Here is a 56408-nt window from a genome sequence, read left to right on the forward strand (position 1 = left end):
GGTGATCGTCACCTCGCTGGCCCCCTCGGCCTCGCGGCCGATGCCGAAGACCACCGTGCCGTAGTCGGTCACGCCCAGCGTGCGCCCGGCATGCGTCACCTGGCTGCCGGGCGGCACCCGGCCGATTACCATGCTGCCCTGCGCCACCTGCTCGGGAAAGACGATGGGCACCTGCGTCTCGGCAGACGCGGGCCCGGCCACAAACGCGCTGACCATCATCAGCGCCGGTAACAGCCTCGACAGGGCGCGTCGCAGGACGGTCATTGAACTCATTGCATCAGGGAACATGGCATTACTCACTGTCGGGTGACTGTCAGACGGGCAGCATATAGGGGAGATAGACGATCAGCGCAATCAGGGCCAGATGCCCCGGGTACCAGGACAGCCACAGCCAGCGCGGCATGCGCACCACCCCCGGGATCCAGCGCGCCAGTCCCGCGGCGATCACCAGCACCACCAGGGTGGTCGAAAAGGCCACGCTCTTGCTGATCGTATAGATGTTGAGCTGGGCCGTGATCAGCAACACTGGCACGCCGGCCAGCCAGGCCCAGATGCGCGCCACACCGTGATCAAAGTGTTGATACACCGCCATCGCCAGCATGAAGCCCGGCACCATCAGAATGCCAAAGCGGCCGTACTCCAGCAGCGGGCCCACCGCGTACCAGGCAATGACGGAAAGCGCCACGGCGGCGGCACTGATTATCCGGGCGCGCATCTCCACGGGCGGCGCGACCAGCAGCTGGCGCAGCCAGGCGCCCCACACCAGCCCGAAGGCCAGCGTAAAGCAGACGTTGAAGACCAGCACGCTGGAGTAGCGCGGCATCAGCATATAGGGTAGCTGGGCCACCAGACCAATGATCAGGATACGGCGCGCATAGCGCATGGGGTTGCGGGTATCGAATACCCCGTGCCAGGCCACCATGGCGGCAAACAGGGGAAAGGCCACCCGGCCGATGGTCGAGCTGGCCCAGCCGAACTGCCAGGACAGTTCGTTGGAGAGCGCATAGCGCACCACGTGGTCCACGGTCATGGAGATCAGGGCCAGCCACTTGCCCCAGTCCGTCCAGCGGGATCGGGCGGCACTCGGGGCGGGCGCCGCGGCCCCGGCGGTTGTATCGGTCATGCGCGCTCCATCATCGGATCGAATTGGCGAAGGTAACACCATAAGCCGCAGAGGGCGCGGCGCAAGTCCACACAATGACACGGAGGTACGCCATGCACTCTCCTCTCAGGACCGTAATCATCGGCTATGGCCTGGTCGGGCGCGTCTTTCATGCGCCGCTGATCCGCCATACCGATGGCATGACGCTCGGGGGCGTGGTCTCCAGCCGTCCGGACGACGTCCACGCCGATCTGGGCGATGTCACCGTCTACGCAAACGCCGATCAGGCCTTCAGTGATCCGGCGGTGGATCTGGTCGTGATCGCCTCACCCAACGACACCCACACGGGGCTTGCCATGGCCGCCCTTCAAGCCGGCAAGCACGTGGTGGTCGACAAGCCCGTCTCGCTGGATGGCGAGGAACTCGAGCACATCACCACCTGCGCCCGCCAGAACAACAGGCTGTTCAGCGTCTTCCAGAACCGCCGCTGGGACGCCGACTTTCTCACGCTCAAGGGCCTGCTCGAGGCCGGCCGGCTGGGCGATGTCACCCGCTGCCACTTGCACTATGACCGCTTTCGCCCCGAGGTGCGCGACCGCTGGCGCGAGCGCCCCGGGCCCGGCAGCGGCGCCTGGTACGATCTGGGCGCGCATCTGGCCGACCAGGCCGTCACCCTGTTCGGCCCGCCAAAGGGCGTCTACGCCGACCTGGCCACGCTGCGCCCCGGCGGCGGCGCGGTGGATTACTTCCATGTCCTGCTGCGCTATGAGCACCACCGGGTCGTGCTCTCAAGCCACGCCCTGAGCGCCCATGACTTGCTGCGCTACGCCATCGACGGCACCCGCGCCTCGTATATCAAGCACGGCATCGACACCCAGGAGCAGACCCTGCGCGACGGTGGTATCCCGGGCCAGCCCGGCTGGGGCGAGGACCCGGTGCGCGGCGTGTTGTATCACGGTGACAGCGGCGACAGCGAACTCGTCGACAACGTCCGCGGCGACTACCGCGCCTACTATGACAACATCGTCGCGCATCTGGCCGGCGAGGCCGAGCTGCTGGTGACCCCCGAGCAGGCCTCTGATGTCATGCGCGTTCTCGACGCGGCCCATGAAAGCAGCGCCACCCGATGCGAGGTAGTGCTCGACTAGCGCCCACGCCCGGCCGAGCCCGGCGCCGAGATGAGCCGGTGGCGCTGGGCCTTTTGCGGCTCGCTCTCCATGCGGTTGAGCACCTCGGCCTCGTACTCCACCGAATGCCCACCGCCGTAGGCGGTGTCATGACCGCTCATCAGGGCCACATAGCCGTCGCGCGCCACATCGGCCGGGTCGAACTTCTCCATTGCGCCCACTTCGGTCTCGTCCTGACCGGCGCGGTGGAAGAAATTGGTCTCGGTCGGCCCGGGCAACAGCAGCGTCATCTGCACCCCCGAGCCCTGGATCTCGTTGCGCACGGCGTAGAAAAACGAGTTGATAAACGCCTTGGAGGCACCATAGATGGCCTCAAAGGGAATCGGCGTGGTGCCCGAGATGGAGGACGTCAGCAACAGCTTCCCGTCGCCACGCTCGACCATGGCCGGCAGCAGCCGCTTGGTCAGCTGCACCGTCGACATCACGTTGATCTGGATCAGCGAGAACTCATCCTCGAGGGCAGTGCCATCCACGAAGGCACCGCCCAGCCCGATGCCGGCATTGAGCGCGGCGACATCCAGCGGGCGGCCGCTGTCGATCACCGCCTGATACACCCGGTCGACCTCCTCGAACCGGGTCAGGTCCGCCGCGCAGGTCGTGACTGTCACGCCGTAGTCTTCCAGCAGCTCGCGCGTCTCTTCCAGATGGCTGCCGCGGGAGACGATCAAGAGATCATATCCGTCATTGGCAAGGCATTTGGCCAGTTCCAGACCGATTCCGTTGGTGGCACCGGTCACCAGTGCGAACGTCCTGTTCGATGTTGTCATCCCTGTCTCCTCTGGATACGTCGGGGGTAGCGGGGTCAGGTGCCGCAGAAGGTGCGAAACACAGCCTCATCCGGGCCGGCCGGCAGCGTCCAGGCCTCACGTCCGGGCTGCTCGTCAAACGGATGCGCCAGAATCCCGCGCAGCGTCTCGAACGGCTCGTAGTTGCCCTCGGCGGCGGCGCTCAGCGCCTGCTCGACGTGGTGGTTGCGCGGAATGTAAAGCGGGTTGACCGCATGCATGCCACGTGCAATCTCCTCGCCGCTGGCGGCTTCGCGCGCCAGACGCATCCGCCAGCGCGACAGCCAGTCGCGAATGTCGGCATCGTTGTCAAAAAGCGCCAGCAGGTCGTCATCGGCTGCCTCGTCCCGGGCGCACTCGCCGAGCTGACGAAACGTCAGGGTGAAGTCGGCGCGGCCGACGCGCATGGCCTCCTGCAGGGCCTCGATCAGTTCCTGATCGTTGTCCTCTTCATGATGGCGCAGACCGATCTTTTTTCGCATGACGGCAAGCCAGGCCGCCTGATACTGCTCGGAGAAGCCCTGCACCACCTCGGTGGCGCGTTCGATGGCGCGCTGCTCGTCCTCGTCAAACAGCGGCAGCATCGCCTCGCCCAGACGCGCCATGTTCCACTGCAGGATCACCGGCTGATTGACGTAGGCGTAGCGCCCGCCGGTATCGATCGAGCTGAACACGGTGCCCGGGTCATAGCGCTCCATGAAGGCGCAGGGCCCGAAGTCGATGGTCTCGCCGGCAATCGAGGTGTTGTCGGTGTTCATCACGCCGTGGATAAAGCCCACGCCCATCCAGTGCGCCACCAGTTCGGCCTGGCGCTGCTGAATCGCTTTCAAAAGCGAGAGATAGCGGTCCTGATCGGGGGTGTCGAGCAGCTCGGGGTAGTGGCGCTCGATGACGTGATCGGCCAGCGTTTTGACGGCGTCAAAGTCGTGGCGCGACCCGAAGTACTGGAAGGTACCGACCCGGATATGGCTCGAGGCCACCCGCGTGAGCACCGCCCCGGGTTCCGGCATGCGCCGCATGACCTGCTCACCGGTGGTCACGGCGGCCAGCGCTCGCGTGGTGGGGATGCCCATGGCATGCATCGCCTCGCTGACCAGGTACTCGCGCAGCACCGGCCCCAGCGGCGCGCGCCCGTCACCGCCGCGGGAAAAGGGGGTGCGTCCGGCGCCCTTGAGCTGAATGTCGCGCAGGGCGCCGTCGCGATCGGTGATCTCGCCCAGCAGTACCGCCCGACCATCGCCCAGCCGCGGTGAGAAGCCGCCGAACTGGTGACCGGCATAGGCCTGGGCGACCGGCTCGGCGCCCTCGGGCAGCTCGTTGCCGGAGAACCAGTCGGTCGCTGTTGTTTCGTCAAAGCGTGAGAGATCAAAACCGAGGGTTTCGGCCAGAGGGCGATTGAAAGCCACAAGCGCCGGCTGTTCGACGGTCACCGGCGTGAAGGGCTCATAAAAATGGGTGGGCAGGCGCGCATAGCGCAGGGTAAAGGTCGGAAACATGGTGACTCCAGCGGCAGAGACCGCGTATTGATGAAATGATCCGTCCGGATCACCAAGGGTAGAACATCACGGACGACAGGGCCCGGCACTCCTGGGGAGGCCGGGCCCTTTGCAAGTCGATGGCGCGCTGCGATCAGTCGTTGGTCTTCATGGCGCTGACCATCTGATCGACGTTGAAGCGAAACAGGTCAGCGTAGGTCGCGGCCGGGCCATCGGGCTCGGAGAGCGCGCCCACGTAGAGCTCGCCGCCGGGTCGGGCGCCCACCGCATTGGCGATCTGTTCCACCAGGCGTGGATCACTGGAGTTTTCGAAGAAGTAGCTGCCGATGCGCTCCTCCTTCATCTGGGTGATGAGACGGGCCACGTCGCGTGCCGAGGCCTCGCTGTCGGTGGTCACCCCCAGCGGGGACAAGAAGGTCACCCCGTAGCGGTCGCCAAAGTAGCCGAAGGCGTCATGGGAGGTCAGTATCCGGCGCTTGCCCTCGGGCACCGCATCGATCTGCTCGCGCGCGTAGTCGTCCAGCGATTCGAGTTCCTGCTTGTAGGCATCCCCGTTGGCGCGGTATTCCTCGGCACCATCCGGGTCGGCCTTCGACAGCGCCGCCACGATACTGTCGACCCACACCTCGACGTTGGCCGGGCTGTTCCAGACGTGCGGGTCGACCCCGTCATGATGGTGACCGTCGTCATGACCGTGGTCGTGCGCCTCATCGTGCCCATGCTCCTCACCGTCGTGTCCATGGCCGTCATCGTCCTGATCATGGCCGTGGGCATTATCAGGGTCGCCGCCACCGTGACCATGGCCCTCATCGCCCATCCCGCGGGCATGAATGTTCTCGGAGACGACGACGGGGTCTGCCTTGAAGCCGGAGGTCGCGATCAGGCGGTCCATCCACCCCTCAAGACCGAGCCCGCTCATGAACACCACGTCAGCATCGCGTATCCGGCGCACATCATTCGGGGTCGGCTCATAGGCATGCGGGTCGCCGTTGGGGCCGATCAGGCTCGACACCTCGACGCGGTCACCGCCAACTTCACTGACCACATCGGCCAGGATGGTAAAGGAAGCGATCGCCTTGACCTCCGCGGCCTGCGCCACGGCGGCCGACAGCGGCGACAGTGCCAGCATGGCGGCGCCGGCCCACCAGACTCTGATGTTCATGCATGTTCCCCGTATGATGGTGAAAATCCCGGCCTAGCCGGCCAGATGCGGCCGTGACAGACGCTGACGCACAATGCCCAGCCGCCCGAACAGAAACGACAGCAGATAGATCCCGCTGGCCGAGAGCACGATGGTCGGCCCCGACGCCACGCCGGTATGAAAGGAGATGTTGAGCCCGACAATGCCGGCCAGAAAGGCCACCAGCATGGCGCTGAACATCATGCCCGGCAGGCTGACCGCCCAGAAGCGTGCCGCGACCGCCGGCAGCATCATCAGCCCCACCGCCATCAGCGTGCCCAGCGACTGAAAGCCCGCCACCAGATTGAGCACCACCAGCAGCAGAAAGAGCACGTGATAGAGATGCCCGCGCCCGCCGACGGCGCGCAGAAAACCGGGGTCGAAGCACTCCATGACCAGCGGTCGATAGATCAGCGCCAGCAGCACCAGCGTCAGCGACGAGATGCCGGCGATCAGATAGAGCGCCTCCTGATCGATGGCCAGAATCGTGCCGAACAGCACATGCAGCAGATCAACGCTCGAGCCCCGCAGCGACACGATCAGAACGCCGGCGGCCAGTGAGGTGAGATAGAAGCTGGCGAAACTGGCATCCTCGCGCACCGCCGTCGTGCGGCTCACCAGCCCCGACAGCAGCGCCACCGCCAGCCCCACGATCAGACCGCCGAGCCCCATCGCCGGCAGCGACAGCCCCGCCACCAGAAACCCGATCGCCGCGCCCGGCAGCACGGCGTGGCTCATGGCGTCACCGACCAGGCTCATGCGCCGCAGCATCAACAGCACGCCCACCGGGCCCGATCCCAGCCCCAGCGCCATGCAGGCCACCAGCGCCCGGCGCATGAAGCCGAACTCCACAAAGGGCGCCAGCGTGGCGTCATAGGCCATGGTCACAAGGCTCATGCCTGCTCCTCGTGCAGTGCACAGGTATGGGCATCCTCGCGCCAGGACTCCTCCATCATGTTGGCGCGGCGCAGGTTGTGGGGCTGCAGCACCGTCTCGGTAGCCCCCCAGGCGATCGCCTCGCGAGCCATCAGAAGCGTCTGCGGAAAGCACTGGCGCACCTGGGACATGTCGTGCAGCACGGCGATCACGGTGCGGCCGTGCTCGTGCCAGTGCCGGATCAGCGCCAGCAGATCGCGGGTGGTGCGCTCATCGATGGCGTTGAAGGGTTCATCCAGCAAAATGACCGGCGCATCCTGCAGCAGCAGGCGGGCAAACAGCACGCGCTGGAACTGCCCGGAGGAGAGCTCGCTGATACGGCGCTGCTCGAAGCCGGTCAGACCGACCTTGTCGAGGGCCTCCAGGGCGCGGGTGACATCCCTGCGTTTCATGCCACCGAACACGCCCAGCCGGTGCCAGTCGCCCATGGCCACGGTATCAAACACGCTCAGGGGGAAACTGCGATCGACCTCGGCGGCCTGGGGCAGATAGCCGTAGCGGCTGGCCGCCATGCCGGCACGGTCGATGCGCCCTTCCGAGGCCGCCATGGTGCCGGTCAGCGCCTTGATCAGGGTGGACTTGCCGGCGCCGTTGGGGCCGATAATGGCCGTCAGGCTGCCGGCCTCGAAGCTGCCGGTCACATGATGCACGGCCGGATGGCGCTGGTAGGTCACCGTCAGGTTGTCCAGGTGAATGGGCGCGCCTGTGGTCTCCGGACAGCTCATGGGACAGCCACCGCCCAGCGCACCATGATCCACAGGCCGGCCAGCCCCGCGGCGGCCAGCAGCAGTCGCCAGCCGACCGAGGACGCCAGCACGGAGCGTTGGCAGCGGTTCATGACATGATCATCGCGCGAGCGCACCGCATTGGGCGAATCAGCCCCGGAAGAGACGTTATGAGAGCATTGACGAGACACGATGTGATTCCATGACGACACGGTGCCGAGCGAACCGCCGCTCGGCACCCGGGATGTTATAAAGTATCATTGCATGCCACACACGGCAGTGCAATCGCTCTGCGCCGCGGGGCGGTGACCGCTCGGCACCGCCGTCGCAATTCGGGCAGGCCCTTTTCCCATCGGGTCGTCGGCCGACAAAAGCGCCGCCGTGACGGCAGCGCCGCGCGATCACACGTGACATCAATCCTCGATATGCGCCAGCAGCCGCTGCCCGCGCCGTGAGCGTCGGGTGCGCCGCAGGCCGGCCGAGGCCATCTTCCAGCCCACGATGCGGGCCACGCCCACGACCGTGCCGCTGGCCGCGCCCCACACAATGGCCTGACGCCACTGGATGTCGTCACGATCGGGGTTGACCGGTGGCTCGAAGGCGCCGTGGCGAAAGCCCTTTTTCAGGGTCTGACGCATGGCGATTCCGGTCACCGCGGCCGTGGCGGTGCCGACGATGGTCCAGAGGGTATGAGGTTTCATGGCAGTATCCCGTTGAGTGGTCAGTGACAGCCCTTCAAGCCTGGCCGATCCCGCGGGTTGCCACCAGCGCCATGGACAGCCCCGGCATTGTCCCGCACCATCCGGACATTCCCTTGCTGACCCACAGGACCTCTCATGACCGACCAGCCCCCCGTGATCTTCGAGCCCGAACAGACACCGGCCACCGCCGTGGTCATCATCCTCCACGGTCTGGGCGCCAGCGCCCACGATTTCGACCCGCTGGTGCCGGCCCTGTCGCTGCCCGACGATCTCGCGGTGCGCTTTATCTCCCCTCACGCCCCCACGCTGCCGGTCACCGTCAACAACGGCATGACCATGCCGGCCTGGTACGACATTACCAGCATGGCGCTGGAGCGCGAGATCGATGAAGCCCAGCTCAAGGATTCGGCAAAACGCGTACAGCGCCTGATCGACGAGCAGATCGCCAGCGGCATCGACAGCCGCCGCATCGTGCTGGCCGGCTTCTCCCAGGGCGGCGCGGTCGCCTATGAAGCGGCCCTGACCTACCCCGAACCGCTGGCCGGCGTGCTGGCCATGTCGACCTACTTCGCCACATCCGAAAGCATCGACACCGACCCGGCCAATCGCGACACGCCCATCGAGATCCATCACGGCACCCAGGACCCGGTCGTCGACGAAACACTCGGCCGGCGCGCCGCCGAGCGCCTCACCGACATGGGCTACGCGGTGGAATACCGCACCTGGCCGATGGCGCATACCATCAGCGCCGACCAGGTCCCGGCGATTCGTGAGTGGCTGGTCAAGCGGCTGGGCCAATAAGCGCCGCCGCCACGCGCGCATGAGCGTCTTCAGCCCGCCGACACCAAAGTCTGGGCAAGGGTCGTCATGCCGGGCATCAGGGAACTCATTCCCGCCATGCCGCGGCGATTAAACACGGCAATGGCGAGGCTGAGTGCCTTTTACAGCACGGACATGAGATCACGCCGGCGTCATCCTTGAGACATCGCTTCCATTGTCTCTCAAGGTGTCGACATGTCCTTTGCCCAGTCCTCGATCATCGAACCCGTCAGCGGCCGTCCGGCAGATGCCTGCGTTATCTTTTTGCACGGCCAGGGCGGCAGCGGTTATGACTTCGAACCGCTGTTCCATGCCCTGAGCCTGCCCGCCAGCAGCGCGGTGCGCTTCGTGCTGCCCGGTGCGCCGATGCGCCAGCTCGAATGCCGTCAGGGCGAACGGGCCAGCGCCTGGTATGACGCCGCCCCCGGCGAGATCGCCGGCAGCCACGCCCAGCAGCAGATGATTGACGCCGTGCGCCAGGTCGAGATGCGTATCGACAGCGCGCTGGCCGATGGCATCGATGCCAGCCGCATCATTCTGGGCGGCTTCGGCCAGGGGGCGGACATCGCCGCCCACGCCGCGCTGGGCTATCGCAAGGGACTGGGCGGGCTGATGATGCTCTCCACGGCCCTGAACACGATGCCCTCGACCACCCACGACGCCAACCGTCACCTCCTGATCACCATGCATCACGGGCGCCAGGACCCCATCGTGGGCGAGGCCTCGGCCCGTCAGCGCGCCGGTGAATTCACCCGCATGGGCTACAGCGTCGACTACCATGCCCACGCCATGGGCAACGAGTTCTGCGCCGATGAGCTGTCGCAGCTGCGCGCCTGGCTGGTCACGCGCTTGATTCGTACCCGCCTGGTCGCCTGATCGGCCCCGGCGCCTGAACCACCGCGCCGCCTCTCGGGGCGGCGCGGTCGTGTCCGGGGTTACGGCGTCTGCCGGCCGGCGGCGATCTGCATGAACCGGTCACCGTGCCGGGGCGGACGGGTGATCAGACTCGCACCGATATACAACAGCGCCGCGAGTGGCAGCCCCCACAGCCCCGACGGCAGCCCCAGCGGTTTGATGCCGGTGACAAAGCTGGCCAGTACCAGCGCGCCGGCGCCCACAATGCTGACCAGCGCCCCGGCAGCCGTCCCCCGGCGCCAGAAAAAGGCGCCCACGATGGCCGGCACGGCCACCACCAGCCCGCTGGAGGAGGCCACCGACAATATCGCGATCAGATCCAGACGCAGCTCGGCAAAGCCCAGCGCCATCAGCGCAATCAGCGGCATCACCCACTTGCCCAGTCGGAGCTGGGCCTGCTCACCATGCTCGCCCGTGGCAGGGGCACGGATGTCGCGGGCGATCATCGACGCCAGCGTCAGCATGATGGAATCGATCGTCGATACCGCCGCGGCCAGAATGCCCACCATCACGATCACCCCCAGCACCGGCGGCACATGGCGGGAGGCCAGCAGCGTCGGCGTGGCCAGATCGGCACTTTCAAGGTCCGGAAAGGCGACCAGCGCCGAAAAGCCCCACAGCACCGAGACCAGGGTGTAGACCAGGCCGAAGGCCAGAAACCCCAGCAGCATGCGGCGCATGGCGGAGAGATCCCTCGGCATGAACAGACGCTGGCTGACCTGCGGATTGGAGAGGCTGAAAAAGAACCAGGGCAGGGTCAGGCCCAGAAAGTTGATCAGGCTGAACGTACCGCCGCCCGGCACCACCAGCGACTGCGGATGCTCCCGGGCCAGGCGGTCAAAGAGCACGCCGAATCCGCCCAGTTCATGGACCACCAGCAGCGCCACCAGCGTCGAGGCCACGATCATGAACAGCGCCTGCAGCGAATCGGTCCAGGCCACCGAGCGCATGCCGGCCATCCGCGAAAAGACAATGGCAAGCAGGGTGGCCACCACCACGCCGGTGGTAAACGACACCGCCCCATCGCTCATGCCGGAGAGCAGATAGCCCACGCCGGCCAGCTGCACCGAGGCATAGGGGATCAGAAACAGGCAGCTGGTCAGCGCCACCGCCATGCTTACGCCGCGGCTCTCGTAGCGATGCCCCAGCATCTCCGCCGGCGTGACAAAGCCGAAGTGGCGCCCCACGGCCCAGAAGCGCGGCCCGAAGATCGCCACCAGCGACACGCCGGCAAAATAGAGAATCTCGAAGCCCAGCGCCCCGACGCCGCCAGCGTAGGTCAGCCCGGCCAGCCCCACCATCATGAAGGCCGAGTAGGTGGTGGCGCTGTAGCTCAGTGCCGAGACCATGCCACCCATCCGGCGACCGCCCAGAAAGTAGTCGGCCATGCCGGTGCCCTGCCCCCGTCGTGAACGCCAGGCCACGATCAGTGACACCACCAGATAAAACCCCACCGCACTCCAGATCAGCGACTCACTCATGCCGATCTCCCTGCCCCTGCCGGTCTGCCGGCGCCCGGAAATGCCGCGTGGCAAGGGCGTTGATCACGATGACCACAACGCCCGTGACGCTCCAGAGCAGAAAGCTGCCGTACCAGGCATGCACTGTCGAGAGCAGCGTAAAGGGCACCACCACGGCGATCATGATCACCAGTGACATGATGCCGACCCAGCGTGACGTGGCCATCTCGTCTCCTCGCGTTCGATTATGAGGCGCCAGCATAGCGCGACGCCCTTATGTTCGAAATAAGCAAAAGTGGTAGAAACACAAAAAAACCGGCCCGGGGGCCGGTCATGACTTGTTGCCCGATCAGCGCAGCTGGCTGTCCTTGCTGCCGCGGCGGTTGACGCCCGAGGTCCGGCTGGCCTGACGGTCCTCTTCGGCCTGACAGTTCACGCACAGGCGAACGCCGGGAATCAGCTCGCGCCGGCGCTCGGGAATGGGCGCCTCGCACGCCTCGCAGAACTCGAGACTCTCGCCGTGATGGGCCAGACGGCTGCGCGCCCGCGCCACCCCCTCCTCCACGGTATCGTCGATCTGATCCTGTACCGCACCATCTCGTGTCCAGCCACCGGCCATGATGCTCCCTCCTGATGCTGAAAAACCGGGCATTGAAGACTTGCCGCGCCTGCACTAATGAAGTGCCCGGGCCCTGCGCGACTCATGATGATCAGCATAGCCCGGTTTCGCTTCGTTCGGCAGCCCTGCGAAAGTTCCCCCTGAGACGCCGTCAGCCGCGCTCGGCCAGCTGGTCGCGGCGCGCTTCACCCTGGCGCTCCAGCATCCAGCCGGGGTATTCCGCAGGCAGGGCACTGACGGTATCCAGCCGTGCCAGCTCCTCCTGCGTCAGCTGAATCTCGATGGCACCGAGATTGTCCTCCAGCTGCTCGAGACGCTTCGCCCCGACGATCACGCTGGTTACCGCCGGCTGATGCAGCAGCCAGGCCAGCGCAATCCGCGCCACCGACACCCCGCGCTTTTCGGCCATCGGCGCCATCGCCTCGATACAGTCAAAGGCGCGCGAGCGCTCGACCGGCGGAAAGTCGAAACTGGCACGGCGCCCCTCGCCGCCGCTGTCGTCGCGACGGTACTTGCCGCTGAGCAGACCACCGGCCAGCGGGCTCCAGACCATCAGACCGAGGCGTTCGCTCTCGAGCATGGGAATAAGCTCCCGCTCCAGATCGCGCCCGGCCAGGGTGTAGTAGGCCTGCAACGACTCAAAGCGGTGCCAGCCGTTTTGTTTCGCGATACCCTGCGCCTTCATGATCTGCCAGGCGGCCCAGTTGGAGACGCCGATATAGCGCACGTGACCGTGTTCCACCAGCGTATGCAGGGCACGCACCGTCTCCTCGATCGGCGTGGCCGGGTCAAAGCCGTGGATCTGATAGAGATCGATATGATCAAGCTGCAGCCGCTTCAGGCTCGCCTTGACCCCTTCCATGATGTGAAAACGCGAGGCGCCGCGATTGTTGACCGCCGCGCCACCGGTCGTCTGATCATCGCCGGTCGGGCCGAACACCTTGGTGGCGACCACCACGTCGTCGCGATTGACGCCCAGATTCTTCAGCGCCTGACCGGTCATCACTTCGGACTGGCCCTGCGAATAGACATCGGCGGTATCAATGAAGTTGATGCCCGCCTCCAGCGCCCGGCCCACCAGCCGATCGGCATCCGACTGCTGCAGATCCCCGATCCGGCTCCAGAGATCGCCCTGGCCGCCGAAGGTCATGGTGCCGAGACAGAGCTGTGAAACAAAAAGACCGGTATCGCCCAGTTTGCGGTAACGCATGCTGTTCTCTCCCATAAAGGCGTGTCGTGTGACTGCCCTGACAGTGTGGCCACCCCTGTCCCGTCGTGCTGGCACGATAGGCCGCCATACTTGCCCATTCCTGCCTCGCGCTGGTCTGCCCTCATTCACAGCGCTACTCTTCCAGCTCGCCCTGTCGTCTCGTGACCGCCGCCATGACCCTTTCTTCCAGCATGACAACTTCCGTCCCAACGTCTGACAGCGCCATGGCCGCCATGCGCGGCGAGCTGATCGAGTTGCTTGATCGTCTGAGCAACGGCCGTGATGGCAAGCACGCCACGGCCATCACCGGGTTGACCATCAACCGCATGAGCACCCCCAGCCACCGCAGCACGTCATCCAGGCGCCGGCCTTCAGCGTCATCGCTCAGGGCCACAAGCAGCTGTCGCTGGGCGAGGCCCGTCACACCTATGACCCGATGCACTACATGGTGTCGGCCGTCAATCTGCCGGTGATGGCCTGTGTGGACGGTGCCAGTCCGGAACGACCCTATCTGGGGCTGCGGCTTGATCTGGACATCGCCCTGCTCGAACGCCTGGTGCATGAAATGCCGGCGCCCTCGATGGACACGGACGATCCCGGACACGGTCTGCATGTCGAACGACTGGGCGCCCCGCTGCTGGACGCCGTACTGCGGCTGCTGCGACTGCTGGACACGCCCGACGACATCGCCATTCTGGCCCCCATGGTGCAGCGCGAGATGCTCTATCGGTTGCTGAGTGGCGCCCGGAGCGCGGCGCTGAGCCGCATTGTCCTGAGCGACAGTCACGCCGGTCGCGTACGCGCCGCTGCGGCGTTGCTGCGTGAGCGGTTTAACCAGACGGTGAGCATGACGACGCTGGCCCGCGAGGTGCACATGAGTGTATCCACCCTGCACCACCACTTCCGCGCCGTGACCGCCATGAGCCCGCTGCAGTTTCAAAAACGCGTGCGGCTTGAGGAGGCGCGTCGGCTCCTGCTGAGCGGCAGGCTGGACATCACCGCCATTGCCGGGCAGGTGGGCTACGAAAGTCCGTCCCAGTTCAGTCGTGAGTACCGCCGCCTGTTCGGGGGCTCACCGCGCGCCGACCGCCGCCGCTGGCTGGAACAGGGACCGGGTACGGGCGCCGTTAGTCGCTAGCCGGGGCGGCGCTGTCGAGCCAGGCCTGCGCCAGCCAGTCACCGGCCTGCTGAAGCTCTGATATCGGACTGCCCGCATAGCCCAGCACCAGTCCGGGTTCGGGTCGAGGCCCGATGGAATAACCCGACAGCGGCGAGAGTGGAATGTCACGGGCGCGCCCCGCCTCGACCAGCGTCTGCTCCTGACTGACACTCTCCAGCCCGGCCAGCAGATGCATGCCGGCGTGGCCCTCGGAGAGGGTCAGCCCTTCGGATGTTGCCGGATAAAGCGCCTCGCGCAGCGCCGTCTGCCGGGATCGATACGCCCGTCGCATGCGCGCCACGTGGCGGGAAAAATGCCCCTGCTCGATGAACTCGGCCAGCGCGGACTGCACCACATACTGACCCTCCCGATGGAGTCTGGCATTGGCGCGCTGAAAGGGCTCGAGCCAGTGCCGGTGGCAGCACCAGATAGCCCAGCCGCAGCCCCGGATAGAGCACCTTGCTGAAGGTGCCCACGTAAATGACCGGCGCCTGCGCCACCAGCCCCTGCAGCGAGGCCAGCGGCGGCGAGCTGTAGCGAAACTCGCTGTCGTAATCGTCTTCGATGATCCAGACACCCCGAGCCCGGGCCGTTTCCAGCAGCGCCAGCCGCCGAGCCAGGCTCAGCGTCACCCCGAGGGGATACTGATGGGAAGGGGTGACGTAGATCAGTGTCGGCGCCGGGCCGTTGGGCGCACGCTGCACGTCGATGCCGTCGGTATCGACCGGCACCGGTACCAGCGACAGACCCGCTGCGGTCAGCGCCACCTGCGCGCCGGCGTAGCCCGGCTCCTCGACCCAGGCGCGGTCACCGGGGTCGGCCAAAAGTCGCGCGATCAGCTCGAAGCCCTGCTGCGCGCCCTGGGTGATCAGGATCTGATCCGGGGTGCAGCGCACCGAGCGCGACAGGCGAAGATAATCACACAGCGCTTCCTTCAGTGCCGTCACCCCGCCGCCGCCCTGATAGGCCAGCCACGCCTCGGGCGCGCGCTGCTGATGTCGGCGCAGCAGGCGCTGCCACTGCTCGCGCGGAAAGAGATCCAGCGCTGGAATGCCGGGCGCGAAGGCCCGGTGGCCGCCGCCTGAAGAGGCGCAGGCCGCCAGCAACTCATCACCGCGACGGGAAAGGGTCGCACGGCGCGGCGAGACGGGCGCCTGCTGCATCGTCTCGGCCAGCGCCAGCCGGGCCACGAACAGCCCCGCCCCGGGCCGGGCCACGACAAATCCTTCCGCCGCCAGCCGGTCCAGTGCGGCCAGCGCCGTATTGCGGCCGATCTCCAGCTCACGCGCCAGCTGCCGGGACGACGGCAGCGCCTCTCCCGCGGCGAGTTCACCGGACTCGATCCAGCCACGCAGGGCGCCATACAGCACCTGACTCAGCCCCTGCGCCCGATGCCGTGACAAATGGATCGCCAGTGCCTCGATGACCCATGCCGTGCGCGTGCGTCGGCTCAAACCGGTCCCCCTGATTTTCCTGAAACTGGTGCTTATGGAAGAACCAGTATGCGGTCACGATATCAGTCCGTCACCCTGATCCGGAGTTCCCATGTCCGCCGTTCGACCCGCCATACTCAATGATCTCGACGCCCTGACCGTGCTGCTGGACGGCTATCGCCGGTTCTATCAGCAGGCCAGTAACGAAGCGGCCTGTCGTACCTTTCTGCGCGCGCGCCTTGAGCGCGGTGACTCATTCCTGCTGGTCCACGATACCGGGCGCGGCCCGGACGGCGTCGTGCAGCTCTATCCGGTGTTCTCCACCGTCAGCCTCTCTGCGCGCTGGCTGCTCAACGATCTGTTTGTCATGCCCGGGGCGCGCCGGCGGGGTGTCGGTCGAGCGTTGCTGCAGGCCGCTGCCGACCTGGCCCGCGAGCGGGGTGTCACCTCATTGATGCTGCGCACCGGAACCCACAACCACGCCGCCAAGGCGCTGTATGCCTCGCTGGGCTGGCAGACAAGCGACGATTTCGACACTTATATGCACTCTCTGTCGGAGGCACGTTCATGACATTACCTCCTGAACCTTCTTTTGCTCCGGTGGGCAACCCGATCGAGGACTGGCAGCCGCCACCCGTGCCCGGCCATGAGACGCTTGAGGGACGCTACTGTCGGGTGGCGCCGCTGGATGTGGCGATCCACGGCGGGGCACTGTTCAACGCCTGGCAGGCGGATGACGCCTCACGCTGGGTTTATCTCGGCGGACGACCCTTCGACGATCGAAAGGACTGTCTCGAATGGCTGTCGCATCAGGCGGCGTCACGCGATCCAGCCTTCATGGCGCTGATCGATCGATACAGCGATCAGGCACTGGGCGTGGCGGCCTGGCTCAACATTGCCTCCGAGCACGGCACGATCGAACTGCGCCATCTGAGCTTCTCCACAAAGATGGCACGCACCCGGGTGGCCACCGAGGCGCTGCATCTGCTGATCGATCACGCCCTTGCGCTGGGCTATCGCCGCGTGGAATGGAAGTGTGACGCGCTCAATGCACCGTCACGTCGTGCCGCCGCACGGCTGGGCTTTCGTTTTGAAGGCCTTTTTCGACAGCACCGGATCGTACAGGGGCGCAATCGCGACACGGCCTGGTATGCGCTGCTGGATCATGAATGGCCGGCCGTTGCCTACGCCCACAGGCAGTGGCTGTTGCCGGGCAACTTCGATAACACGGGCCGGCAGCGCATCGCGCTGTCGACGCTGACCGCCCACGCCCTGCAGGAGACATGAGCCATGTATCTGCCCCGCCACTTTCAAATGGACGACCTCAAGGCGCAGCACGCATTCATGCGGCACCACCCTTTTGCCACCCTGGTGACCGTGACGGCGGGAGACCCGCAGGCCGATCCGCTGCCGCTGCTGCTGCACGCCGAAGAAGGCAGGCAGGGCGTATTGCGTGGTCATGTCGCCCGCGCCAACCCGCTGTGTCAGCAGTCTCCCGGCCGCGCCCTGGCACTGTTCCATGGGCCGGACAGCTACATCACACCGAACTGGTACCCCGCCAAACGGGAACATGGGCAGGTCGTTCCCACCTGGCATTATCTGACCGTCCAGGCGCGCGGCGCACTGCGCTTGATCGAGGATACCGGCTGGCTGCGGGCGCATGTCGCCGAGCTGACGAGTCGCTTCGAGCGCGACAGGCGCATCCCCTGGTCGATCGACGACGCGCCAGGGGCGTACATCGATGACATGTGCCGCGCGATCGTGGGCGTCAAGCTTGATATCGAGCACCTGGCCGGCAAGCACAAGGCAGCGCAGCACAAGGATGCGGCGACACAGCGGGCGGTATTCGAAGGGCTGAGGGCCGATGGATGGCGCAATAAAGAAGCGGGCTGGCTGAGCGGCACCCGGAGCCCCGGTAATGTGCCGGAATGACAACCGGCAAAAGGACGATCATTGCCAATACCGACACGTCATCACCGACACGGATCACTCGGCCGGCAGCTGCCCTGTTCTCCTCTTTAAAGGGATCAACGGGTCTTGAACCAGGTGTACATATTGGAGATCGCTGGCGACGTAAAAAGCAGTCGGGTCTTTTTCGGCAACTGCACCTGACAGCTTTTTAAATAGGGCTGCACTTCCCGTTTCATTGCCTTCAAGGGGGCGATGGAATGAACATACCCATAGGTCAGGTTGACACATATCTTGTAAAACAACATGGTCTGCGCTGCCAGCAGCACCAGCATTTTTCTTTTAACAGAATCTGCTTCCTGATTCGCTGCCTGCAAATAAAACCTTATATGCTCGGAAACATGGCGCGTGTCAGTGCTATCGATGTTCGTGCTGATACTTTGCAAATTAAGGCGATAATGAACCAGCGCCTTGTCCGTGGCATTAATTCGGCTGGCACGTAATACGACAAAGGGCGTGACCATCAGATCTTCATATCGCTTGCCTTCCGGAAAGGTTAACCCGTCAAAAAGAGCGGTTCGAAAAATGCGACTCCAGAGATACCATTTGGAATGAACAAAAATGGCTCTTAAATGCGACTCCTGTAATTCACCCTGATAATTACCCAGCGCATTATAAGTAACCGGACGACTCCCGGGGCTGCCCTGACTATCGGTCTGAAATAAAAAGGCGTTAAACTCGATCAGGTCAAATTCTCCTTCACCGACCATCTGTTTAACGACTCGATAATATTGTTCCGACCAGAAGTCATCACCATCAAGAAAGGTGACCCAGGGGGTCGACACCATCCTGAGAGCGCGATTGCGTGCAGCACTCACTCCCCTGTTGTCCTGGCTGACGACGTCAACCTGGTGTTTAACGTCGGGGTAATCATTCAGGCAGGTTTCGATACACTCGAGCGTGTTATCGGTAGAACCATCGTTGATAATCAGTACTTTAACGCCGTGATCAACCTGGGAAAGCACCGAGGAAAGCGTCTGCTCGATCCATTCGGCCACGTTCCAGACAGGCACGATGACCGTAAGCCATTGTTCTTTCTGCGCTTGAGCCATGCCCTCTCTCCAGCCTTGTCATTAACGCTATTGTTAAATCGAGGCTAATTTAGGCTGGCCCACTGTTTTATGCAGAACCGCTCACTCTCTGTACTGTTCTCACAAACAGCACATTGTTTCGTTATTTAAAACCATTTCAATAACCAGAGCATCAGCCAGACATAATTCTCAAGAAACAAGGCAAATCAGCGGGAATCGATACATTTTATTACAACCCAAAACGCTGGACTATTAATACCGTATTAATTAACACCGACCAGACCCAGAAGCGCAAATATTGTGCAATGATAGACCTACAGACACCGTCATTTCTCCATCAACACAGCCATAAAATTAATATCTTCAATGGCCTGCAAGATATTGACTCTTTTGTCCAATCCTCGAGATGTGACCGCGCTGGTTCACATCCTTCTGTCTTCGGCGACCCGCAAGGCAGCCGCCGATCATGGCGGCTTGATAGCATCAACGATCTTGATTCCATCCGATGGCAGGCTCTCCCTTGCTGCAAGTGCATCAGCAGCTTGAACCCGCCGGGCGGCCAGTCATTGACAATGCGGTCGAGCGGTAGTCCGGGTGCCTGAACGGGCCTTCGCTGATGTCCGAATCGGTGGGCGACAGGTCATTGCCGACATCACCGCCCGGCCGCAGACTTCTGGTGTCTGTCTGCGGGAGGCCTGCGATGCCCCACACCCTCGATCTGTTGATCTATCCGGACTGTCAGCTGCTGGACGCCAGCGGCCCCTGGCAGGTCTTTGCCACGGCCAACGAGCTGGCCGACAGGCCGCTCTATCAGCTGCGTCTGCTGGCCGAATCGGCAGGCCCTGTCACGACCAATGGCGGCATGACCCTGCAGGCCACGCATGCGCTGGCCATCACCCCGCCCGGCGATACCCTGCTGGTGGCGGGCGGCTCGGGCGTGCAGGCGCTGACAGCAGCGACCATTGACACCATTGCACAGCGCGCCACGACGACGCCCCGCGTGGGCTCGATCTGCTCCGGCGCCTTTGCCCTGGCCCGGGCCGGACTGCTCGACGGTCGCCGTGCGACCACCCACTGGCGTCATGCCGAGGTACTGGCACATCAGTTTCCGGACGTGCATGTCGAGGCGGATGCTCTCTATCTGGAGAGTGACGGTATCTACACCAGCGCCGGCGTGACGGCAGGCATTGATCTGGCGCTCTCGCTGCTGACCCTCGATCAGGGCGCGGCCCTGGCGGGCGAGGTGGCCCGGGAACTGGTGATGTTTCTGCACCGTCCGGGCAACCAGGCGCAGTTCAGCGAAGGGTTGAAGGCCCAGGTGAACAGTACCCAAAGGCTGCGCCATCTGGTGGATCGCATCACGGCCGAGCCGCTCGCCGACTGGCCCCTCGAGACGATGGCCGATGTCATGGCGGTGACACCACGCCATCTGACGCGGCTGTTTCATCGGGAACTGGCGATGACGCCGGGGACCTTTTTGACCCGATTGAGGCTGGAAGCCGCCCGGCGCCTGCTGCTGGAGAGTGATGCCTCGCCGGCCCGGATCGCCGGGCACTGCCGGCTTGGCGGTGGTGAGCAGCTGCGGCGCCTGTTTCAGCGCCATTTCGGCCTGCCCCCATCCCTTTATCGACTCCGTTTCGGCTCGGGAGAACCTGCATGATGCAACGCTTCCGATCGGCGCCGCTGCCGGCAACCGTGTGGTGGCTGGCCCTGTGCCAGGCGCTGCTGGTCAGCGGCAACATCATGCTGATCACCATCAATCCGCTGATCGGCGCAAGTCTGTCGCCTGCCGACACCTGGATCACCCTGCCGGTGGCTGCCCAGATGCTGGGCACGACCTGTGCGACCCTGCCGGCCGGCTGGCTGACGGCACACTTCGGGCGACGGCGCACCTTCATCACGGCCAATCTGACGGGACTGGCCGGTATCGGTCTGGCGGCGCTGTCGCTGGCGGGAGAAAGCTTTGCCGGTTTCAATCTCGGCGCCTTCGGTATCGGGGCCAGCATCGGCGCCGGCATGCTTTATCGTTTCGCCGCGGTCGATGCCGCACCTGACCAGCGCGACCGGGCGCTTTCGATGGTGATGGCCGGCGGCGTGCTGGCGGCGCTGTTCGGCCCCTGGCTGGCCGGCGCCTCCCGCGATCTGTTCGCCACGCCCTTTCTGGGGACGCTGCTGGGGCTGGCCGGCCTGTATCTGACCGCCCTGATCATTGTCGCCAGCCTGACGCTGACCGACCCGGCCCCCCGCGGGAGTAACGTCACGCCGGTGGCACTGACCACGCTGCTGCGACGGCCGCAGCTTGCCGCCGCCATTCTCGCTGCCGCTCTGGGCTATACGATCATGAATCTCGCCATGACGGCCACACCGCTGGCCATGAGCCACCATGGCCACAGCTTCGAGGCCACCGGCACGGTGATCAGCGCGCATGTGCTGGCGATGTTTGCGCCCTCTTTTGTTACCGGCCATCTGATCCGACGCTTCGGTCACGTTCGCATGATTGTGACCGGCGCGGCGCTGCTGGCGCTGAGTGTACTCTGCGCGCTGCTGACACCGGCACTTTACGCCTTTGGTGCGGGACTGGTGCTGCTGGGGCTGAGCTGGAACTTCACCTTTGTGCCCGCCAGCGCCTGGCTGACCACGGCACACCGACCCGAGGAGGCACCCCGGGTGCAGGCGCTGAATGACTGCGCGGTGTTCACGCTCGTCACGCTTTCGGCGCTGCTGGCCGGGCCACTCAATGCCTGGCTGGGCTGGCAGTCGCTCAACCTCTGGCTGCTGGTGCCCGTGATACTGATGGCATTTGGTGTACCGGGTTTGAATCGACGGGCATATGCCATGGAACCGGAAAACACACCCGCCTCGTCCTGAGGCAGGCACCTTGATTCAGCTCGATCAATTTACGGCGCGGTATCGTCCTGAGTGCGCTGATCGGGGATCTCCCCGGTGCTGCGCTCGGTCTGTGGGGTGTGGTCGTCGTTCATGCTGCCCTTGCCCGCCTCCTGCGAAGGACTTTGTGCCTTGCCTGCGCCGGCAGGTGATTCATGAGAGGCTTCAAGCTGTTGCCGGCGCTCACGCTGCATGCTGCCGCTCTGATCCTCCATGCCGCTGGCGCCGCCCGGGCGGGACAGACCGCTACCGTTCTGATCGGGCGCCTCCATTGATCGGGAAGGCAGGGTCGTCGCGCTGTCATCTTCAGGCGGTGCGGTTGCCAGGGCCAGCATGGGGACCAGGGTCAGGGTCAGCCCCCACAGGGCCATTCGTGATATTTTCATGACTGTGTTCTCCGAGGCGTCATGCCAGCTCTGAGTATAGAGGGTGGCCTGCGCCGTCACCGCCCTTGAGGACTGCTGCCCTGATCGTGTGTGAGACAAGCCTGCTATCGGCGACGACGATTGGCGCGGTGGCATCTAGACTGACATCATCCAGGTGCCATCAAGCTGGCGACCCTGCTCACAGGATTTTAAAACCCGTTCGTTCGAGACCCCGACCCATGACCATGCATGACGACCACCCCGCCCCCGCTCGCTCCGGCCTGCGCCCCGTTTACTGGCAGTGTCTGGCGCTTTTGTGCCTGTGTATGGCTCTGTCCGGCTGTGGCATCAACAACATCCCGACGCTGGATGAGAAGGTGAAATCCGCCTGGTCCCAGGTCGAGAACCAGTACCAGCGCCGCGCCGATCTGGTGCCCAACCTGGTCGAGACGGTGAAGGGCTATGCCAACCAGGAGCAGGAGACGCTGACGGCGGTGATCGAGGCGCGCTCGAAGGCCACCTCGATTCAGGTCGATGAAAACACACTCAACGACCCCGAGCAGTTTCAGCGTTTCCAGCAGGCACAGGGCGAGCTGAGCGGGGCGCTGAGTCGTCTGATGGCGGTCTCGGAGCGCTATCCCGATCTCAAGTCGAATCAGAACTTCCTGGCGCTGCAGTCCCAGCTGGAAGGTACCGAGAACCGGATTGCGGTGGCCCGGCGCGACTTCATTCAGGCGGTCGAGGCCTACAACACCGAGATTCGTACCTTCCCGGGCAGCATCTGGCACAAGCTGATGTATAGCGACCTGCCGCTGCGCGAAAACTTCGAGGCCACTGCCGACAACGCCGACCAGGCGCCGCAGGTGAACTTCTAATGCCACAGGTGATGTCTTGATGCCATTGACACGATCGCTCGCCGCCGGCCTTTTGCTGCTGCTGTGTACCGCAGCCGCCCAGGCCGCCCCCGACTTTCCCGAGCTGACCGGGCGCGTGGTGGACAACGCCGAGCTGCTCGATGCGTCCACCGAGACGCAGCTCGCCGAGACGCTGGCCGCTCATGAAGAGGCCACCAGTGAACAGGTGGTGGTCGTCACCCTGCCCGATCTGGGCGGCGAAACCATCGAGCAGTACGGCTACCAGCTGGGCCGCGAATGGGGCATCGGCCAGGAGGGCGAAGACAACGGAGCGCTTCTGATCGTGGCCCTCGATGAGCGCCAGGTGCGCATCGAGGTCGGCTACGGCCTCGAGGGGCGCCTGACCGATGCCCGGTCCTCACAAATCATCAACCAGATCATGACGCCCGCCTTCAGCGACGGCGACTTCGCCCGCGGCATCGTCGAAGGTAGCCAGGCCATGATCCAGGTGCTCGGCGGCGACCCGATGGCACAGAGCGAGCAGCGCAGCGAGCGCGCCTCGGGTGACTCCCGCGAACTGGGCGGTGCCGGTATCTGGCTGTCGATCATGATGTTCATCGTTTTGATGATCGTGCGCGGCGGCGGCCGAGGCGGCGGCGGCCTGCTGGGCGGTATGCTGCTGGGCGGCATGCTGGGCGGCGGCGGCCGCTCGGGTGGCGGTCTCGGCGGCGGCGGCTTCAGCGGTGGCGGCGGCGGCTTCGGCGGCGGCGGTGCCTCCGGCGACTGGTAACACTCGCCCCTCAACAAGGATAACGCGGTATGTCATTACTGAAAGAGAGTGAACAGCGTGAAGTGGGCGAGGCGATCGCCCGCGTCGAGCGCGACACCGATGCCGAGATCGTCACGGTGCTGGCCCCGCGGGCGGACGACTACGCCTACATTCCGCTGCTGTGGGCCGGGCTGGTGGCCCTGATCGTGCCCGGGGCGCTGGCCGTCATCGCCGGCTGGTTCGATGCCGCTGCCTGGATCGGCACCTGGACGCTTTTGCTCACGCAGTGGGTCCTTTTTGCAGTGCTGGCGGTGGTCTTTCGCCTGCCGGGCGTCATCACGCGCCTGATTCCGCGTCACGTGCGCTACTGGCGCGCCGGCAACCTCGCCCGGCGGCAGTTTCTCGAGCAGAACCTGCACCGCACCGAGGCCGGCACCGGCGTACTGATCTTCGTATCGGAAGCCGAGCACTATGTCGAGATTCTGGTCGACCAGGGCATCTCCAGCCGGCTGGACAACGCCGTGTGGGCCGATATTGTCGCCGATTTCACCCGAAAGGTACGCGAAGGACAGACCCAGCAGGGCTTTCTCGGCTGCGTCGAGGCGTGCGGCAAACTGCTGACCACCCATGTGCCCGCCACCCACGAGCGCAACGAACTGCCCAACCGCCTGATCGTGCTGGATCAAAGCGACATCGGTTAACGCGGTCGGTCATGTCGCGCCGACCGTCATGGCCGGCATCAGCAAGCCGCCCCTCAGGGGGTGGCTTTTTTTGTGTCACAACGCCTCTGATCCGGTGAAGCGCCCGCCACGCCAGGGCCAAACTGAAGGCCGTCCCGCTATCGACCCTTGTCGGGTTGTCGTCCGTCCCGCCCCGGGGTAGCGTCTCGCCGTGAACAAGACGCATTCTCAATAAATGGCATAACAACGGGATCACGGAAACCCCATGCGCTATCAACATTCTGTCGCCGTGCCGCTGACGATCACCGTGTCGGCCACCCTGCTGCTGGCGCCGCTGACCGCCGCGGCCGAAGCGCCGTCGTCTGCTGCATCCACGACGGTCACGACCACCACGACCACGGCAGGCTCGTCCAGCGACGCCATCGAATCGCAGGAGGAGATGGTGGTGGTCGGCTCACGCACGCCGGCCTCACCGGATCAGATTCCCGGCGCCGTCTGGCTCATCGATCGCGAGCAGATCGAAAGCCGGGCCCAGGCCGGGGAGGATCTCAAGACCATGCTGGGCAAGCTGATCCCGGGGCTCGATTTCGCGCCGGAAGGGCGCACCGAGTATGGCCAGAACCTGCGCGGGCGCAGCCCTCAGATCCTGATCGACGGCGTGTCGATGACCAGCTCCCGGGGGCTGTCACGCCAGTTCGACTCGATCAACCCGTTCAATATCGAGCGCGTCGAGGTGCTCTCCGGCGCCAACAGCCTCTACGGCGGCAACGCCACCGGCGGCACCATCAATATCGTGACCAAAACGCCCGAGGCGGGCGGGCCGCATTTTGAAACGCGACTGGGCGCCACGTCCGGATTCAACAACCATCGTGATTTCGATCGAAGCGTGGCCCAGTCGGTCTCGGGTGGCAGCGAGCGTGTCCGCGGTCGGCTGAGCGTGGCCTATGAAGAGAACGGGCGCTTTTACGATGGCAACAACCAGGAAATCTTTCCCGACCTGGCCCAGACCGATCTGCAGGACAACCGTGCCATCGATCTAATGGGTCGGGTAGATATCGACCTGGCCGAGGCGCAGAGCCTGTCACTGCTGGCCCAGCACTACGACTCGGGCTTTGAAGGCGATCGCGGCGTCTTCTTTCCCGAACTGGCCGAGGGCAGCCTGGACAACGCCGCCATCCGCGGCAATTACAGCGCCGACCGCGACCCGGGCACCGAACGCCAGCTCTACAATGCCAACTACCATCATGGCGATCTGCTGGGACAGGACTTCTATTTTCAGGCGTATTATCGCGAAGAAGACAGCACCTTCTCACCCTTCCCCTACTACGTGGATGACAACACCGCCGTCGAGTTTCGCGCCTCCGAACAGCGCACCGATCTGGGCGGCGCCCGGGCCCTGTTCGTGGCGGCACTGCGCGATGATCTCGAGCTGACCTACGGCATCGACTACTACCACGAGCGCTTCAACTCCGATCAGGCATTTTTTGACCGCGACACCGCCGATGCCACCGGCGGTCTGCGTCTGGCAACCGACCGCACCGGCCCGCGCTATCCGGACTATTCGGTCGACGGCGTCGCCGGCTACGCCCAGCTCGAATGGCAGGCCACCGACCGGCTGAAGGTGCAGGGCGGCGTGCGCCAGGAACACGCTGATGTGGATGTGGATGCTTTCGCCGTAGGCGATGACATCAACGATGGCGGTAGCAACAGCTACAGCAACACCCTCTATAACCTGGGCGTGGTGCAGGAGTACGACAGCGGCCACCGCTTCTGGTCGAACTACAGCCAGGGCTTCGAGCTGCCCAACGTCGGTTCGGTGTATAACAACGCGCAGTTCGATATCGGCGACAACGCCGTTGAAGGCATCAAGACCGATCAGGTCGAGCTGGGCTGGGGCTATCGCAGCCGCACCTGGAACAGTCAGGTCGCGCTCTATTACGCCTGGTCGGACCGGGCGCTGGAAAACGACAACCAGCTGGGCACCAGCATCATTGATGACAAACGCCGCGACTACGGCCTCGAGGCGGCCACGTCGCGCTACATCGGAGATCACTGGGAAGTGGGTGGCACCGCGCATCTGACCCGCTCCGAGCAGCTCGGCGAGAACGGCGACTGGCACCGGCGCGATGCGCGCTACGCCTCGCTGTCCAGCGCGACGGCCTTTGTGGAGTGGGCCGACGATGATCGCTCGCTGCGCCTGCAGGGCAATCACGCCTTTGATCTGTCCGACGATGCCAGTGATCTGGGTGCGGCCGGCGACAACGAGATCGACGGGTTCACGACGTTTGATCTGATCGCCCGCCAGCGTACCGACGGTTACGGCACCTTCACGGCCGGCATCGACAACCTGCTGGACAAGCGCTACGCCACCGTCTGGGGTCAGCGCGCGGCGATCTTCTACGCTCCCGCCTATGGTCCCGAGGAGCTCTACGAGTTTCAGGGTCGCGGACGTACCTTCTCGCTGGGCTGGAACATGGACTGGTAGTGCAGCGCCCGGGGCAGTGGCTCACGCCGGGCCACTGCCACCGATCAGATTGACGCCCTTGTAGATCAGATACCCCGCCACCGCGAGGACCAGCAGTACCAGCATGGTCCGCTCATGGCGTTTCCAGAGCCTGAGAGCCCTGTCACCGAAGAAGTGCACCAGCAGCGCCAGGCCGAAATAGCGTCCTCCGCGAGCCAGCACGGCGGCGAGGATGAACAGCAGGAAGGAATAGCCGGTGCTGCCGGCTACCAGCATGGCAATCTGGAAGGGTATCGGGATCACGCCGATGGAGAGCACGGCCAGAAAGCCGTTGTCGCTGAAGCGCTGATCGAAATCATTGAACGCCTGCTGACCGCCGAACAGGGCAATCAACTCATCGCCGAAATGCCCCATCGCCCAGACGCCCAGCCCATAGCCGATGGTCGCCGCCAGCAGATTGCCTGCCAGCGCCACCAGGGCCAGCTGCCAGCGACGCTCGGGGCGCAGCACCATCCAGGGGATCAGTACGGTTTCGATCGGAATCGGCACGATCAGGGTTTCCAGCATCGAGGCCACAAACAGCAGCCAGATGGCACTTGGATGATCCATCATGTCGGCAAGCCGATTACCGAGACGCTGTTTTTGATGCTGCAGGCTGCCAGCCATGGGGATCCCTTCGTTCATTGCACGGGCCCGTCTACCGGACTGCCCTGATATCTGACAGCCAAGCCTGGCACAAGGACCGCCTGTCTGGCCTGCGGTCTTCAGCCGGAATCAATACCCGCGATCAAAAAACGCCCCTGCCGCAGGGCAGGGGCGTCATGGTTACCGGCATTGACCCCGATCCACCCGGGGCCGAGAGCGGCGGATTACTGTGCGGTGGTGTTGCTGCCACCGCTACCGGATGTCCCCGTGCCGCTGTTGCCGGCGGTGTTGGAACCGGTACGGTTATCGATGCCCTGTTTGGCCTTCTCGCCGGCCTTTTGGGTCATGCTGCCGGAATTGGACGTATGCCTGTCAACTTCCTGGCCGGCCTTCTCGCCTGCTTTCTGTTCCATTTTACCGGTCATGCTGCCGGACTGACCGCTGGTGCCATGATCGCCACCCTGCTGGCCTGTCTGGCTGGCGTCGCCAACCCCCTGCTGAGAGGACGTGCTGGTACTGTTGCTGACCTGTCCGGTGGAGCCGGCCTGCTCGCCGGCCAGTGCCGGGGTCGTGGCCAGGGCCAGAACGAAGGGTGCTATCCATGTCGCTTTCATGTTGCCTCCTGCAATGAATGACTACCCCTTCATGGTAGAAAGGTTTGCCCATAAACCAAGCCCTGACCATAAATTCTTTGGTATCAGATATTTAAATAACATGGATCAGCTTTTGAATGTGGCCGCCTCGCGCGCTGCTCATGCACCCGTCAGGGTGCGCTGTTATACTCGCCGTGGTCGGATCGCTGGCCCATGCGCGTTCCTCCGCCATCGTCGTACGGGGGCCGGGCGCTTCGCAGGCAGGACACATCGTCGGGCGAGTGGGTGCGAAGACAGACACTGAACTGCCCTTGCACGACCGCTGCGTACCGCGCCAGCTTCATGCCACCGTCATGTACACCATGCAATCGCAGTGACAAGAGAGGTTTATATCAGGATGTCCAATACGCCGAAAATCATCTACACCCTCACCGACGAAGCACCTGCGCTGGCCACCCATTCGCTGCTCCCCATCGTTGATGCCTTTACCGATTCGGCCGGTATCATCGTCGAAACCCGCGATATCTCGCTGGCCGGGCGCATCCTGGCGCAGTTCCCCGACTACCTGAAGGATGATCAGAAGCTGAATGATCATCTGGCCGAGCTGGGCGATCTGGCCAAAACGCCGGAAGCCAACATCATCAAGCTGCCCAACATCAGCGCCTCCGTGCCGCAGCTCAAGGCCGCGATCAAGGAACTTCAGGATCAGGGCTACGCCATCCCCGACTATCCCGAATCGCCTGAAAGCGATGAACAAAAGGACGTTCGCGCCCGCTTTGATCGCGTCAAGGGCAGTGCGGTCAACCCGGTCCTGCGCGAGGGCAACTCCGATCGCCGTGCACCGAAGTCGGTCAAGAACTACGCAAAGAAGTATCCGCACCGCATGGGGGCGTGGTCGTCCGACTCGAAGTCCCATGTCTCGCACATGAGCGAGGGCGACTTCTACGGCAGTGAACAATCCGCCGTGGTCGACAAGGCCGGCAACCTGACCATCGAGCTGGTCCAGAAGGACGGCAACACGACCGTGCTCAAGGAGAAAGTGGCGGTCACCGAGGGTGAAGTGGTCGATGGCGCCAGCATGAGCGCCCGCCGCCTGCGCCGCTTCATCGCCAGCGAAATCAAGGACGCCAGAAAGCAGGGCGTTTTGTTCTCGCTGCACCTGAAGGCCACCATGATGAAGGTCTCCGACCCGATCATGTTCGGCATCGTGGTCGACGAGTTCTATCGCGACGTGCTGGAAAAGCACGGCGAATTGCTCCAGCAGGCAGGCTTTAGCCCCAACAGCGGCGTGGGCGATCTCTATTCGGCGCTGTCGTCGCTGCCCACGGACAAGCAGGACGAGATCAAATCCGACATCGAGGCGCTCTACAAGGACCGCCCGTCGCTGGCGATGGTCGATTCCGGCAAGGGCATCACCAACCTGCACGTCCCCAGTGATGTCATCATCGACGCCTCCATGCCGGCCATGATCCGCGACTCCGGCAAGATGTGGGGCGCCGACGATGACCGTCACGACGCCAAGGCCGTGATTCCGGATCGCAGCTACGCCGGCATCTATCAGGCCACCATCGAGGACTGCCAGAAAAACGGCGCCTTCGACCCGACCACCATGGGCAGCGTGCCCAACGTCGGCCTGATGGCGCAGAAGGCCGAAGAGTACGGCTCTCACGACAAGACCTTCCAGATTCCGGCCGACGGCACCGTGCGCGTCACTGACGACAGCGGCAAGGTGCTGTTCGAGCACGAGGTCGAGCGTGAGGACATCTGGCGCATGTGCCAGACCAAGGACGCGCCGATTCAGGACTGGGTCAAGCTCGCCGTCACCCGCGCCCGCGACAGCCAGACCCCGGCCATCTTCTGGCTGGATGCCGAGCGCGCCCACGACGCGCAGATGATCAAAAAGGTTGAGCAGTACCTGAAGGATCACGACACCAGCGGTCTGGACATCCGGATCATGTCGCCGGTCGAGGCGATGAATTTTACGCTGGAGCGCACGCGCCGCGGCGAGGACACCATCTCGGTGACCGGGAACGTGCTGCGCGACTACCTCACCGATCTGTTCCCGATCATGGAGCTGGGCACCAGCGCCAAGATGCTTTCGATCGTGCCGCTGATGAACGGCGGCGGCCTGTTCGAGACCGGCGCCGGCGGCAGCGCGCCCAAGCACGTGCAGCAGCTCATCGAGGAGAACCACCTGCGCTGGGACTCGCTGGGTGAATTCCTGGCACTCGCCGCCTCGCTCGAGCACCTGGGCAAGACGTTTGATAACCAGCGCGCCATCGTACTGGCCAACGCACTGGATCGCGCCAACGGCGAGTTCCTCGACAGCGACAAGTCGCCCAAGCGCAAGACCGGCGAGCTGGACAACCGCGGCAGCCACTTCTATCTGGCGCTCTACTGGGCGAAGGCGCTCTCCGAGCAGAATGACGACGCCGAGCTCCAAAAGCTCTTCGGCGAGCTCTACGAGACGCTCAGCAGCAACGAGCAGGCGATCGTCGATGAGCTCAACGGCGTGCAGGGCAAGCCCGTCGAGATCAAGGGCTACTATCACCCGGACATCGAACTGGCCGGCCAGGCCATGCGTCCGAGCAGCATCCTCAACGACGCGCTCGCCACGCTCTCCAAAAAGAGCTGATACGTTGATGGATGGCTGTCAGCCATGACAGAGCCTCATGAAACCGGCGCCCCAGGGCGCCGGTTTTTTATGCGGTTTAGAAAGCGCCTAGCGGCTCAGATCCACATCGACCGAGCCGCCCTCCTTCACCCGCACCTGCTTGAGAATGAACGGGCTGCGCCCGCGACCCTCGGGCAGCGCCACGGTGCCGGCGACATAGAAGGTGCCGGCCGGAATGCCGGTGGCGGTGAAGTAGCCGTTGCCGTCGGTGGTGACCATGTGGGTGTAGGCCTGCGCCCGCGGGTCGGCGGGCTCGACGCGCTGACCGGCCAGCGCCCTGTCGGCGGCTTCCGCCGAGTACTCGGTGGCCGGCGCAATCGAGACCTTCTCGTGATCGCCGTAGACGGTCTGCCCCGAGGTCAGCTGATAGGCCAGTCGCCCCTTGACGGTCGCCGTGCCGGTTTTCGGGAGTGCGGCGTAGGTCTCGGCCGGGAAGGGCACCTGACGCTTGACGGTCGTCTCGGCCGGCGCGCTGTCCACCGTGCCCTCGCTGGACATGCCGGGGAAGTTGTCCGCCACCTTCTGGATGCTTTCACAACCGACCAGCCCCATCATCAATACAGCACCTGCCACGACCTGCCACTGACGCATTGTCTGCTCCTCCGGAAATATACGGTTGCCAAGCTTAATGATTTCCCAGCCGCACGCCATGCCTTTTCAGCCGGCTCCAGCGTTGCGGCACGAGCATACTATCCCACCAGAGCCCCGCCGACGTCCGGCAGTCCATTGGGTAACCTGTAGTACCCTCCGGGTAAGCGTGATACCACGAGAGCCGCTTGCGGTAACCGCCATTTATCGTCATCACCAGGAGTTTTCGTCATGAAATCACTGTGGCTGGCCCTGCTGGCGCTGAGCGCCCCTGCCCTCGCCGCGGCCGACAACCGTATCGATACCGTCCGACCCGATGCCCCCGAACTGGCTGACTACGGTCAGTACGCGGTCGGCGTACGAACCCTGACACTGACGCACCGTCAGCAGCTTGACCTGACCGGGGATGAGGATAATGCCACCGACCCGGCCCCGATACCGCGCACCGATCGCCGCCTGCCGGTCGAAATCTGGTATCCCGCAGCGGCCGATGCCAGCGGCTCTCATGAGCTTGAAGTTCTTGTCCGCGATGGCAAAACGACCGCCACGCTGACAGGCCGGGGTATCCGGGACGCCGAGCCGCTACGCACCGATAACGCCTTTCCGCTGGTGATCGTGTCACACGGCTATCCGAGCAATCGCTTTCTGATGTCGCCCGTGACCGAGAAACTTGCTTCCAGAGGCTATGTGGTTGCCGCCATCGACCACACCGACACGACCTACAGCACGCTGACCTCCTTCCCCTCGGCGCTGGTACATCGCTCCCGTGATCAACTGTTCACCCTGGATCAGCTCATGGCGATGGCGCAGCAGCCCGACACCTTCCTGCATCATCTGGTCAAACCCGATAGCGCCGCGATCATCGGTTACTCGATGGGCGGCTACGGGGCGATAATCTCGGCCGGTGGCGGACTGACCGAGGCGGCCATGAATACCGGGGATGACACCTTCTCGGCGCCGCCCGGCACGCTCGCGCCGTACCGCAGCGGCAGCGAAGCCCTTGCACAGCAGTTCGATCCACGACTGAAGGCCACGGTGGCCATTGCGCCCTGGGGCTATCGCGACGGCTTTTTCGACGATGCCACGCTCGAAGGTGTCCGCGTACCGACGCTCTATATCGCCGGCTCCCGCGACGATGTGGTGGGCTACGACGATGGCGTACGAGCGACCTGGCAGGCCAGCACCTCGGTCGATCGTGCCCTGCTGACCTTTATCAATGCCAATCACAATGTCGGCGTGGTCATGCCGCCGCCCGAGGAGGCGTATCGCGACGATCCCGACGCGGGCTTTAATCTGGCCATGCATTATCTGGACTTTGTCTGGGACAACGTGCGGATGAACAATGTCTCGAGCCACTTCATTACCGCCTGGCTGGACCGATACCTCAAGGACGACGAGCGTGCCATGCCCTATCTTGATCTGGTCCCCGATGCCCATGACGGCGTCCGGCGCCGTCACGAGGATGGTACCCTGAAGGCCGGCGATACCTGGTGGACAGGCTTCCCCGAACGCAGCGCCCAGGGGCTGCGCTTCGAACGCCTCGACGCCGGTCAGTAAATACAACAGGAGAGGTGTCGCCAGCCGTTCGTGCGCTGCCGGCGGCACGATCCCCTGTCATGAGACCAACACTTTCTGTCCGGCCCTGCCGACAGACCTTCCACTCTGCGCTGGAGACACCGTGCCACTTCGCGACACCGCCCTGGTCCTGGGCATCATTCTGGTCTGGGCCTTCAACACGATCATGATCAAGCTGGGCCTGGAGGAGATGCCGCCACTTCTGATCACGACCCTGCGCTTTATGCTGGTGGCCCTTCTGATCGTGCCCTTTACCCGCATTACCCGCGTGCAGCTGCCCTGGCTGATGGCGCTGGCGGGCACCTTCGGGCTGATGCACTTCGGCTTTTTGTTCATCGGGCTCAACTATACCGAGGTGGGTACCGGAGCACTGCTGGTCCAGCTGGGCACGCCCTTTGCCACCCTTCTGGCGGCGATCTTTCTCAAGGAGCGTCTGACGCTCAACCGCACGGTGGGGCTGTTGCTGTCACTGGCGGGTGTGGTGGTACTGGCCGGCGGACCGACCCTGCCGGGGCCGCTGGCGCTGACCCTGCTGCTGTTGAGCGCGCTGGGCTGGGCGATTACCAACCTCATCGTCAAGGTGGCGCCAAAGATCGCGCCGCTGACCATGGCGGGCTGGCTGTCGCTGTTTGCCATCCCGCTGGTCGGCATCGGCTCGCTGCTGTTCGAGCAGCAGCAGTGGCAGGCGATGGCCACGGCCGGCTGGCGCGGCTGGGGGGCGGTGATCTACAGCGCGGTGATGTCCTCGATTCTGGCGTACGGCGCCTGGTATACGCTGCTGCGCAAGCACTCGGTGGCGCGGCTGGTGCCCTGGTCGCTGCTGACCCCGGTCTTTGCCGTCATGCTGGGGATCGTGATCCTCGGCGACAGCATGGCCCTGAGCAAGCTCGTGGGCGGGGCGCTGGTGGTCGGCGGGATCGCGATCATCAATCTGCGCTGGCGCAAGCGGGCGGCGGTCAGCGCCGGCGCGGCCGGTGGTGAACCGACCCGGGCATCGCAACAGGAGTAGTCAGCCCCCGGGGGCGGTCACCGACGCCCGCTCGATCAGCGTCGGCATAAAGGCGCTCGCGGGGGTCGGCGTGCGCCCCTCGATCAGCGCCAGAAGCCGCTGTGCCGCGGCCTCGGCCATCTCTTCCAGCGGCGCATGAACGGTCGTGAGCGCCGGCGTTACATGGCGCGAGCAGGCTTCATCGTCGTAGCCGATCAGCGAGACGGTCTGCGGCATCAAGCATCCCCGGGCACGCAGCGCCGCCATGGCGCCCAGTGCCATGTCATCATTGCCGGCCACTACCGCGGTCATGGGTACCCGGCGCGCCAGCAGGGTCGCCATGCCCTGCTCGCCGCTGCCCTCGGTGAAATCGCCCTCGACAATGGCGCGATCATCCACCTCGATGCCCTGCTCGCTCAGGGCCCGTCGATAGCCGGCCAGTCGTCCGGCCGCGTCCTGCAGGCGCAGCGGCCCGGTCAGGCAGGCAATGCGCCGATGCCCCTGGTCCAGCAGGTGGCGCGTGGCCAGATAGCCGCCGTACTCGTTGTCCAGATGGATACAGTGGTCGGCGATCTGTGGCACCTGCCGATTGAACACCACCAGCGGTGTGGTGGCCGCCAGCCCGGCAAGCGTTTCATTGGAGAGCGCATTGGCGTGCACGATCAGCCCATCGCAGCGCCGTCCCAGCAGAAAGTCCACGGCCTCCTGTTCACGACCGGCCTCACCGCCGCCACTGGCGACCAGCAGGGAGACATTGGCACGCCGCAGCGCCGCTTCCAGGGTCATCATGACCCGTCCCATGAAGGGCCCGGCCAGATGCGAAATGACAAGCCCCACACCATTCAGCCGGTTGGAGGCCAGCGAGCGCGCAAAGGCGTTGGGCGCGTAGCCCAGGGCTTCGATGGCGGCTTCGACGCGACTTCTTGTTTCAGCATTGACCCGCACTTCCCCCTTCATGACGCGGGACACGGTGGCGGGAGAGACGCCGGCGCGGGCGGCGACCTCACGAATGGTGGGCATGACGGCTTCCTCTTGATGATCCCGCCACTTGACCAGATGCCGCGCGTCACGACAAGCCCGCCTCGCTCGCGCCTTGCCCCCTTTCATTATCGAGTAGTGCTCATACAGCATTTGCTGCCAAGGTCGCATAGTTCATCCCGACCTGAAAGACCACCATGAAACCGGTTTCATGAACACTAACGGACGAGGACAGGTCGATGCTGGGAGTGCCGGAGAAGCTGAGCTATGGACTGGGCGACTTTGCCAGCGCCTTCACCTGGGCCTCGCTGTCGCTGTATCTGATGTACTTCTACACCGACGTGTTCGGCATCAGCCCGGCACTGGTCGGCACGCTGTTTCTGGTCACCCGACTGTGGGACGCCGTCACCGACCCGGCCGTGGGGCTGCTGGCCGATCGCACCCGTACCCGCTTCGGTCGCCTGCGTCCCTATCTGCTCTTTTTCTCGTTGCCGCTCGGGGTGATACTGGCGCTGACCTTCACCACACCGGCGCTCGGCGAGACCGGCCGCATCATCTACGCCTTCGTGACCTACATCGCGCTGATGGGGCTTTATACCCTGGTCAACATTCCCTACTCGGCGCTGCCGGTGTCGATGACCACCGACAATGACGAGCGCCGCCAGCTGACCAACTACCGCATGCTGCTCTCCTATATCGCCTTTGTGCTGATCAGCTACGCCACGCTGCCGCTGGTGGAATGGCTGGGCGGCGGTGACGAGCAGCGCGGCTTTTCGCTGACCTATGCCCTTTATGGCGCCATCACCTTTGTCGTCTTTCTGGTCACCTTCCGGGGCGTGCGCGAGCGCTATGTAGAGGGCGACAGCGCCAGCAACCCGTTGAAAAGCTTCACGCACATCGCCCGGGCGCGCCCGTTCTGGATCATGTTCGCGACCAGCATTCTGATCTTCACCCTGATGCTGATGCCGGATTCGTCGGCCATCTATTTCTTCAAGTACTACGTCGGCGAGGAGTCCTCGGTGTCGCTGTTTCTGGCCATGGGCTACGCCAGCATGGTGGTGGGGGTCATCTTCAATCAGCTGTTCATGCGCCGCTTCTGCAAGCGCCGCGTCATGATCGGCGCCAATCTGGCCTACGGCGTCGCGCTGGCGAGCTTTTTCGTGGCCGCCGACATGGGCATGCCCTTCTATTTTGCCGCCTTCATGGCCGCCAAGTTCATCAACGGCATCATCGCGCCCACCATGTGGGCCATGGTGGGCGATATCGCCGACTACGTGGAATACAAAAGCGGCCGCCGCGCCACCGGCACCACCACCAGCGCCGTCACCTTCAGCCAGAAGTTCGGCATGAGCATTGGCGGGCTGCTGACCGGCGTGCTCTTCAGCACCTACGGCTATACCCCCAATACCGAGCAGAGCGAGACCGTGCTGGTGCTGATCAAGTCCATGATGAGCGTCCTGCCGGCCGTGGGCGCTGTGGGGGTCGCCATCCTGATGCTGATCTACCCGCTGGGTGATCGCCGCATGGCCGACATTCGCACCGCCAAGCCCACGGCGGCCTGACCCCGTTTCCCGACCATTCGACCGACAAGGAGCCAGACACATGCGCAACCTGACAACACTGATCGAACAGATGACGCTGGAGGAGAAGGCCGGCCTGTGCTCGGGCGACAGCTTCTGGCGCACCAAGGGCGTCGAGCGGCTGGGCATCCCCGCGATCAACCTCTCCGACGGCCCGCACGGGCTGCGCGCCCAGGGCGAGGAGGAGGACCACCTGGGCGCCAACGAGAGCAAACCGGCCACCTGCTTTCCGACCGCGGCCGGGCTTGCCAGCTCCTGGAGCGTGGACCTGCTCGAACGGCTCGGTGCCGCACTGGGTGAAGAGGCCCAGGCCGAGGGCTTGCACGTGGTGCTGGGCCCGGGCGCCAACATCAAGCGCTCGCCGCTGTGCGGGCGCAACTTCGAATACTTCTCCGAAGACCCGCTGCTCTCCTCGCATCTGGCGGCCGCCCATATTCGCGGCACCCAGTCGCGCGGCGTGGGCAGCTCGCTCAAGCACTTCGCCGCCAACAACCAGGAGCACCGCCGCATGTCGGTGGATGCCCGCATCGATGAGCGCACCCTGCGCGAGATCTATCTGGCAAGCTTTGAGTATGCGGTAAAGGAAGCACAGCCCTGGACGGTGATGTGCGCCTACAACCGGGTCAACGGCGACTACTGCAGTGAACATCCCCGCCTGCTGACCGATATCCTGCGCCACGAGTGGGGCTTCGAGGGCTTTGTGGTCTCCGACTGGGCCGCGGTCAACGAGCGCGTGCCGGGGCTGGCCGCCGGCATGGAGCTCGAGATGCCGGCCTCCGGCGGCGAGCGCGACGCGCAGATTGTGGCCGCGGTGCGCGAGGGTCATCTCGATGAGGCGGTGCTGGATCAGGCCGTGGCGCGGCTGCTGAATATCTTCTTCAAGGCGGTGGATGCCCGCCTGGAAGACGCCGGGTTCGACGCCGAGGCCCACCATCAGCTGGCCCGGCACATTGCCCGCGACAGCATGGTGCTGCTGCAAAACGATGGCACCCTGCCGCTGGCCAGCGAGCGTCGCGTGGCGGTGATCGGCGAGTTTGCCGAGCGCCCGCGCTATCAGGGCGGCGGCAGCTCGCACGTCAACGCCACGCGCGTCGAACCGCTGCTCGAGGCGCTCGAGAGCCGGGGCGCGAGCTTTGACTATCGCAAGGGCTTCGAGATCGACCGCGACGCCCCCGATGCCGGGCTCGAACAGGACGCCGTGGCCGGTGCGCGCAGCGCCGAGGTCGCCGTGCTCTGCCTGGGCCTGCCCGACCGCCACGAGTCGGAAGGCTATGACCGCATCCACCTGGACCTGCCGGCCAACCAGCTCGCCCTGATCGAGGCGGTCACCGCCGCCCAGCCCAACACCGTGGTGGTGCTGGCCAACGGCGCGCCGATCATCATGCCCTGGGCCGGGCAGGTCAGCGCCATTCTGGAGGGCTATCTGGGCGGGCAGGCGGTCGGCGCCGCGGTGGCCGATCTGCTCTACGGCGAGGTCTCGCCGAGCGGCAAGCTGGCCGAAACCTTCCCGCAGCGGCTGGAGGACAACCCGGTCCATCTCAACTTCCCCGGCGAAGGCGATGTGGTGCGCTACGACGAGGGCATCTTCGTGGGCTATCGCTACCACGACACCCAGGACGTCGCGCCACTTTTCCCCTTTGGTCACGGGCTGAGCTACACCCGCTTCGACTACGCCAACCTGACGCTCTCCGCCGACACCTTCAGCGGCGATGACCAGCTCACGGTGAGTCTCGATATCACCAACAGCGGCGAGCGTGAGGCCAGCGAGATCGTCCAGCTCTACCTGAGCGACCAGACGCAGACCGTGCCGGTGGCGGCGCAGGCGCTGCGCGGCTTCGATCGGGTGACGCTGGCCCCGGGAGAAACTGCGCGGGTCGAGATGACACTGTCGCGTCGGGATTTCTGCTGGTACGACGCCGAGCGCGCCGACTGGCGGCTGCCCACCGGCACCTTCGAGCTTCGTGTCGGTGCCTCCTCGCGGGATATCCGTCTGAGCCGGTGCCTCGAGGTGCATGGTGACGAGACGCCGCTGCCGGCGATCGGCCGCAATACCCTGCTGGGCGATCTGCAGGATCATGACGGCGCCGCCCGGGTACTGCGGGATCACCTTGCCGACATCGCCGATGAACTGCCCATGCTCAATAGCCTGATGGGCCAGGGCGGCGGTAACGATCTGATGGATGCCATGGGCCGCTACCTGCCGCTGCGCGCTCTGATCTCGTTTTCGAGCTTCACCGAGGCGCGTCTCGAGCACCTGCTGAAGGATCTGAAGGCGCTGACGTTGCCCTCATGAACCGGCCCAATGGATTGGTTCCCGGGCATTAGTCCCGAAGGCTTGGGTTCTCCCTGCGATAACTGTATATTTAAACAGTATACAGGGAGGATTCCAGCATGTCGGGTGACCCCATTACCGGCCGCGGCGCCAGCAGTAATCTGCATCACCGCTTCGATCGCATCCGCATCGAAGCGATCGATGACGGCTGGTGGCAGGCAGATACGCCTGCCAGCCACGCCACCACGGTGCGCCCGGAGCAGAGCCGCACGGCGATTTCGCGCAACCAGTCGCCGGACATGCCCTTTTCCAGCTCGCTCAACCCCTACCGGGGCTGCGAGCATGGCTGTATCTACTGCTTTGCCCGCCCCTCGCACGCCTACTGGGATCTCTCCCCGGGCCTTGATTTCGAAACGCGCCTGATCGCGCGCACCAATCTGCCTGGGCTGCTGACCGAAGAGCTCGCCCGCCCGGGCTACGTCTGCGAACCCCTGACGCTGGGTGCCAATACCGACCCCTACCAGCCCATCGAGCGTCGGTATCAGCTCAGTCGTCAGCTGCTCGAGGTGCTGCTGCGCCACCACCATCCGCTCACCATTACCACTCGCAGCGCCCTGATCCTGCGCGATCTCGATCTGCTCGAGGCGCTTGCCCGGCAGCGACTGGTGCGGGTGTTTATCAGCTTCACCACGCTTGACGCTGATCTCAAGCGGATCATGGAGCCGCGGGCGGCCTCACCCGGGGCGCGGTTGAAGGTGATGCGTACCCTGCGTGCGGCGGGCGTGCCGGTCGGCATCATCACCGCGCCGATGATCCCCATGATCAACGACAGGGAACTGGAAAAACTGCTGCAGGCCGGCCGCGAGGCCGGCGCCACCAGCGCCGGCTATACCCTGCTGCGCCTGCCGCATGAGGTGCGTCCGCTGTTCGAGCAGTGGCTTCGCGAGCACTTTGCGGACCGGGCCGAACACGTCATGAGCCTGATTCGCCAGTCACGCGGCGGGCGCGACCACGACAGCCGCTTCGGCCATCGCCTGCGCGGCGAAGGCCCCTTTGCCGACCTGCTCGCCCAGCGCTTTCGCCTGACCATTCGCCGGCTCGGGCTCAATCGACGCCGCGAGGAAGAGCGTCTCGATATCACCCGATTTGCGCCGCCGCACCAGCAGATCGATCTGTTTTAACCACAACAATTCGAAAGGAGAAGACCCGACATGACCGCTGCCACCGCCCACGCCGACCTGCCGCTCGACATGCCAGCCCCGGCACTGCGCTATCACCGCTTTGGCTCACCGCTGGAGGTGCTGCACCTGGAGCCCCAGCCCGATGGGCCGCTGGCGCAGGAGCAGCTGCGCGTGCGCATGACCTGTGCGCCCATCAACCCGTCGGATCTGATCCCGATTGCCGGCGTCTATCGCCATCGGATCACACCGCCGCTGGTGGCCGGCCATGAAGGCGTCGGTGTGGTCACTCAGGCGCATGGGCCGTGGCGCGCCCTCGAGGGGCGGCGGGTGCTGCCGCTGCGCGGCCCCGGCACCTGGCAGCAGACGCTGGACTGCGACCCGCATCTGGTCGTGCCGGTGCCCGATGACATCCCCGATCACGTGGCGGCGCGGGCCTGGATCAATCCGATGACCGCCATGGCCATGCTGCAGCGCTGGCCGGTCGAGGGGTGCGATGTGCTCCTGACCGCGGCGGGGTCGAACTGCGCGCGACTGCTGGCGCAGTGGGCGCTGTGCTGTGGCGCGCGCTCGGTGACCGGCATCTGTCGCAGTACGCATCACTTTGAGGCGCTGAGCGCCATGGGTGTCCACGTGCTGGATCAGGACGATCACGCCGCCATCGATGCCGCGGCGGCGCGCGCCGAGCGAGCGTTTGATGCCACCGGCGGACGGCTGGCCGACCGACTGCTGACCCACATGCCCGAGAACGGCGTGTTCGTGACCTACGGGCTGCTGTCGGGCGTGCCGATCAGCCCACAGCACATGAGCGCGCGCGTGCGCCGCTTTCATCTGCGCGACCATATCAAGGGGCTGGATCGCGACGAGTGGCAGTCAAGCTTTGAAACGCTCTGGGCGCTGCTGCGTGACATCGACCTGCCGCCGGTGCAGTCCTTTCACCTCGCCGAGTGGCGTCAGGCGCTGCACTGGCACGACAGTCATCCGCACATCAAACCCATGCTCATGCTCTTTTGACCCCGCCCGCCGTCCTGTTGTGACAGGCCAGCATGAAAAAGGGCCGCCCTTGCCGGGCGGCCCTTTTGCGATCACACAGGCGACCGGGATGACTCAGTCACCGCTGATGGTCTCGACGCTGACCACTTCCGGCGGCTCGACCGGCGTCAGGCGGCGCACCTGATCCGACTGTATACGCTCACGGTACTCGACCGGCTCGATCGACTGCGGCTGACCGGTCTCCAGCGCCCGCTCGATGGCTTCGAGAATGCGAACGTCGCGCAGGCCTTCCGTGCCGTCGGCCTCGGGGGCGATGTCATTGAGAATGCAGTGGGAGAAGTAGTCGGTCTGGCCGCCGAACTGTTCCACCGGGCCGGGCGAATGGGCCGTGGTCTCGCCGTCAACGCTCAGCTCATGGTCGATCAACACCGTCGGGCCGAACGTGTAGCTCGGACGCGAGAACAGCGCGCCGCGCTCGCCCACGACCGACAGATGGTTGTGGCCGCTGGTGGCGTAGCTGACGAAAAACTGGGCCAGCCGCCCCTCGGCAAAGCGCAGACTGACGGTGACGCTGTCATCACAGGTATAGTCGCGCCCCGGCGTGTTGTCGCTCATGGCGCTGACCTCGATCGGCTCGGCCCCGAACAGATGACGCACCGCGTTGATCGGATAGGTGCCCATGTCGGGCACCGGCCCGGCCCAGTAGCCGTGCAGGGCGCGGTGGTTTTTCGGGTTGAGGTCCTGGGTGAGCTGAGAGGAAAACGTGCGCGGCGCGCCGATGGCGCCCTGGCGCATGTGCTGAATCATCTCCAGCGTGCCCGGCTCGTGGTGCAGACGATAGGCGATCATCAGCTTCGCGTTGCCTCGCTCGGCGGCCTCGATCATCGCCTCGCAGTCCGCAACGCTGGTCGCCATCGGCTTTTCCAGCAGTACGTGAATGCCCGCTTCCAGCGCCGGCACGGTGTCCTGACGATGGCGAAAGTTGGGCGTGGCCACATAGACGGCATCGATCTCGCCGGAATTCAAAAGCGTCTCGTAGTCGTCGTAGCCGTAGACCTTCAGGTTATAGCGCCTGCCCAGCGCCTCGGCCTTTTTGGGGTCGCCGGTCACCAGCGCGGTCATCTCCGAATTGTCGCTGGCCGCGATGCCCGGCATGAACGCGCCCTGTGAAATTTCACCGCCGCCGAGGACGGCGTAGCGCACCTTTCCCTGTGCCATGTGATGCTCCGATGGGTTCGTGGATAACAACGATACCCGAGAGCCTGGCGCAACCTTGCGGTGCTGTCAGGCAGGCCGGCGATATTCATCATGGGGGCCACCAGAGTCTCCTGGCAGGCAGTGTCAGCCGGTGCGACAGGCGTCGGCCTTCGGTCGGGTCAGATCATGAATCACCACCCGGTTGCGCCCGGCCGCCTTGGCGCGATAGAGCGCAGCGTCGGCGGCCTCGAAAAGCGCCGTGGTGTCACCGTCGGCCGCCTGCCCCAGCGCCACGCCGATACTGACGGTCACTACACCGGCCGTACTGCTGTGGCGATGCACCAACGCCAGACGCTGCACGTTGCCGCGCAGACGCTCGGCATAGAGTTCAAGCTCATCGCCTGGGATGCCGGCTGCAAACACGGCAAACTCCTCTCCGCCGAGGCGCCCGGCACGCCCCGGTGGCCGGGCGGCGTCGGCCAGCGCGCGCGCCACTCGTCGGAGGGCGTCATCACCGGCGCCGTGACCGTAATAATCGTTATAGGACTTGAAATGATCGATATCGATCATGGCGACCGCCACCGGGGCCTCCGGGCCGACCCGCTCGAGATCGCCGGTCAGTGCGGCATGAAACCCGCGTCGGTTGGCGATATCGGTCAGGGGGTCCAGCGCCGCCAGACGGCTGAGCATGTCGCGCTGCTCGGCCAGCTGGCGCTTGCGGGATGCCTCGCGCTCGAGGAGCAGGAAATGCCGGCGGCGCTCGTTTTCCAGCGTCCGGTTGGCAAACAGGGCCGGCCCGATGATCACGATGGCGATCATGAGATTGTGCAGCTGCAGTACCGGTAGCCGAAGAGGCCCGAGGGCGATCGCCACGGCCTGAACCACGACCACGATGACGGCCAGCACCACCACCACGGACAGGGGCAGCGCCATGCAGATCACCATCGCCATCAACACGGCATAGTTGGCGAACACGAACCCCAGCGCATTGACGGCATCGGAGCAGGCGATCAGCACCGCCAGAAGGACCACGGCGAGCAGATGAAAGCCGCAGGTCACGCTCTGCTGACACAGCAGCGAACGACGGGTCCGGCGCAGCCAGTAGAGTACGGCCAGCCCCACGGGGAGCATGAGACCAAAGCGAAAGGCCAGGGCCAGCCAGACCCGGTCGGGCGCGTTAAACCAGTCTCCTGCTGCAAAGGCCAGATAAAACCCCAGCCCGATGATCAGGGAGAGCAGGAGGGCACGACGACGCATCGGCTGCGTTGCCTCGGCAAACGCTCGTCTCTGCCCGGGCGGTATAATGACCCGCCCCAGCCATCCCTCCCCCTCCAGTGACTGATCCGCTTCGGTGACATCGTCGTGCATGGTGGATCCCCCGGTGCGACATCGGCGGGCAGTCATCGAATCATGCACCATTGCCGCAAAGGTAACGCCATGGCCCGGCTGAACGTCGTCGCATCGTTCGGGCTGCCGGCCGAACGTCTCGATGGGTCCGGGGTATTTATCGACCGGGCGCGGAGCCGCTTGAGAATTGATCGGCCCGGCGGTAGCGCGAGACGGTAGTGCCCGCCAAAAAAAGCCCCGCAGAGCGGGGCAAGGTTCACGAGACAATCGACATTAAAAGGTGTATTCGATACCGATGACGGCAACCGGGTAGACGTTGTACTTGTTCAACTCATCCTTGGCATCACTTTCGGCATCGGCAGCATAAGCACGAGCTTCGGCTGCAAAAGGAGAATTGGTAATCGGACCTTTGGCATTTACTGATACGGAGGGGTCGATCAAGAATGCGCCAGCTTCGGCATAGAATCCGAGGCCCTGCTTTGAGCTGTTGCGCCAGCCGAGCCCCAGATAGGGTTCGACGCCATCGGAAAGCTTGGCCTTGCCATCCAGATACCCGAAATCGCGAGGCACAGCAAAATCGTCTCCCTGAAAGTCTACTGAAGCACGACCGATGGCGTTGATTCGAATATCCGGCCGCACCGCACCGGCTGACAGGAAAAAGCCGCTGTTGACCCACGGATAAACATCCAGTTTCAGGCTATAAACGTTGATATCGACCTCGCCTTCGTAATCAACGTCATTAACGGATTGATCCAGATCATCATAGTTATAGCCGCTGTAACCCGCTGTCAGGGCAAAATGGTCATGAAAGCGCCAGCTGACGTTGGCGCCCAGCCCGGTCGTGCCGGCACTACCGGCGACCGACCAGCGATCGGCGGCCGTGGCAGCAGCGCTGGCGGTCAGCAGCAGGGTTCCCGTAATTACAGCGGTGGCGATACAACGCATGACGTGGCCTCTCGAGAATGATCAATGTTCCGGTGCGCCGATAATGTCGGCGTCATGTCATCATCGTGAGTCTACGCAAGGCGTTCGTGATCGATCGACAGAAAAGCGGTGGTTTGGGTCGGTATTTCTTGCCCCCGGCCCCTGCCGTCATTTCGAATCCGGCAGGCGCTGCGCTATTCTTGAGCCTTATTGAAGCGATCGGGAGTCAAACAATGTCATCACTGCGCGATCAGTTGAGCCGCAAGGTGTACTCCACCGAAGCCGGGGACATGCGCAAGCACGATGAGGGCGATGATCAAACGGCGCAGGATGAGGCACGCCTGGCAGCGCTGGATGGTGTAGTGCGCATCCGGCGCGAAACCGCCGGGCGCAAGGGCAAGGGCGTCACCACGCTGCACGGTATCCCGCTGGCGAGTGATGAGCTCAAGTCCCTGATGCAGGCGCTCAAGAAGCGCTGCGGCAGCGGCGGGTCGCTCAAGGAGGGCGTGATCGAAATCCAGGGCGATCACCGCGAGACGCTGCGCGCCGAGCTGGAAAGACGCGGCTATACCGTCAAGCTGGCGGGAGGCTGACCATGCAGCGTCGTTTTCGCGCGCTACCGGCCGTGGCGCCGCTGGTCATGATGACCCTGCTGAGTGGCTGTTCGCTGTTTTCAAGCGGCCCCGACTTCGCCACGCTCTCGGGCGAGGCGGTCAGCGACGAGCCGGCGCCGATCGCATCCGATGCCCGGCTGGAGATTCGACTGCTGGATGTCACCGAAGGGCGAACCACGCTCGCCCAGGTCGATCAGAATACCCACGGACGCTGGCCGGTGCCTTTCACGCTGCAGTATGACCGCCACCATATCGAGAAGGATCACCGCTACGCGCTCAGCGCTGCCCTGCGCGAAGGCGACAACACGCGCTTTCTGACCCTGGACCCCCTGCCGGTGCTGACCCATGACGCCCCCGCGCAGCAGGTGCGCGTGCCGCTGACGCCGGTCAGCCGCTAACCCCGGCGGCCCGGGCGTCTGACAGCCCGTCCAGCAGGGCGGTCAGGCTCTCGTCAATGGCGGTTTCAAGCTTGAGGGTATACAGCGCATCGGCCCGGGTGTGACCGCGGTTGATGCAGGCCACCGGGATGCCCTGTGCCGCGGCGTGACGGGCAAAACGAAAGCCTGAAAAGACCATCAATGAGGAGCCCACCACCAGCAGGGCGCGGCTGTCATCGAGCATCGACATGGCCCGCGCCAGCCGAGCGCGCGGCACGTTATCGCCGAAAAACACCACATCGGGCTTTAAAATGCCGTGACCGCAGCGCGGACAGTCCGGCAGCCGAAAACTCGAGAAATCCACGTCGTCGAGATAGGCGTCGCCATCGGGGGCGACCTCGGCGTCCATGCCCACCCAGTCGGGGTTGAGATCGGCCAGATGCTCGTGCAGCACGTGACGGCGCACCAGCAGGTTGCACTGCATGCAGCGCACCAGATCGGCGCGGCCGTGCAGATCCACCACGCGCTTGCTGCCCGCCTTCTGGTGCAGGCGATCAACATTCTGCGTGATAATACCCTCGACAAAGCCCTGCGCTTCCAGCGCGGCCAGCGTGTGATGGGCACGTCCGGGCGAGGCGCTCGACAGCAGTCGAAAGCCGACCAGGCTGCGTGCCCAGTAGCGCTGGCGGCCGGCATGACTTGTCATGTAGACCTGATGGGTCATGGGCGGCGGACGTTTCCACGCCCCCGTGTCATCCCGATAATCGGGAATGCCGCTGTCGGTGCTGACCCCGGCGCCGGTCAACACGCACAGGCGCGGATGGCATCGGACAAGATCGATCAGTGCCTGTTCACTGGCACCCGCTGCACGACTCATGGTCTCTCCTCATGACCTGCCGGCCGAACGACGGATTCGGGCCGCAAAATGGCTGCCGAGCATGGATGCCAACCCGACAGAACGCTAGACTACACCTCAATCTACCGGGATGACGTCATGCGCTGGCTGGAATATCTGCTTCCCCTGATCTTTCTGACCCCCCTGTTTGCCACGGCCGTGGTGGTCATCGGGCTGCGCCATCTGTTTCAGGACAAGCCCGGTTTCTCCCCGTCCGGCCATCGGCTCAGACAGTCCGGCAACCGCTTTCGTGAGCGTCTGGCCGAGGCGCGTGTCAGACTCTTTCTGGCCGGCGCGCTGGGGCCCATCATTGCGATCACGCCCTTGATCTACGGCATGGGCCGCATGCTGTTTTCGTCGTACCAGGACTGGCTCGAGTGGAGCATCTACGGCTTGATGACCACCATTCTGGCGCTGATTGTGGGCGCTTTCATGATGGCACTTTCCTACCGGATTTCGAATCTGCGTCTGCGTCTGGCCGGCGCCATGAACGTGGCCCACGACCTGCAGGGCCTTCTGCACACCCGACATCAGAGCGTGTACCTCTTTCATGATGTGCCCGCTGATGGCTTTACCATCGACCATGTGGTGGTGACCGAGCGGGGGATCTTTGCCCTGCTGGTCCGCACCCGTCAGCCCTTTCCGGCAATGGCCCGGGACAACACGCCCACCCTCAGGCTGGACGGCGAACGGCTCCACTTCCCCGACCGGGACGAGGCGCGACCGGTACGCGAGGCGCAGCGCGCCCGGCGCTGGCTGCACGAGTGGCTGAGCCGCGAGTGCAAACAGGTGGTGCCCGTCCATGGCACATTGATCCTGCCGGGCTGGCGCATCAAGCGGACCCGCAACCATGACGAGATCGGCGTACTGGGTGATAACGAGCTGCTGGATTATCTGCAGCACGGTGAGAGGGCGACACTGCCACAGCCGCTGCAGAATGATGTCCTCCGGGCGCTTTTGCGCCTGACCGATGACCATCAGACCCATCACGCGCTGTCCTCGGCGCCCTGACCGCGCAGGGTCCGGCCACCCTCGCCGGTGGGCGTCGATGGCCCCTGACCCGACAACCCCATCCATGAGAAACCACGACATGCCTGCCGGGCGGAGGCCGCGGGCGTGCTGCGTTCAACAAGGAGTGTTTCATGAGTGACCCCGCCGGTGAGAGCAGCGCTGCCCGCGCCCCCGCCAGCCGCGCTGCCATTGCCTGGTTTTTTGCCCTGTCGGGGCTTTCCTTTTCCAACTGGGCGGTGCGCATTCCCGATATTCGCGCCCTGCTGGAGCTCTCCCAGTCCCAGCTTGGCGCCCTGCTGCTGTGTCCGGTGATCGGATCGCTGTGTCTGACGCTGTTGTCGAACTATCTCAACACCCGCTTCGGCAGTCGGCGCATCACCCGCGTGGCGGCCTGCGCCATCGTGGTCGCGCTGGTACTGATCGGATTTGCCGTGTCACCGCTCACCCTGGGTCTGGCGCTGGCGGTCTTCGGCGCCGGCATGGGGCTTCTCAACATTGCCATGAACGACCAGGCCGCCACGCTCGAGCGGCGCTATCGACGCTCGATCATGTCTTCCTTTCACGGCCTGTTCAGTCTGGGCGGCATGGCGGGTTCGCTGATCGGCGGCGGCCTGGCCACGCTGGGTCTGACCCCGCAGTGGCACCTGCTGCTGGTCGCCGGTGCCTTGCTGCTGGGCATCCTGATCAGCCACCGTCATCTACTGGCCCCGCCGCCGCGCGCCGAACGCCCGGTCGGGGCGCTGTTCGTGCGCCCGAAGGGGCGGGTTTGGCTGCTGGGCATCATCGCCGCGGCGGTGGTCTTTATCGAGGGCTCAATGGCGGACTGGTCGGCGCTGTTTCTCACCGATCTGGGCGCTTCGCGCGGCCATGCGGCGCTGGGGCTGGCCGTTTTCACCGGCACCATGGCCGTCGGCCGGCTGCTGGGGGATCGCTGGCTGGACCGGGTCGGCGCCGTGCGCGCGCTGGAAATCGGCAGCGCGCTGGCGCTCGCCGGGCTGGCGCTGGCCATCATCGCGGCCGACCCCACCGTGGCCCTGCTCGGATTCGCGCTGGCCGGCATCGGCATGTCGACCCTGTTCCCGTGCCTTTTGAGCATGGCCGGGCGCAATCGCGCCATGTCGCCGTCGGGCGCGATCGCTTCGGTGGCGATGCTGGGCTATCTCAGCATGCTCGGCGGTCCGCCGATGCTGGGCTTTCTGGCCGAGGCGATTACGCTGCACTACGCCTTTATCGCGCTGGCCGTGGCTGCGGCGCTGGCCATCGCCCTGGCGCGACCGGCGGCCCGGGCCTGAAGTGCCGGATCCGTTCTGTCGAACGCCCTACCCCTTCCCTCCGATCAAAAAAGGGCCCGACCATCATGGTCGGGCCCTTCGGCATGGCGACAGCCCACCTAGACCGGCGGCTGCTCGGGGCTGTCCGGCATGTTGATATGGCCGGACTCCATACGATTGAGATGCAGAAACTGCAGATGACGCTCGTACTGATCGAGAATGTCGTCGATCACCTGCTGCTCGGTGTAGCCCATCAGGTCATAGCCCTGGCTGCCCTCCAGCAGATGCACTTCAAGGCGATAGTAGTCGCGCTTCAGGCTTTTGGTGCGCATGGCGAAGGCCGGTTTGGCGAAGGCACGGGTCCAGACCTGATAGGTGAAGTTCTGCTCGTCGCCGAAGTCGACGTTGAGGGCAATGTAGTCATTGTCGTTTTGCATGCCCTCGTTGATCTCGACGCCCGCTACCCGCGCCCGCAGCTTCTCGCGCAGCGCTTGCATGGCCGGGCGCACCGTGTCCTGCAAAAACGCCTGCGCCTCATCACGGTCGGGAAAACGCATGGCACGCTCCAGACGCTGTTCCCAGTGGCCGCGACCGCCCCGGCCGCCCATGCGTCCGGACAGGGAGCCGGCCAGACTCAGCCGATAGCTCTCCTCCTTGAAGGCCTCGACCTTGAGTGCCTTGTAGAGCCCCGCCATCATCAAAAAGAGCACCACCGAGAACGGCAGTCCCGTGATCACCACGGCGCTTTGCAGGGTGGACAGCCCGCCGGCCAGCAGTAGCGCCAGGGTCAGAATGCCAATGACCGCCGACCACAGAATGCGCATCCAGACCGGCGCATCGCTGCTGACGTCCTTGAGAATCGAGGTGAAGTTCGACAGCACCAGCGCGCCGGAATCCCCCGAGGTGACAAAGAAGACGATCGCCAGGATGCTCACCGCAATGGTGGTGACCAGCGGGAAAGGGTATTCCTGCAGGAACAGATAGATGCCTGATGGCGGATTCTCCATGACCTGCTGACCGAACTCGGTGGCACCGTTGATCGCCATGTCGATGGCGCTGTTCCCCAGCAGGGACATCCAGATCATCATGAAGGCGATCGGCAGCGTCAGGGTGCCGGCCACAAAGGTGCGAATGGTACGACCGCGGGAGATGCGCGCCAGAAAGAGGCCGACAAACGGCCCCCAGGCGATCCACCAGGCCCAGAAGAACAGCGTCCAGGCATTGAGCCAGTCCATGGGCCGATCGAAGGCGTAGGTATCAAACGACATCCGAACAAACGACGAGAGATAGTCGCCGATGTTCATCACCAGCGCGTTGAGCAAAAAGATGGTCTTGCCGGCGAACAGTACGAACAAAAGCAGCGCCACCGCCAGCAGAATGTTGAACTCCGACAACCGCCGGATGCCGCGCTCGACGCCGGTCACCGCCGAAATGGTGGCGAACAGCACGATCATCAGCACCAGCACGGTCTGCGTCCAGGCGCTCTCGGCGATGCCGAACATGAAGTTCAGCCCGTAGTTGAGCTGAATGACCCCGATACCGAGACTGGCCGCAATGCCGAACACGGTACCCAGCACCGCCGCGATATCCACGGCGTGGCCGATGGGGCCGTAGATCTTCTTGCCGATGATCGGATAGAGCGCGCTCGAGATGGTCAGCGGCAGGTTGTGGCGATAGCTGAAAAAGGCCAGTGACATCCCCACCAGGGTATAGATGCCCCATCCGGACAGGCCCCAGTGCATGAAGGTCAGCTGCATGGCGTGGCGTGCCGCGGCGACCTGGTCTTCCGGGGCCCCCGGGGCGTTATAAAACTGGGTCAGGGGTTCGGCCAGCGCAAAGAAGATAACGCCAATGCCGATGCCGGCGGAAAAGAGCATCGCCGACCAGGAGAAGATGTTGAAGTCCGGCCGGGCGTGTTCGGGCCCCAGTCGGATTTTCCCGAAACGGGAGACGCCGAGAAAGATCACGAAGGCCAGATAGATCACGACGGTGAGGAAGTAGTACCAGCCAAGGGTATTGGAGATCCAGCCCAGCACCGTATTGATGATACGACTGGCCTGCTCGGTGGCGATCATCGCCCACAGCGAAAAGACCACGATACCAATGAACGATCCGTAGAAGACGGTGGGGTTGAGCCGGTCCTCCGCAGGGGCCTTGTCTTTCGTTGTCTCACTCATGGGTCTTCCTGATTGATTATTGGAGGTTGGAAGAGACGTACGCCCCCTGACTGAAGGGGCAACGGTCATGGTGATGCCGCATGACGTTCACCCAGTTTAACCGTCGCTCAAAAAAACACTTATTAAAAAACGGCTTCTCAACAAGTCATGATTATCGACGACAGCCACCGAAGCTCGGCGACCGTCAGGGAGAAGATGCCCGGAAGGTCAGGGCGGCGGGCAGGTATCGCCATGAATCAGCCAGACCGGCTGGACGACATCACGCGCATCACACTCGCCGGTGACCATGCGCGCCGCAGTGACCCCCTTGGCGTGACTGTCCTGATGAATCGTGGTGAGCATGGGACGGCGGCGCTGGCCTTCGGCGATACCGTCAAAGCCGGTCAGCCGCAGTTGCGCGGGTACCGCCACGCCGCGCCGCTCGGCCAGACTCAGCGCGGTCAGTGCCAGCCGGTCCGACATGCACAGCAATAGATCCGGCGAGGTCTCATCCAGCAGAGTCTCGATGACCGGCGCCGCTGCCTCGGACGTATTGCCGTCGACGTTCCAAAGCGGCACCTGCGCCGAATCGTGGCCGGCCTCTTCGAGGGCCTGATCAAAGCCGGCCAGCCGCTCGAGGGCCACCGCGTTGGGCTGGGGCCAGCATGAGCGCCGCTCGAGCCGCCCGCTCGGGGCATCCAGCGTCGTGCATAGTGCCACGATCGCCGGACGCGCCGCCCCGCCGGCCAGCGCATGGCGGGCAATACTCAGCGCCGCGGCGCGATGATCGATCTGGACCGAGGCCAGCCCCGGCAAACGAATATCCACGGTCACCAATGGCTGATGCTGATGGCGCAGCAGCGCCAGGGTGCCCTCTTCAGGGATGGCGCCGTAGATCAGATAGCCATCGGCCACGCCGTTGAGAGACGGGCTCGCACGGTCGGTGCGGGCAGCCTCGGTCAACAGCAGCAGATGATGGCCGGAGGCGTCCAGCACCTCGGCGATGCCGGCCAGAAAGCCGCTGGCGACGCTGTCGTCAAGGCTGTAGCCCAGCCCGTCGGAGAGCATCACACCGATGATGCCGGTACGCCCGGTACGCAGCGTCCGGCCCCGGCTGCTGGGGCCGTTATAGCCCAGCAGCCGGGACGCCTCGAGAATTTCCTCGCGCCGCGCCGGCGAGAGCTGGTCGGGCCGGTTGAAGGCGTTGGAAACCGTCGCCGTCGAGATGCCCAGATACGCCGCCACCGACCTGAGCGTCGCCGGGCGACGCGGGCGGCTCATGACGCGCCACCGCCCGGCGCCGACATGTCACAACCCGGCATCAGCCGATGAACCGGTTGCGTCACTGACGGGTCAACCAGACGGCGGCATTGCCGGCCAGCTGGCCATTGCTGACAGCGTCCGTCACGCTCTGTACTGCAATCTGTCCCTCGGGCAGTGCCACCGGCGTCTCGCCCAGATTGAGCACCAGCGTTATGTCGCCGTTGGACAGACTCAACACGTCGCGGCGCGGGCGCTCCTGCCAGACCAGCTCGCCATAGCCCAGCCCGTGGTTGTGACGCAGGGCCAACAGCCGACGATAGAGTTCCAGCGTCGAGTCGGCATTTTCCATTTGGCGATCCGCGGCGTAGCGGGCATAGTTTTCCGGCTGCGGCAGCCAGCTCTCGCCGGTGGTGTTAAAGCCGAAGGCCGGCGCATCGGCGTACCATGGCAGCGGCACCCGGCAGCCATCACGGCCGAGCTGTTCGCCGTTGGTGCGATGAAAGGTCGGGTCCTGACGATAGCGCGCCGGCATGGTGGTGTGATCCGGCAAGCCCAGCTCCTCGCCCTGATAAAGATAGGCCGAGCCCGGCAGCGCCAGCGTCAGCATGATCAGCGCCCGTGCCCGGCGCAGGCCCAGCGCCTCATCGGGCTGCTCACCGTCGGCATCGATGCCGTTGGGGCGCGTGCCCGGGCGCGACAGCCCCAGCCGCGAGGCATGGCGCACGCTGTCATGATTGGACATCACCCAGGTGGCGGACGCGCCGACCGCGCCGTAGCTCTCGAGCGAGTCATCGATAACGTCCTTGAGCCTGTCGGCATCCCAGGGGGTGAGCAGATAGTCAAAGTTGAAGGCCTGCTGCATCTCATCGGAGCGCACGTAGCGCGACGCCTGCGAGGGTGGGTGCACCCAGGCCTCGGCCACCATCATGCGATCGTGACCGAACTCGGCCAGCACCCGGTTCCAGCGGCGATAGATGTCGTGCACCTCCTCCTGATTCCACATCGGGCCCTGGTTGCCGCCCTCGATCATCTCCTGACTGCCTTCCCAGTCCGGCAGACCCGATTCCTTGATCATGCCGTGGGCCACATCGACGCGGAAGCCGTCGACCCCGCGTCCGAGCCAGAAGCGCAGCACGTTGTCGAACTCCTCGAGCACCTCGGGATTGCGCCAGTCGAGATCGGGCTGACGGGTATCGAACAGATGCAGATACCACTCGCGCTCGCCGGGCACCTGTGTCCAGGCCGGCCCCCCGAAGACGCTTTGCCAGTTGTTGGGCGGCTGGTCGCCGTGCTCACCGCGTCCCTCGCGGAAGATGTAGCGCGCCCGCGCCCGGCTGCCCGAAGGTGAGGCCAGCGCCTCCTGAAACCAGACGTGCTCGCTGGAAGTGTGGTTGGGCACGATGTCCATGATGATCCTCATGCCCCGCTCGTGGGCGCCGGAGAGCATCGCATCGAAATCCTCGAGGGTGCCGAACAGCGGATCGACATCGCGATAGTCGGCCACGTCATAGCCGGCATCCACCTGCGGCGAGCGATAAAAGGGCGACAGCCAGAGCGCATCGACGCCCAGATTGGCCAGGTAGTCGAGCCGCTGGATAACCCCGTTCAGATCACCAACGCCATCGCCGCTGGCATCCATGAAGCTGCGCGGATAGATCTGATAGATCACGGCGTAATGCCACCACTGTGGTCGGGAATGCTGTTGAGTCATGGGAGCTTCCTTCTTGTCGTTGTGGAGGGTCAGGACATCGTGCCGGTTGCGCTGTCGCGCCCGGCATCGACCAACGGCAGTGCCCGGCCGTCATGCTCAAAAAGGTGGGCCCGGTGCGGCGCAAAATCCAGCGTGATGCGGTCTCCGCGCTCGAAGGGACTGGGCGCCTCGCTGCGACACACCAGCGCCTCACCATCGGGCGCTTCCAGATAAAGGTAGGCTTCACTGCCCAGATATTCGACATTAAGAATGTTAAAGCCGGCCTCCCCGGTCGCGGCTGTCGGTGCAAGATGCTCCGGACGCACCCCCAGTATCAAACGGTGTTCGCCGCCGCCATCCGGCAACTGTCGCGGTATCAACCGCTCGCCGATACCGGGAATACTGACGCAACAGCCAGTCCTGTCTTCGGCGCGAGCCGTCACCTCAAGAAAGTTCATCTTCGGCGAGCCGATAAAGCCGGCGACAAAGCGCGAGGCGGGCTGCTCGTAGAGCTCGCGGGGCGAGCCGGTCTGCTCCACGTGGCCGTCGTTGAGCACCACGATACGATCGGCCAGCGTCATCGCCTCGACCTGATCGTGGGTGACATAGATCATGGTCGAGCCGAGGCGCTCGTGCAGACGGGCAATCTCGTTGCGGGTCTGAACCCGCAGCGCGGCGTCCAGATTGGACAGTGGCTCGTCAAAGAGCAGAATCTTCGGCTCGCGGGCCATCGCCCGCCCGATCGCCACGCGCTGGCGCTGTCCGCCGGAGAGCGCCTTCGGCAGCCGCTCCAGCAGTTCGTCGAGCTGCAGGATCTTCGCGGTCCGGCGCACCCGCTCATCCACCGTCTGCCGATCCGATTTCGCCAGTTTCAGGCCGAAGGCGATGTTGTCATAGACGCTCATGTGCGGGTAAAGCGCGTAGGACTGAAACACCATGCCGATGCCGCGCTCCGGCGGGGTCAGATCATTGACCTTCTGGCCATCGATCATCAGATCGCCGTGGGTGATCGATTCCAGCCCCGCGATCAGGCGCAGCAGGGTCGACTTGCCACAGCCCGACGGGCCGACAAAGACCACGAATTCGCCGTCCTTGATGTCGAGCGAAACCGCCTCGATCACCCGGGTCGCACCAAAGCGCTTGTTGACCTTCTCAAGCGTCAAAGAAGCCATTTCTCTCTCCTGCGGATCGCCCCGCCCCGGCGTGGGTCAGGCGTTTGGATATCAGCCCTTGACGGCACCGGCAGTCAGCCCCGAAACAATGCGGCGCTGAAAGATCACCACCAGCACCACCAGCGGTACGGTCACGATCACCGAGGCGGCCATGATCGGCCCCCAGGGCAGCTCGTACTGGCTGCCGCCGGAGATCAGCGCGATCGCCACCGGTACCGTGCGCTGGGTGTCGGTGAGCGTGAAGGTCAGGGCAAACAGGAACTCGTTCCACGCCGCGATGAAGGCCAGAAGCCCCGTGGTCGCCATCGCCGGCCACAGCAGCGGCATGAACACCTTCGTCAGCGTGACCCACGGCGAGGCGCCATCGACGATCGCCGCCTCCTCGAGCTCGTCGGGGAGCTGGCGCATGAAGGTGGTCAGAATCCACACCGTGAACGGCAGGGTGAAGATGGTGTAGCTCAGGATCAGCCCGCCCGGCGAGTTGTAGAGATCAAGGGTGCGGATCACCTCGAAAAGCCCCGAGAGCACGGCCACCTGGGGGAACATCGATACCCCCAGCACCAGCATCATCACCGTGGTGCGCCCGCGAAAGCGTACCCGCCCCAGCGCCCAGGCGGCCGTCAGCCCCAGCAGCAGCGCAATCGCCACCACGCTGACCGCCACGATCACCGAGTTGCGAATGGCGGCCAGAAAGGTGGGCTGGGAGAGCACCGTGGCGTAATTGGAAAGATCGACGCTGTCGACCCAGTAGCTCACCTGAAACAGCTCGCTCGACGGCTTCAGCGAGGTCACCACCGCATAGTAGAAGGGGAAGACGGCGTAGAGCACCAGCACCGCCACCAGCAGCCAGAAGCCGATCTTCAAAAGGATGGCCTTCAGTGTGCGCCGTCTCATTGTCCCCCTCCCAGCTGGCGGCGCCCCAGGTAGAGATAAACCACCGTGACCAGCGCAATGATCATGAACAAAAGCGTCGAGGCGGCGCTGCCATAGCCCACATCCTGAAACTCGACCAGCTGCTGGCGGGCATAGATCGACATGGTCATGGTCGAGGAGGCATTGGAGGTGAGCACATAGATGACATCGAACACGCGCAGCGCATCCAGCGCCCGGAAGATCACCGCCACCAACAGCGCCGGGGCGATCAGCGGCAGCGTCACGCGGAAAAAGACCTTCACCGGATGAATGCCGTCGATCTTCGCCGCCTCATAGCAGTCACCGGGCAGCATCTGCAGCGCCGCCAGCACCAAAAGCGCCACAAAGGGGGTGGCCTTCCAGACGTCGACCATGATCACCGCCCACATCGACAGGCTGGCGTCCGCCGTCCAGGAGAGCGGCGCATCGATCAGGCCCACGGCCAGCAGCATGTGGTTGAGAATGCCGAACTGATCATTGAGCATCCACGCCCAGATTTTCGCCGACACCACGGTGGGAATCGCCCAGGGAATCAGCATCGCCGCGCGCACCAGGGTGCGGCCGCGAAAGCGGACGTTGAGCACCAGCGCCACGATCACGCCCAGCACCGCCTCCAGCGAGACCGACACCAGGGTGAAATAGAGCGTGTTCCACACCGACTGCCACCACAGCGGGTCGGCGAGAATGCCATACCAGCCGTCATCGAAGACCAGATAGTTCTCGAGACCGATGAACTGTGCCCCGTCGAGGCTCGACAGGCTGGCATCGGTC

At 64.5% G+C, this 56408-nt stretch carries 54 protein-coding genes and 1 pseudogene (2 of these 55 running past the window's edge); 24 read left to right on the plus strand and 31 right to left on the minus strand.

Annotated features, from left to right (window positions below; all coding sequences use genetic code 11):
• Positions 1 to 264, minus strand: partial view of a M23 family metallopeptidase gene (locus M1D97_RS14775; protein ID WP_456268460.1) — the 5' portion only. 579 nt of this gene lie to the left of the window's left edge; the window shows 264 of its 843 coding nt (coding positions 1-264); the start codon lies at positions 262 to 264; the stop codon falls past the left edge of the window.
• Positions 265 to 313: 49 nt separating this feature from the next.
• Positions 314 to 1123, minus strand: coding sequence for a TraX family protein (locus M1D97_RS14780; RefSeq protein ID WP_456268461.1), 810 nt, complete (start codon positions 1121 to 1123; stop codon positions 314 to 316).
• 92 nt (positions 1124 to 1215) lie between these two features.
• Between M1D97_RS14780 and M1D97_RS14785 the strand changes: the two genes are divergently transcribed.
• Positions 1216 to 2250, plus strand: coding sequence for an oxidoreductase (locus M1D97_RS14785; RefSeq protein WP_456268462.1), 1035 nt, complete (start codon positions 1216 to 1218; stop codon positions 2248 to 2250).
• Here M1D97_RS14785 and M1D97_RS14790 read toward each other — a convergent pair.
• The 7 genes from M1D97_RS14790 to M1D97_RS14820 all read right to left on the minus strand — a co-directional run bounded on the left by M1D97_RS14790 (position 2247) and on the right by M1D97_RS14820 (position 8112).
• Entirely contained in the window at positions 2247 to 3056 is an 810-nt protein-coding gene (locus M1D97_RS14790) for an SDR family NAD(P)-dependent oxidoreductase (RefSeq protein WP_456268463.1), read from the minus strand. The genes M1D97_RS14785 and M1D97_RS14790 overlap by 4 nt on opposite strands.
• Positions 3057 to 3091: 35 nt before the next feature.
• The gene (locus tag M1D97_RS14795; protein WP_456268464.1) at positions 3092 to 4570 is read right to left on the minus strand and encodes a protein adenylyltransferase SelO; all 1479 of its coding nucleotides are present in this window, start codon (positions 4568 to 4570) and stop codon (positions 3092 to 3094) included.
• 133 nt (positions 4571 to 4703) lie between these two features.
• Entirely contained in the window at positions 4704 to 5732 is a 1029-nt protein-coding gene (locus tag M1D97_RS14800) for a metal ABC transporter solute-binding protein, Zn/Mn family (RefSeq protein WP_456268465.1), read from the minus strand.
• A 33-nt stretch (positions 5733 to 5765) separates the two neighbouring features.
• Entirely contained in the window at positions 5766 to 6647 is an 882-nt protein-coding gene (locus tag M1D97_RS14805; RefSeq protein WP_456268466.1) for a metal ABC transporter permease, read from the minus strand.
• Positions 6644 to 7411, minus strand: a complete 768-nt coding sequence (locus tag M1D97_RS14810; RefSeq protein ID WP_456268467.1) for a metal ABC transporter ATP-binding protein — start codon at positions 7409 to 7411, stop codon at positions 6644 to 6646. The genes M1D97_RS14805 and M1D97_RS14810 overlap by 4 nt, the downstream gene beginning before the upstream one ends.
• Positions 7408 to 7602 (minus strand): hypothetical protein, encoded by a 195-nt coding sequence (locus M1D97_RS14815; protein WP_456268468.1) that lies wholly within the window; start codon positions 7600 to 7602, stop codon positions 7408 to 7410. The genes M1D97_RS14810 and M1D97_RS14815 overlap by 4 nt, the downstream gene beginning before the upstream one ends.
• A 222-nt stretch (positions 7603 to 7824) precedes the next feature.
• Entirely contained in the window at positions 7825 to 8112 is a 288-nt protein-coding gene (locus M1D97_RS14820) for a DUF4235 domain-containing protein (protein WP_456268469.1), read from the minus strand.
• A 135-nt stretch (positions 8113 to 8247) separates the two neighbouring features.
• On the opposite strand from M1D97_RS14820, the gene M1D97_RS14825 reads away from it, so the two are divergent.
• Positions 8248 to 8913 (plus strand): alpha/beta hydrolase, encoded by a 666-nt coding sequence (locus tag M1D97_RS14825; protein ID WP_456268470.1) that lies wholly within the window; start codon positions 8248 to 8250, stop codon positions 8911 to 8913.
• 213 nt (positions 8914 to 9126) lie between these two features.
• Entirely contained in the window at positions 9127 to 9807 is a 681-nt protein-coding gene (locus tag M1D97_RS14830; RefSeq protein ID WP_456268471.1) for an alpha/beta hydrolase, read from the plus strand.
• Positions 9808 to 9866: 59 nt separating this feature from the next.
• Here the strand turns inward: M1D97_RS14830 and M1D97_RS14835 are convergent, their stop codons facing one another.
• The 5 genes from M1D97_RS14835 to M1D97_RS14855 form a co-directional block, all read right to left on the minus strand.
• Positions 9867 to 11327, minus strand: coding sequence for a sodium:solute symporter family protein (locus M1D97_RS14835; protein ID WP_456268472.1), 1461 nt, complete (start codon positions 11325 to 11327; stop codon positions 9867 to 9869).
• Positions 11320 to 11532, minus strand: coding sequence for a hypothetical protein (locus M1D97_RS14840; protein WP_456268473.1), 213 nt, complete (start codon positions 11530 to 11532; stop codon positions 11320 to 11322). Before M1D97_RS14840 ends, M1D97_RS14835 begins: the two co-directional genes overlap by 8 nt.
• Before the next feature lie 123 nt (positions 11533 to 11655).
• Positions 11656 to 11925, minus strand: a complete 270-nt coding sequence (locus tag M1D97_RS14845; RefSeq protein WP_456268474.1) for a DksA/TraR family C4-type zinc finger protein — start codon at positions 11923 to 11925, stop codon at positions 11656 to 11658.
• A 151-nt stretch (positions 11926 to 12076) separates the two neighbouring features.
• Entirely contained in the window at positions 12077 to 13135 is a 1059-nt protein-coding gene (locus M1D97_RS14850) for an aldo/keto reductase (RefSeq protein ID WP_456268475.1), read from the minus strand.
• Positions 13136 to 13268: 133 nt separating this feature from the next.
• A complete protein-coding gene (locus M1D97_RS14855) occupies positions 13269 to 13559 on the minus strand; it encodes a hypothetical protein (RefSeq protein WP_456268476.1) in 291 nt (96 codons plus the stop codon).
• On the opposite strand from M1D97_RS14855, the gene M1D97_RS14860 reads away from it, so the two are divergent.
• A complete protein-coding gene (locus M1D97_RS14860) occupies positions 13515 to 14273 on the plus strand; it encodes an AraC family transcriptional regulator N-terminal domain-containing protein (RefSeq protein ID WP_456270235.1) in 759 nt (252 codons plus the stop codon). The two genes, M1D97_RS14855 and M1D97_RS14860, sit on opposite strands and share 45 nt — an antisense overlap.
• On the opposite strand, the pseudogene pdxR reads toward M1D97_RS14860, so the two are convergent.
• Positions 14263 to 15748 (minus strand): annotated as a pseudogene (pdxR, locus tag M1D97_RS14865) (MocR-like pyridoxine biosynthesis transcription factor PdxR). The gene M1D97_RS14860 and the pseudogene pdxR overlap by 11 nt on opposite strands.
• Before the next feature lie 91 nt (positions 15749 to 15839).
• On the opposite strand from pdxR, the gene M1D97_RS14870 reads away from it, so the two are divergent.
• Genes M1D97_RS14870 through M1D97_RS14880 form a run of 3 tightly spaced genes read left to right on the plus strand, consistent with a single transcriptional unit; the run spans position 15840 to position 17659 of the window.
• Entirely contained in the window at positions 15840 to 16298 is a 459-nt protein-coding gene (locus M1D97_RS14870; RefSeq protein WP_456268477.1) for an N-acetyltransferase family protein, read from the plus strand.
• On the plus strand, positions 16295 to 17014 hold the full coding sequence (locus tag M1D97_RS14875; protein ID WP_456268478.1) for a GNAT family N-acetyltransferase: 720 nt from the start codon (positions 16295 to 16297) through the stop codon (positions 17012 to 17014). Before M1D97_RS14870 ends, M1D97_RS14875 begins: the two co-directional genes overlap by 4 nt.
• Positions 17015 to 17017: 3 nt before the next feature.
• A complete protein-coding gene (locus M1D97_RS14880) occupies positions 17018 to 17659 on the plus strand; it encodes an FMN-binding negative transcriptional regulator (RefSeq protein WP_456268479.1) in 642 nt (213 codons plus the stop codon).
• A gap of 95 nt (positions 17660 to 17754) precedes the next feature.
• On the opposite strand, the gene M1D97_RS14885 is transcribed toward M1D97_RS14880, so the two are convergent.
• Positions 17755 to 18747, minus strand: coding sequence for a glycosyltransferase family 2 protein (locus M1D97_RS14885; protein ID WP_456268480.1), 993 nt, complete (start codon positions 18745 to 18747; stop codon positions 17755 to 17757).
• A 679-nt stretch (positions 18748 to 19426) separates the two neighbouring features.
• Between M1D97_RS14885 and M1D97_RS14890 the strand changes: the two genes are divergently transcribed.
• Both M1D97_RS14890 and M1D97_RS14895 read left to right on the plus strand, forming a co-directional pair.
• Positions 19427 to 20386 (plus strand): GlxA family transcriptional regulator, encoded by a 960-nt coding sequence (locus M1D97_RS14890; protein ID WP_456268481.1) that lies wholly within the window; start codon positions 19427 to 19429, stop codon positions 20384 to 20386.
• Positions 20383 to 21594 carry an MFS transporter gene (locus M1D97_RS14895; RefSeq protein WP_456268482.1) on the plus strand — a complete coding sequence of 404 codons (1212 nt, stop codon included), beginning with the start codon at positions 20383 to 20385 and terminating at the stop codon, positions 21592 to 21594. Before M1D97_RS14890 ends, M1D97_RS14895 begins: the two co-directional genes overlap by 4 nt.
• A gap of 29 nt (positions 21595 to 21623) precedes the next feature.
• Here the strand turns inward: M1D97_RS14895 and M1D97_RS14900 are convergent, their stop codons facing one another.
• On the minus strand, positions 21624 to 21998 hold the full coding sequence (locus M1D97_RS14900; protein WP_456268483.1) for a hypothetical protein: 375 nt from the start codon (positions 21996 to 21998) through the stop codon (positions 21624 to 21626).
• A gap of 218 nt (positions 21999 to 22216) precedes the next feature.
• Here M1D97_RS14900 and M1D97_RS14905 point away from each other — a divergent pair, with 218 nt between their 5' ends.
• The 4 genes from M1D97_RS14905 to M1D97_RS14920 all read left to right on the plus strand — a co-directional run bounded on the left by M1D97_RS14905 (position 22217) and on the right by M1D97_RS14920 (position 26765).
• On the plus strand, positions 22217 to 22852 hold the full coding sequence (locus M1D97_RS14905; RefSeq protein WP_456268484.1) for a LemA family protein: 636 nt from the start codon (positions 22217 to 22219) through the stop codon (positions 22850 to 22852).
• 19 nt (positions 22853 to 22871) lie between these two features.
• Positions 22872 to 23621 carry a TPM domain-containing protein gene (locus M1D97_RS14910; RefSeq protein WP_456268485.1) on the plus strand — a complete coding sequence of 250 codons (750 nt, stop codon included), beginning with the start codon at positions 22872 to 22874 and terminating at the stop codon, positions 23619 to 23621.
• A gap of 29 nt (positions 23622 to 23650) precedes the next feature.
• Positions 23651 to 24301: a TPM domain-containing protein gene (locus tag M1D97_RS14915; RefSeq protein WP_456268486.1), complete on the plus strand. Its 651-nt coding sequence runs from the start codon at positions 23651 to 23653 to the stop codon at positions 24299 to 24301.
• A gap of 244 nt (positions 24302 to 24545) precedes the next feature.
• A complete protein-coding gene (locus M1D97_RS14920; protein ID WP_456268487.1) occupies positions 24546 to 26765 on the plus strand; it encodes a TonB-dependent receptor in 2220 nt (739 codons plus the stop codon).
• A gap of 21 nt (positions 26766 to 26786) precedes the next feature.
• Here M1D97_RS14920 and M1D97_RS14925 read toward each other — a convergent pair whose 3' ends face one another.
• Positions 26787 to 27410 carry a YqaA family protein gene (locus tag M1D97_RS14925; protein ID WP_456268488.1) on the minus strand — a complete coding sequence of 208 codons (624 nt, stop codon included), beginning with the start codon at positions 27408 to 27410 and terminating at the stop codon, positions 26787 to 26789.
• Between the two features lie 203 nt (positions 27411 to 27613).
• Positions 27614 to 28003 (minus strand): hypothetical protein, encoded by a 390-nt coding sequence (locus M1D97_RS14930; RefSeq protein ID WP_456268489.1) that lies wholly within the window; start codon positions 28001 to 28003, stop codon positions 27614 to 27616.
• A gap of 376 nt (positions 28004 to 28379) precedes the next feature.
• Between M1D97_RS14930 and M1D97_RS14935 the strand changes: the two genes are divergently transcribed.
• A complete protein-coding gene (locus tag M1D97_RS14935) occupies positions 28380 to 30617 on the plus strand; it encodes an NADP-dependent isocitrate dehydrogenase (RefSeq protein ID WP_456268490.1) in 2238 nt (745 codons plus the stop codon).
• An 87-nt stretch (positions 30618 to 30704) separates the two neighbouring features.
• On the opposite strand, the gene M1D97_RS14940 is transcribed toward M1D97_RS14935, so the two are convergent.
• Positions 30705 to 31247 carry a carboxypeptidase-like regulatory domain-containing protein gene (locus tag M1D97_RS14940; RefSeq protein ID WP_456268491.1) on the minus strand — a complete coding sequence of 181 codons (543 nt, stop codon included), beginning with the start codon at positions 31245 to 31247 and terminating at the stop codon, positions 30705 to 30707.
• Positions 31248 to 31475: 228 nt separating this feature from the next.
• Here M1D97_RS14940 and M1D97_RS14945 point away from each other — a divergent pair, with 228 nt between their 5' ends.
• Positions 31476 to 32801, plus strand: coding sequence for an alpha/beta hydrolase family protein (locus M1D97_RS14945; protein WP_456268492.1), 1326 nt, complete (start codon positions 31476 to 31478; stop codon positions 32799 to 32801).
• 121 nt (positions 32802 to 32922) lie between these two features.
• Entirely contained in the window at positions 32923 to 33828 is a 906-nt protein-coding gene (locus M1D97_RS14950) for a DMT family transporter (protein WP_456268493.1), read from the plus strand.
• On the opposite strand, the gene M1D97_RS14955 is transcribed toward M1D97_RS14950, so the two are convergent.
• Entirely contained in the window at positions 33829 to 34827 is a 999-nt protein-coding gene (locus tag M1D97_RS14955; protein WP_456268494.1) for a LacI family DNA-binding transcriptional regulator, read from the minus strand.
• Positions 34828 to 35024: 197 nt separating this feature from the next.
• Here M1D97_RS14955 and M1D97_RS14960 point away from each other — a divergent pair, with 197 nt between their 5' ends.
• From M1D97_RS14960 to M1D97_RS14975, 4 genes are all read left to right on the plus strand, one after another.
• Positions 35025 to 36347 (plus strand): MFS transporter, encoded by a 1323-nt coding sequence (locus tag M1D97_RS14960; protein WP_456268495.1) that lies wholly within the window; start codon positions 35025 to 35027, stop codon positions 36345 to 36347.
• Between the two features lie 40 nt (positions 36348 to 36387).
• On the plus strand, positions 36388 to 38658 hold the full coding sequence (locus M1D97_RS14965; protein WP_456268496.1) for a glycoside hydrolase family 3 C-terminal domain-containing protein: 2271 nt from the start codon (positions 36388 to 36390) through the stop codon (positions 38656 to 38658).
• Positions 38659 to 38756: 98 nt separating this feature from the next.
• A complete protein-coding gene (locus tag M1D97_RS14970; protein ID WP_456268497.1) occupies positions 38757 to 39818 on the plus strand; it encodes a PA0069 family radical SAM protein in 1062 nt (353 codons plus the stop codon).
• Between the two features lie 30 nt (positions 39819 to 39848).
• Complete coding sequence (locus tag M1D97_RS14975) at positions 39849 to 40829, plus strand: zinc-dependent alcohol dehydrogenase family protein (RefSeq protein ID WP_456268498.1); 981 nt, start codon at positions 39849 to 39851, stop codon at positions 40827 to 40829.
• A 93-nt stretch (positions 40830 to 40922) separates the two neighbouring features.
• Here M1D97_RS14975 and M1D97_RS14980 read toward each other — a convergent pair whose 3' ends face one another.
• From M1D97_RS14980 to M1D97_RS14990, 3 genes are all read right to left on the minus strand, one after another.
• Positions 40923 to 42026, minus strand: a complete 1104-nt coding sequence (locus M1D97_RS14980) for a Gfo/Idh/MocA family protein (protein WP_456268499.1) — start codon at positions 42024 to 42026, stop codon at positions 40923 to 40925.
• A 123-nt stretch (positions 42027 to 42149) separates the two neighbouring features.
• Positions 42150 to 43373 (minus strand): diguanylate cyclase domain-containing protein, encoded by a 1224-nt coding sequence (locus M1D97_RS14985; protein WP_456268500.1) that lies wholly within the window; start codon positions 43371 to 43373, stop codon positions 42150 to 42152.
• A 252-nt stretch (positions 43374 to 43625) separates the two neighbouring features.
• Positions 43626 to 44297 carry a hypothetical protein gene (locus M1D97_RS14990; RefSeq protein ID WP_456268501.1) on the minus strand — a complete coding sequence of 224 codons (672 nt, stop codon included), beginning with the start codon at positions 44295 to 44297 and terminating at the stop codon, positions 43626 to 43628.
• Between the two features lie 212 nt (positions 44298 to 44509).
• On the opposite strand from M1D97_RS14990, the gene M1D97_RS14995 reads away from it, so the two are divergent.
• The gene (locus M1D97_RS14995; RefSeq protein WP_456268502.1) at positions 44510 to 44869 is read left to right on the plus strand and encodes a translation initiation factor; all 360 of its coding nucleotides are present in this window, start codon (positions 44510 to 44512) and stop codon (positions 44867 to 44869) included.
• A gap of 2 nt (positions 44870 to 44871) precedes the next feature.
• Entirely contained in the window at positions 44872 to 45288 is a 417-nt protein-coding gene (locus tag M1D97_RS15000) for a YbaY family lipoprotein (protein ID WP_456268503.1), read from the plus strand.
• Here the strand turns inward: M1D97_RS15000 and M1D97_RS15005 are convergent.
• Positions 45278 to 46144, minus strand: a complete 867-nt coding sequence (locus M1D97_RS15005; protein WP_456268504.1) for an NAD-dependent protein deacetylase — start codon at positions 46142 to 46144, stop codon at positions 45278 to 45280. The genes M1D97_RS15000 and M1D97_RS15005 overlap by 11 nt on opposite strands.
• 117 nt (positions 46145 to 46261) lie before the next feature.
• Between M1D97_RS15005 and M1D97_RS15010 the strand changes: the two genes are divergently transcribed.
• Together M1D97_RS15010 and M1D97_RS15015 are read left to right on the plus strand one after the other, a co-directional pair.
• Positions 46262 to 47173, plus strand: a complete 912-nt coding sequence (locus M1D97_RS15010; RefSeq protein ID WP_456268505.1) for an NERD domain-containing protein — start codon at positions 46262 to 46264, stop codon at positions 47171 to 47173.
• 131 nt (positions 47174 to 47304) lie between these two features.
• Positions 47305 to 48465, plus strand: coding sequence for an MFS transporter (locus M1D97_RS15015; protein WP_456268506.1), 1161 nt, complete (start codon positions 47305 to 47307; stop codon positions 48463 to 48465).
• A 98-nt stretch (positions 48466 to 48563) separates the two neighbouring features.
• Here the strand turns inward: M1D97_RS15015 and betT are convergent, their stop codons facing one another.
• From betT to M1D97_RS15045, 6 genes are all read right to left on the minus strand, one after another.
• Positions 48564 to 50621 (minus strand): choline BCCT transporter BetT, encoded by a 2058-nt coding sequence (gene betT, locus M1D97_RS15020; RefSeq protein ID WP_456268507.1) that lies wholly within the window; start codon positions 50619 to 50621, stop codon positions 48564 to 48566.
• A 207-nt stretch (positions 50622 to 50828) separates the two neighbouring features.
• Positions 50829 to 51881, minus strand: a complete 1053-nt coding sequence (locus tag M1D97_RS15025) for a LacI family DNA-binding transcriptional regulator (RefSeq protein ID WP_456268508.1) — start codon at positions 51879 to 51881, stop codon at positions 50829 to 50831.
• A gap of 61 nt (positions 51882 to 51942) precedes the next feature.
• Positions 51943 to 53574 carry a glycoside hydrolase family 13 protein gene (locus tag M1D97_RS15030; RefSeq protein WP_456268509.1) on the minus strand — a complete coding sequence of 544 codons (1632 nt, stop codon included), beginning with the start codon at positions 53572 to 53574 and terminating at the stop codon, positions 51943 to 51945.
• A gap of 29 nt (positions 53575 to 53603) precedes the next feature.
• On the minus strand, positions 53604 to 54725 hold the full coding sequence (locus tag M1D97_RS15035; protein WP_456268510.1) for an ABC transporter ATP-binding protein: 1122 nt from the start codon (positions 54723 to 54725) through the stop codon (positions 53604 to 53606).
• Between the two features lie 51 nt (positions 54726 to 54776).
• A complete protein-coding gene (locus M1D97_RS15040) occupies positions 54777 to 55619 on the minus strand; it encodes a carbohydrate ABC transporter permease (protein WP_456268511.1) in 843 nt (280 codons plus the stop codon).
• Positions 55616 to 56408: the 3' portion of a carbohydrate ABC transporter permease gene (locus M1D97_RS15045; RefSeq protein WP_456268512.1), read on the minus strand. It continues 170 nt past the right edge of the window; 793 of the gene's 963 nt are visible here — the last part of the coding sequence; the start codon falls outside the window, past its right edge; the stop codon is at positions 55616 to 55618. Before M1D97_RS15045 ends, M1D97_RS15040 begins: the two co-directional genes overlap by 4 nt.

It is taken from the genome of Kushneria sp. AK178 (assembly GCF_053903105.1).

Coding starts and splice junctions, on each gene's coding strand:
- M1D97_RS14850 (WP_456268475.1), bottom strand. CDS start 13,135: ATGCGTTACCGCAAACTGGGCGATACCGGTCTTTTTGTTTCACAGCTC.
- M1D97_RS14995 (WP_456268502.1), top strand. CDS start 44,510: ATGTCATCACTGCGCGATCAGTTGAGCCGCAAGGTGTACTCCACCGAA.
- M1D97_RS15025 (WP_456268508.1), bottom strand. CDS start 51,881: ATGAGCCGCCCGCGTCGCCCGGCGACGCTCAGGTCGGTGGCGGCGTAT.
- M1D97_RS14910 (WP_456268485.1), top strand. CDS start 22,872: ATGCCATTGACACGATCGCTCGCCGCCGGCCTTTTGCTGCTGCTGTGT.
- M1D97_RS14825 (WP_456268470.1), top strand. CDS start 8,248: ATGACCGACCAGCCCCCCGTGATCTTCGAGCCCGAACAGACACCGGCC.
- M1D97_RS15030 (WP_456268509.1), bottom strand. CDS start 53,574: ATGACTCAACAGCATTCCCGACCACAGTGGTGGCATTACGCCGTGATC.
- M1D97_RS15000 (WP_456268503.1), top strand. CDS start 44,872: ATGCAGCGTCGTTTTCGCGCGCTACCGGCCGTGGCGCCGCTGGTCATG.
- M1D97_RS14840 (WP_456268473.1), bottom strand. CDS start 11,532: ATGGCCACGTCACGCTGGGTCGGCATCATGTCACTGGTGATCATGATC.
- M1D97_RS14920 (WP_456268487.1), top strand. CDS start 24,546: ATGCGCTATCAACATTCTGTCGCCGTGCCGCTGACGATCACCGTGTCG.
- M1D97_RS14790 (WP_456268463.1), bottom strand. CDS start 3,056: ATGACAACATCGAACAGGACGTTCGCACTGGTGACCGGTGCCACCAAC.
- M1D97_RS14975 (WP_456268498.1), top strand. CDS start 39,849: ATGACCGCTGCCACCGCCCACGCCGACCTGCCGCTCGACATGCCAGCC.
- M1D97_RS14890 (WP_456268481.1), top strand. CDS start 19,427: ATGCCCCACACCCTCGATCTGTTGATCTATCCGGACTGTCAGCTGCTG.
- M1D97_RS14795 (WP_456268464.1), bottom strand. CDS start 4,570: ATGTTTCCGACCTTTACCCTGCGCTATGCGCGCCTGCCCACCCATTTT.
- M1D97_RS14990 (WP_456268501.1), bottom strand. CDS start 44,297: ATGCGTTGTATCGCCACCGCTGTAATTACGGGAACCCTGCTGCTGACC.
- M1D97_RS14955 (WP_456268494.1), bottom strand. CDS start 34,827: ATGCCCACCATTCGTGAGGTCGCCGCCCGCGCCGGCGTCTCTCCCGCC.
- betT (WP_456268507.1), bottom strand. CDS start 50,621: ATGAGTGAGACAACGAAAGACAAGGCCCCTGCGGAGGACCGGCTCAAC.
- M1D97_RS14820 (WP_456268469.1), bottom strand. CDS start 8,112: ATGAAACCTCATACCCTCTGGACCATCGTCGGCACCGCCACGGCCGCG.
- M1D97_RS14940 (WP_456268491.1), bottom strand. CDS start 31,247: ATGCGTCAGTGGCAGGTCGTGGCAGGTGCTGTATTGATGATGGGGCTG.
- M1D97_RS15040 (WP_456268511.1), bottom strand. CDS start 55,619: ATGAGACGGCGCACACTGAAGGCCATCCTTTTGAAGATCGGCTTCTGG.
- M1D97_RS14970 (WP_456268497.1), top strand. CDS start 38,757: ATGTCGGGTGACCCCATTACCGGCCGCGGCGCCAGCAGTAATCTGCAT.
- M1D97_RS14805 (WP_456268466.1), bottom strand. CDS start 6,647: ATGAGCCTTGTGACCATGGCCTATGACGCCACGCTGGCGCCCTTTGTG.
- M1D97_RS14785 (WP_456268462.1), top strand. CDS start 1,216: ATGCACTCTCCTCTCAGGACCGTAATCATCGGCTATGGCCTGGTCGGG.
- M1D97_RS14835 (WP_456268472.1), bottom strand. CDS start 11,327: ATGAGTGAGTCGCTGATCTGGAGTGCGGTGGGGTTTTATCTGGTGGTG.
- M1D97_RS14830 (WP_456268471.1), top strand. CDS start 9,127: ATGTCCTTTGCCCAGTCCTCGATCATCGAACCCGTCAGCGGCCGTCCG.
- M1D97_RS15035 (WP_456268510.1), bottom strand. CDS start 54,725: ATGGCTTCTTTGACGCTTGAGAAGGTCAACAAGCGCTTTGGTGCGACC.
- M1D97_RS14780 (WP_456268461.1), bottom strand. CDS start 1,123: ATGACCGATACAACCGCCGGGGCCGCGGCGCCCGCCCCGAGTGCCGCC.
- M1D97_RS14900 (WP_456268483.1), bottom strand. CDS start 21,998: ATGAAAATATCACGAATGGCCCTGTGGGGGCTGACCCTGACCCTGGTC.
- M1D97_RS14905 (WP_456268484.1), top strand. CDS start 22,217: ATGACCATGCATGACGACCACCCCGCCCCCGCTCGCTCCGGCCTGCGC.
- M1D97_RS14945 (WP_456268492.1), top strand. CDS start 31,476: ATGAAATCACTGTGGCTGGCCCTGCTGGCGCTGAGCGCCCCTGCCCTC.
- M1D97_RS14985 (WP_456268500.1), bottom strand. CDS start 43,373: ATGCACGACGATGTCACCGAAGCGGATCAGTCACTGGAGGGGGAGGGA.
- M1D97_RS15005 (WP_456268504.1), bottom strand. CDS start 46,144: ATGAGTCGTGCAGCGGGTGCCAGTGAACAGGCACTGATCGATCTTGTC.
- M1D97_RS14885 (WP_456268480.1), bottom strand. CDS start 18,747: ATGGCTCAAGCGCAGAAAGAACAATGGCTTACGGTCATCGTGCCTGTC.
- M1D97_RS14800 (WP_456268465.1), bottom strand. CDS start 5,732: ATGAACATCAGAGTCTGGTGGGCCGGCGCCGCCATGCTGGCACTGTCG.
- M1D97_RS14810 (WP_456268467.1), bottom strand. CDS start 7,411: ATGAGCTGTCCGGAGACCACAGGCGCGCCCATTCACCTGGACAACCTG.
- M1D97_RS14875 (WP_456268478.1), top strand. CDS start 16,295: ATGACATTACCTCCTGAACCTTCTTTTGCTCCGGTGGGCAACCCGATC.
- M1D97_RS14935 (WP_456268490.1), top strand. CDS start 28,380: ATGTCCAATACGCCGAAAATCATCTACACCCTCACCGACGAAGCACCT.
- M1D97_RS14895 (WP_456268482.1), top strand. CDS start 20,383: ATGATGCAACGCTTCCGATCGGCGCCGCTGCCGGCAACCGTGTGGTGG.
- M1D97_RS14980 (WP_456268499.1), bottom strand. CDS start 42,026: ATGGCACAGGGAAAGGTGCGCTACGCCGTCCTCGGCGGCGGTGAAATT.
- M1D97_RS14925 (WP_456268488.1), bottom strand. CDS start 27,410: ATGGCTGGCAGCCTGCAGCATCAAAAACAGCGTCTCGGTAATCGGCTT.
- M1D97_RS14845 (WP_456268474.1), bottom strand. CDS start 11,925: ATGGCCGGTGGCTGGACACGAGATGGTGCGGTACAGGATCAGATCGAC.
- M1D97_RS14880 (WP_456268479.1), top strand. CDS start 17,018: ATGTATCTGCCCCGCCACTTTCAAATGGACGACCTCAAGGCGCAGCAC.
- M1D97_RS15015 (WP_456268506.1), top strand. CDS start 47,305: ATGAGTGACCCCGCCGGTGAGAGCAGCGCTGCCCGCGCCCCCGCCAGC.
- M1D97_RS14930 (WP_456268489.1), bottom strand. CDS start 28,003: ATGAAAGCGACATGGATAGCACCCTTCGTTCTGGCCCTGGCCACGACC.
- M1D97_RS14915 (WP_456268486.1), top strand. CDS start 23,651: ATGTCATTACTGAAAGAGAGTGAACAGCGTGAAGTGGGCGAGGCGATC.
- M1D97_RS14870 (WP_456268477.1), top strand. CDS start 15,840: ATGTCCGCCGTTCGACCCGCCATACTCAATGATCTCGACGCCCTGACC.
- M1D97_RS15010 (WP_456268505.1), top strand. CDS start 46,262: ATGCGCTGGCTGGAATATCTGCTTCCCCTGATCTTTCTGACCCCCCTG.
- M1D97_RS14965 (WP_456268496.1), top strand. CDS start 36,388: ATGCGCAACCTGACAACACTGATCGAACAGATGACGCTGGAGGAGAAG.
- M1D97_RS14960 (WP_456268495.1), top strand. CDS start 35,025: ATGCTGGGAGTGCCGGAGAAGCTGAGCTATGGACTGGGCGACTTTGCC.